Raw genomic sequence first — 57,671 nt, 5'->3', positions numbered from 1 at the left:
CACCACCGGGGCCCGAGGGGCTACGCATCTTCACGCGCGACGTGTATATCGCGCGGATCAACCCTGCGGCCTAGCCCAGATCCTGTGCGTTGTACGTGTCGCACTGCTTGGCGTCGCCGGTCTGGTAACCGGTGGTGAACCACTTCTGTCGTTCGGCAGACGATCCGTGCGTCCACGACTCCGGATTGACGCGGCCGGTGGCCTGCTTCTGGATGCGATCGTCACCGACCGATGAGGCGGCCGACAAGGCGTCGGCAATGTCCTTGTCGCTTAACGGCTGCAGAAACGGGACGCCCGTGCTCTTCTGCTTGACCGTCGAGGCGTAGTGCGCCCACACGCCGGCGTAGCAGTCGGCCTGCAGCTCAGTGCGGACGCTGTTGCCCTCGGCACCCTTCGGCCCCCGCTGCGCCTTGCCGATGTCACCGAGCAGATTCTGGACGTGGTGGCCGAACTCGTGCGCCACCACGTACTCCTGCGCCAAAGGCCCGCCGCTGGAACCGAATTGGTCGACCAAGGTCTGGAAGAAACTGGTGTCGAAATACGCCGTCTTGTCGCCGGGGCAGTAGAACGGGCCCACCGAGGTGTCGGCCGGACCGCACGCGGTACTCACTTGACCGCGGAACAGCCGGATCTTCGGCGGCGTGTAGCCCTTCAGCAGCTGCGACCACACGCCGTCCACCGAGTTGCCCGTGGCCACGATGCGGCACTCCAGGTACTTGTTGGCGTCCGCGCCCGTCTTGCACTTGCTCAGGTCGTAAGCGCTGGATCCCTGGCTGGACTGGGGCGCCTGGTTCTGCTGGCCGAGAATCGAACTCGGATCCACCCCGAGGAACATGGCGACCACCACGATCACCAAGCCACCCATGCCGCCGCCGATCGCGATGCCACGGCCGCCGAAACCGCCACCCCCGCTGGTCGACGTATTGCTCGTGTCGATCTGCATACCTTCGTTGAAGGTCATCACCGCTCCGTCCGGGCCTCGAATACGACTGGATGCCAGCTTTCCACACTGGATCGATTGGTCGCACTCCTCAGCGCGATTCGTTCCTCATCGCTTGATCGTCGTACGACTACGATTTCCAGTGTGGCCGTCCAGCCCGAAACCATTGACCGTTCGACCATCGTTCACACCGTGGCGGGCGCCCTCCGTGGCACCACCGAAGGCAACGTGCACGTCTGGCGTGGCGTCGGCTATGCCGAGCAGCCTGTCGGGCCGTTGCGGTTCCGCGCTCCGCAACCGCTGATCCCGTGGTCCGGCATTCGTGACGCCATCGACCACGGACCCATCCCGCCGCAGGGCAAGTCGTTCGTCGGCGGCGGGCGCGACGACCCCAAGATGCGGGACGAAGCCTGCCTGACCGTCACTGTGTGGTCACCCGATGTGACGGGCTCACTGCCGGTGATGGTGTGGATTCCCGGCGGCGCCTTCGTGTTCGGGGCCGGTCAGTTGCAGCTGTACAACGGATCCCGGTTGGCGGCCAACGGCGACGTGGTGGTCGTCAACGTGACCTACCGGCTCGGCGTGTTCGGCGGTTTCGAACTCGGTGACCTCGGCCCGGGATTCGACGACAACCTGTGCCTGCGGGACCAGATCGCGGCACTGCAATGGGTGCGCGACAACATCGCCGCGTTCGGCGGAGACCCCGACCAGGTCACCGTGTTCGGCGAATCGGCCGGTGCGACATCAGTGCTGGCGCTGCTGGCCAGTCCCGCGGCCGACGGACTGTTCGGCCGGGCCATCGCGCAGAGCCCGGCGCTGCCGCTGATCGCCGACCGCGAGACCCGGGCCCGCCAGGCCCATGAATTCGTGCGCCGCCTGGACGTCCCCGTCGACCAGATCGTCGGGCTACCGCAGCGCCAACTGCGCCGCGCCGCCGGGCAGCTACAGGGGGAGAGCGCGGCCAACAGTCCGAAGCTGGCCTACGGGCTGACCTACGGCGTCGACCTGCTGCCCGCACATCCGGTGTCGGCCGCGCTGGCCGGGGCCGTGGCGAAGGTGCCGCTGATCGTCGGTACCAACAGCCGCGAGGCGTCGATGTTCGCGTGGGGCAAGCCGCCGATGCTGCCCACCACCGTCCCGATGGTCGACGACTACTTCGCGCGCATCGCACCGGACGCGAAAGATGCTGTGCTGCAGGCCTATCCGAGCTATCCGCGGCGCCGGGCGCTGATCGGGATCGGCTCCGACGTCATGTTCGGCGCCCCGACGTGGGCGTTCTCGGATGCCTACAGTCAGCATGCGCCGACGCACGTCTACCGGTTCGACCACACCACGTGGACGCTGAAAGTGCTGGGTCTCGGCGCGACGCACGGCAGCGAGATCGTGCATATCCAGCACAGCTACGGCTCCTACATGGGCCGGATACTGCACCCGCTCGGCCGTCAGGTGCAGCCGTCGGTCGGCCGGCGGATGCAGCGGCTATGGCTGGACTTCGCGTCCCGCGAGCGGCTGGACTTCGCCACGAAGAGCGACAGCATGGCCGATTGGCCGGCCTACGACACCGATCGGCGCGCCACCAGGGTCATCGGCTCGATGCGCGACGAAACCATCGATGACCCGGACCAGGTGCGCCGGCAGGTCTGGGCAGGGCTCTACGCGCCGTAGCGCTCGTCCCCGTAACGCTCGTCGGTGTAGCGGCGCAGGTTGTGCAGGAACCGCTGGAACAGCCACGCCATCATCGGGCGGCCGGCCCGCATGCCCAGCTCACCGGCAAGGCCGCTGGGCTTCATGGCCATCACCCACGTCAGGTGGCAACCGCCCGGGGTTTCCTCGACGGTGTAGCCCTCGGCGAAGGCGGAGAGCATGTTGGAGGTGCTGGTGTTGAAGCGGAAAGCCATGTAGGAGAACGGCTCCCAGCCGATGAACTCCTCATCGCCGACGATATGGCCGCGCATCGTCACCGTACGGGTGGTGCCCACGCCGTACGGTTTCGGGCTGGTCCACTCCACGTTGGTGATCAGTGTTGCCCAGCGCGGCCAGGACGTCTCGTCGGAGAAGACCTCGAACAGCTGCTCCGGTTTGATCGCCAGCTCGACTTTGCTGACGAAGCGGAACGGTGCGCTGTCGATGAAGTCGACGCCGACGGGCTCGCACTGGTAGATCTTCATGAGTAGACACCCTAGAGCAGGGTGTCTACTGGTTCACGGCGTCCAGACCATCAGGTCTTCCATGCCGTTGTTCATCGTCACCGTCGTGGGCGCGGCGCCGGTGACGTCGAAGTGAATCTTCCCGGTCGACTGCCCGCCCTGCGGAATGGTTGCGCCGCTGATGTTGATCGGGCTGGCGACCATCCACAGCACGCGGTAGCTGGCCTGGTTCGGCGCGACCGCGTTGAACTGCGAAACACCGGGGGTGACGGGACCACTCAGCGCGCGGACAGTCGCCGTGGCCTCCCAGAGCTTTCCGGCGACCGGATAGCCCGGCATGACATCGGAGCTCGGCTTGAGGTCAGAGACCTGCCAGCTCAGCTGGACCTGTCCGACGCTGTCGGTCATCTTCAAGGTGCTGCCGAGCTTGCCGACGAGCGGATAGCCGGCCGACGACGCGATCGGCGCACTGGCGATGCCGACCACCGAGAGAACCGCAACAGCTGTTCCGGTGAGCTTCACTTCTGCCTCCTCGACGCTATTAATTTGGCTTGTGTCAATTACGGATTACCACGCGACGGCGCTGATGGGAATAGGATCTGAGGCACGCGAAATCATCTATCGAGACGCGTCTTTCGTAACCGTGCAGAGGCGGGGCGCGTACTGGCCGGTCTGCTGACGGCGTACCGCGGCAGACGCGATGTCGTCGTGCTCGGTCTGGCCCGCGGCGGGGTGCCCGTCGCGTCGGAGATCGCGGCCGCTCTGAATGCGCCGCTGGACGCCTGCGTCGTCCGGAAACTGGGCGTGCCCGGTCACGAGGAGTACGCCATGGGCGCGCTGGGCGGTGGCGGTCACATCGTTGTCAATCAGGATGTGGTTGGGCCACTGCAGATTTCGCAGCAGACGCTGTCCGAGGTCGCCGAAGCCGAGGGCCGCGAGTTGGTGCGGCGCGAAACCGACTACCGCCGGGGGCGGCCACCGCCCAACGTGACGGGGCGGACCGTGATCCTCGTCGATGACGGCATGGCCACCGGCGCCAGCATGCGGGTGGCCGCGGAGGTGGTGCGGGAGAGCGGACCGCGGACGTTGGTGGTGGCGGTACCGGTCGGCACCGAGTCGGCCTGCCGGCAGCTGACCGGGATCGTCGACGACGTGGTCTGCGCCGACCTCCCGACGCCGTTCGCCGCAGTGGGGGAGTCCTACCGTGATTTCGACCAGGTCAGCGACGACGAGGTGCGCCGGCTGCTGCGTTAACCCGGTCCGTCACTCGCCGCGGCCAACAGTGGCACCAGCACGTCGCTGATCGGGGTGGCGATGCCGTGCGCGGCGCCCTTGCGTTGGATGACGCCGTTTCGGATGTCCCATTCCAGCGGGCGGCCGGCTTCGCGGTCGATCAGCATGGACGTCGCCATATCGGTGGGCGCCTGCTTGAGCATGTCGGCGATCTCGTCGACGACGCTGTCGGGCAGTGCCGCGCCCTCGGCGCGCGCGACCGCCAGGCATTCGGCCAGATACCTGCGGGCCACTGCGGCGACGTCGTCGCGCCGGAACATCCCGGAGCGCCGGCCGGACAGCACCATGAAGCCCACCACGGCGTTGACCAACAGCTTGCGCCACGCAGCGCTGAGGAAGTCCGGATCCAGTTCGATGCTGATCCCACTGCCGTCCATGGCCGCCGCCAGCCTCGTCGCGGCGAGGTCGTCGGGCAGCACCAGCCGCGGGGCCTGCAGCACCTTCACCCAGCCTTCGGGTTGGGTCTCCGCCGCAATCCAGATCGCCGCAGCTACGACGGCAGATTCGGGGCAGTAGGGGCGAAGCCGGTCAGCTTGTTCGACGCCGTTCTGCAGCGCGCAGACGACGGTGTCCGGACCGCACAGCCGGGCCAGCCACGGAGCCGACGCTGCGTACTGGGTGTCCTTGACCGCCAGCAGCACCACGTCGACCGGTCCGGCGACGGTATCGGGATCGGTGTGCACCGGGCCGGGCACCACGATCGGCGCGCTGCCGTCCACCCGAACCTCGATGGCGCCGCGGGGCGTCCGCCCGCACAGCAGCACCTCGCGGCCCGCCGCGTACAGCAGCGCGGCGATCGTCGATCCGATGGCACCCGGTCCTACGAGGGCAAAGCTCACTGTCGCCAAATTACCGGTCGAGGCGCCCCTCTAGACTTAGCGCTCGAATTCAGACTTCTTGAGGAGATATTCGTGTTGCGCAGTCACGCCGCCGGTTCGTTGCGATCCACCGACGCCGGTCAGACGGTGACCCTGGCTGGATGGGTGGCGCGCCGGCGCGACCACGGCGGCGTCATCTTCATCGATCTGCGCGACGCCTCCGGGGTCTCCCAGGTGGTGTTCCGTGACGCCGCGGTCCTCGAGCAGGCACACCGGCTGCGCGCCGAGTTCTGTGTTCTGGTCACCGGCATCGTCGAGGTGCGGCCCGACGGCAACGCCAACAAGGACATCGCGACGGGCGACATCGAGGTCAACGCGACGACGCTCGAGGTGCTGTCCGAAAGTGCCCCGCTGCCGTTCCAGCTCGACGAGACCCCCGGCGAGGAAGCCCGGCTGAAGTACCGCTACCTGGACCTGCGCCGGGAAGGCCCGGGCAACGCAATTCGCTTGCGCTCCAAGGTCAACGCGGCGGCCCGCGGCGTGCTGGACAAGCACGACTTCGTCGAGATCGAGACCCCGACGATGACCCGCTCGACTCCCGAAGGCGCCCGCGACTTCCTGGTGCCAGCCCGCCTGCAGCCCGGCTCGTTCTACGCGCTGCCGCAGAGCCCGCAGCTGTTCAAGCAGCTGCTCATGGTGGCCGGCATGGAGCGCTACTACCAGATTGCCCGCTGCTACCGCGACGAGGATTTCCGCGCCGACCGCCAGCCGGAGTTCACCCAGCTCGACCTCGAGATGAGCTTCGTCAACGCCGACGACGTGATGGGCGTGGCCGAAGAGGTGCTGGCGGCGTTGTGGAAGTTGATCGACGTCGACCTGCCGCTGCCGTTGCCGCGCATCAGCTACGAAGAGGCCATGCGCCGCTTCGGCTCGGACAAGCCGGACCTGCGCTTCGCCGTCGAGCTCGTCGAGTGCACCGACTACTTCAAGGACACCCCGTTCCGGGTGTTCCAGGCGCCGTACGTGGGTGCGGTCGTCATGCCGGGCGGTGCATCGCAGCCGCGCCGCACGCTGGACGGCTGGCAGGAGTTCGCCAAGCAGCGCGGCCACAAGGGCCTGGCCTACGTGCTCGTGGGCGAGGACGGCGAGCTGGGCGGCCCGGTGGCCAAGAACCTGACCGACGCCGAGCGTGCCGGTCTGGCCGAGCAGGTCGGCGCGAAGGTCGGTGACTGCATCTTCTTCGCGGCCGGTCCGGCCAAGGGTGCCCGAGCCCTGCTGGGCGCGACGCGCATCGAGATCGCCAAGCGCCTCGACCTGATCGACCCCAACGCCTGGGCGTTCACCTGGGTGGTCGACTGGCCGCTGTTCGAATCCGCCGACGCGGCCACCGCATCGGGCGACGTCGCCGTCGGCTCCGGCGCCTGGACCGCCGTGCACCACGCGTTCACCGCGCCGCAGCCCGACTCGATCGGGACCTTCGACACCGACCCGGGCGCGGCAATGGCCGACGCCTACGACATCGTCTGCAACGGCAACGAGATCGGTGGCGGCTCGATCCGTATCCACCGCCGCGACGTCCAGGAGCGGGTGTTCGCGATGATGGGCATCGACCAAGCCGAGGCGCAGGACAAGTTCGGATTCCTGTTGGACGCCTTCACCTTTGGCGCGCCGCCGCACGGCGGCCTGGCCTTCGGCTGGGACCGCATCACCGCGCTGCTCGCCGGGGTGGACTCGATCCGCGACGTCATCGCGTTCCCAAAGTCCGGCGGCGGCGTCGACCCGCTGACCGACGCCCCGGCGCCGATCACCGCGCAGCAGCGCAAGGAGTCGGGCATCGACTTCAAGCCTGAGGCCAAGAAGACCGAGGCTCAGAAGGCCGAGGCTAAGTAGTCAGGAACCCCCGCAACGCCGCGGCCATCTGGGCGCGGATGGGGGCTCCGGACACGACGAGGTCGACCATCGTCGTCGACAGGTGCGTGTGGCCGCGGGCCTGGACGTGCTCGGTGGGCACGCCCGCGGCGGCCAGTGCGGCGGCGTAGGCGTTGCCTTCGTCGCGCAGCGGATCGAATTCGCAGGTCACCACCATCGCCGGCGGCAGGCCGGTGAGGTCGCCGCGCAGTGGGGCCCGTCGCGGATCGTCGGCGGGGGCGTCGTACAGGGCGGCGAACCACTGCATGAGTGGTGTGGTGAGTCCGTAACCGTCGGCGTTCTCCACGTATGACGGGTAGGGCTGCGCGTCGGTCGCCGGGGTGAGCAGCAGCTGCCCGCGGATGCGCGGGCCGCCATGGTCGCGGGCCCACTGGCAGACGACCGCGGCGATGTTGCCGCCGGCGCTCCATCCGGCCACTGCCAACTGGTCGGGCAGGCCGCCGAGGGCGGCGGCCTGGTCGGCGACCCACCGCAGCGCGGCGATGCCGTCGTCGACGGCCGCGGGGAACCGATGTTCCGGCGCGTGCCGGTAATTCATCGAGATGACCAGCGCGTCGGTGCGTACGCACAGGTCGCGGCACAGCGGGTCGTCGGACGTGGCGTCGCCCAGCACCCAGCCGCCGCCGTGGAAGTACACGACCACCGGGTGCGGGCCGGGGCTCGCCGGCCGGTACAGCCGGTAGTCGAGTTCGCCTGCCGCCCCGGGAAATCCGCCGTCGAGGACCTCACCCACCTCCGGTCCCGGCGGCCGGGTGCTGTTCGCCTCGACCATCGCGGCCCGGGCCAGCTCGACCGGAAGTGATTCCAGCGGCGGCGGATTCATCGCCGCGACCATCTCCAGCACCAGCTGGACATCGGGCTGCAACCGCCGGACCACGCCGTCGTGGCACTGCGAACCGGCCGGCCCGGTCAGATGGAAGCCCAGATAGTCCTGGCCGACGACGTCGGCGCAGGCGGCGGCGTAGAAGTCGACACCCGCCGCGTAGGGCATGAAAACCCGGGGCTTGCCCGGGATGTTCGCGCCGACGTACCACGAATTCGCTTGCGGGAACATGGTGATGGCGCCCGCGTCGGCGACGTGCTGCATCCAGCCGGCCTCGGCGGTCGGGGTCGGTTCGATGGTGTCGAAGCCGTGCGCACGCAGGTACGTCAATGTGTCGGCGACGAGCTCGACGTGCTGCTCGATGGACACCGCCATGTTGGACAGCACCGACGGACTACCGGGTCCGGTGATCAGGAACAGGTTCGGGAACCCCGTCGTGGTGAGGCCGAGGTAGGTCGACGGCCCTTGTGCCCATTTGGTTTTCAGCGCGAGTCCGTCGCGGCCGACGATGTCGATGGCCGCCACCGCGCCGGTGATGGCGTCGAACCCGGTGGCGAGCACCAGCGCGTCGAAGTCGAAGGATTCACCGACGGTCTCGACGCCGGTCTCGGTGACGCCGACAAGTGGCTGGGTCCGCAGGTCGACCAGGCGCACATGGGATTGGTTGAAGGTGGCGTAGTAGTCGGTGTCGAGGCAGAGGCGCTTTGCACCCACCGGATAGTCGTTGGGACACAACAGTTCTGCGGTCTGTGGATCGCGCACCGCGGCGCGGATCTTGCCCCGGACGAAGTCGGCGAACGACTCGTTGGCGGCCGGGTTGCTCATCAGGTCCGAGAACATGTTGAGCGTTTCCAGCAGCTCGCCGATCTGCCAGGCGCGTTCGTAGCGCTGCTCGCGGTAGGCCTCGGGCACCGCGAACGTCGGGATCAGCGTGCGCTCCTGCGGTACCCCGCCGAACGACGCGCGTGCGGCGGCGCGGTAGGCGGGTTCGTCGGCCAGTGCGGCCTGCTTCTCCTCCGACACCGGGCCGTTGTGCGCCGGGATGGAGAAACACGGCGTGCGCTGGAAGACCGTCAGCCGCGCGGCCTGCGCGGCGATCAGCGGAATCGACTGGATGCCCGACGATCCGGTGCCGATCACCCCGACCCGCCTGCCGGCGAAGTGGACGGGTTCGTGGGGCCAGCGATTGGTGTAATACGTTTCGCCCGTGAAGGTTTCGATGCCCGCGATGTCGGGTTCTTTGGGGATCGACAGGCATCCGGTGGCCATCACGAGGTGACGGCAGGTGACGTCGTCACCCTGGTCGGTTCGCACCCGCCAGGTGCCGTCGTCCCAATGGGCGCTGGTGACCCGCGTGCCCAGCGTGATGTCGCGACGCAGGTCGAACTTGTCGGCGACGTGATTGAGGTAGCGCAGGATTTCCGGCTGGGTGGCGTACTTCTCCGACCACTGCCAGTCCCGGTGCCAGTCCGGGTCGAAGCTGAACATGTAGTCGAGGCTGGGGATGTCGACCCGCGCGCCGGGGTACCGATTCCAGTACCAGGTGCCGCCGATGTCGTCGGCCGCCTCGAAGACGCGAACCGAGAAGCCGTGCTCGCGAAGTTTATGGATCAGGTACAAGCCGGCGAATCCGGCTCCGACCACGACGGCGTCGACCTCTGGCGTCATTGGCACCTCCGTCAAATATCAGACAAGTATCGCGGAGGAACGGGAACATTTGGGTCAGTTCACGAGGTTGGGTCAGTCATGACCGAATTCACGGACGCTGAATCCTTCCACGCCTTCAATGCCCGCATCGTCGACGAGTTCCGCGCCAAAGGCGGCAAGGTGGGTGGCCAGTTCGCGGACGGCAACCTGCTGCTGTTGCACACCACCGGTGCCAAGTCGGGCCAGCCGCGGATGTCGCCGCTGGCCTACCTGCCGGTCGACGGCAAGATCATCATCGTCGGCTCGAAGGCCGGCGCCGATACCCATCCCGACTGGGTGCACAACCTGCGCGCCAACCCCGGCGCCCGCATCGAGATCGGTGCCGGCGGGGCGAGCGAAGCGACGGGGAAAATCGACGCTTACGACGTCGTCGCCCGCGAACTGCCGGACGACGAGCGCGAGGCCACGTATCCGTTGATCACGGCCGTGGCCCCCGTCTTCGCCGACTACCAGGCGAAGACCTCGCGCGTCATCCCGCTGTTCGAGCTCGTTCGCGCCTGAGCGTGGCCGCAGCCCCGGCAGGACAGGGGGACGGACTGCCGGGGCTGCGTCATTCAGAGGGTCTTTACAGCCGCTCGATGATGGTGGCGTTCGCCATGCCGCCGCCTTCACACATCACCTGTAGGCCGTAGCGTCCGCCGCGCTGATCGAGGGCGTTGACCAGGGTGCTCATGATGCGGGCGCCGCTGGCGCCGAGCGGGTGGCCGATGGCGATGGCGCCGCCGTTGACGTTGGTCTTGGCCAAGTCGGCTCCGGTATCGGCAGCCCAGGCCAGCACCACCGGCGCGAACGCCTCGTTCACCTCGAACAGGTCGATGTCGGACAGCGACAGTCCGGAGCGGGCCAGCACCTTCTCGGTGGCCGGGATGACGCCGGTGAGCATGTACAGCGGATCGGAGCCGACCGCGGTCATGGTGTGGATGCGGGCCAGCGGCTGCAGGCCGTGGCTACGGGCGAAGGCGCCGCTGGTGATCATGACCGCCGCGCTGCCATCGGACAGCGGCGACGAGTTGCCCGGCGTGATCTCCCAACGGATTTGCGGGAAGCGCGCGGCGTAGGCGTCGCTGTAGAACGCCGGCTTCAGCCCGGACAGGGTTTCGACGGAGGTGCCCGGCCGGATGATCTCGTCGGCGGCCAGCCCCGCGACCGGCACGAGCTCGTTGTCGAACAACCCGTCCTTGGCGGCGCGCGCCGCCTTCTCGTGACTGGCGGCCGAGAACTCGTCCAACTGGGTGCGGGACAGATTCCAGCGTGCGGCGATCAGCTCGGCGCTGATGCCTTGGGGGACAAGGCCGTCGGGGTAGCGCTCGGCCAGGCCGACGCCGAACGGGTTGCTGCCCGGCAGGACGGCGGTGCCCATCGGGACGCGGGACATCGACTCGACGCCGGCGGCGATCACCGCATCGTACGAGCCGGCCAGCACACCCTGTGCGGCGAACGAGATGGCCTGCTGCGAACTGCCGCACTGGCGGTCGACGGTGGTGCCGGGGACGCACTCGGGGAAACCAGCTCCGAGCAAGGCGTTGCGGGCGATGTTGGCGGCCTGGTCACCGGCCTGTGTGACGGCACCCGCGATGACGTCGTCCACCAGGACCGGGTCGATGCCCGTACGTGCCACCACGGACCGCAGGCTGTGGGCCAGCAGGTCGGCGGGCAGGACGTCGTGCAGCGCGCCATTGGCCTTGCCCTTGCCGACCGGCGTGCGTACCGCGGCCACGATCACGGCGTCGCGGTCTGTGTAACCCGACATGAGAATCCTCCTGTAACTCCACGCTGAGTACTGCTTCCTATACTCAGATCTAACACCTGAGTATGGCAAGAGCAACCCAGCGGTAGAGTGATTCGCATGACAGCGCTACAGGGTGTCCTCGCCGAACGCGACAAGTGGTCGGCCGTCGGTCAGTGCGCCATCGAGAAGACGATGTCGTTGGTCGGCACCAAGTCCGCCATGCTGCTCATGCGCGAGGCCTATTACGGCACAACGCGTTTCGACGATTTCGCCCGACGGGTCGGCATCACCAAGGCAGCCACGTCGGCCCGGCTGGCCGAACTCGTCGAAGCCGGCCTGCTGACCAAACAGCCGTACCAGGAGCCCGGCCAGCGCAGCCGGGACGAATACGTGCTGACCCCGGCGGGCACCGACTTCATGCCGGTGGTGTGGGCGATGTTCGAGTGGGGCCGGCACCACCTGGGCGACACCGGCCTGCGGCTCACCCACCTGGGCTGCGGCGCCGACGCCACCGTGGAGATCCGGTGCGCGGCGGGACACGAGGTCCCGCCGGATGAACTCGGGATGAAGTTGGCCCGTCGCCGCGGTCGGTAATCTTCGGCGGTGCTGCATCTACGTGTGATCACCCCGCCCGAGCTGACCGAATCGGTGCTCGACCTCTATCGGCACCGTGGCGGCATCGCCAACGTGGTGGCTCACCCCGGCGCGGCGATCGATCCGCGAGGTGACGTCATCACCGCCGACATCGCCCGCGACGCCGCCGACGGGCTGATCGGCGGGCTGCGGGCGCTCGGCATCGACCAGGACGGCGCCATCACGATGGAGGTGCTCGACACCGTGCTGTCGACCGCCGCCTACCGTGCCGAGGGCGAGATCGACGGTGACGGCGAAGACGCCGTCGTCTGGGACGAACTGGTGTTGCGCACCCGCGAGCAGAGCAGCCTCGGCATCTCCTACATGGCGTTCCTCTGCATCGCCTGCCTGCTGGCCGCCGTCGGCGTGCTCACCGACTCGGCCATCACCGTGGTCGGCGCAATGGTCGTCGGCCCAGAATTCGGCCCGCTGGCGGCGCTGGCGGTCGCGGTGGTGCGGCGGAAGGGCTATCTGGCGAAGCGTGCGGCGCTGGCCTTGCTCGTCGGATTCCCGGCGGCGATGCTCGTCACAGCACTGGCCACGCTCGGATTCGAAGCACTGGGCTGGGTGGCGGTGCGCAGCATCCACGAACTGCAGAACGTCGACTTCATCTTCCAGGTCGGGCCGTTCTCGTTCGTCGTGGCGCTGTTGGCCGGAGCCGCCGGGATGCTGTCCTTGGTGACGTCGAAATCGGCTGCGCTGGTTGGGGTTTTCATCTCGGTGACGACAGTTCCGGCGGCCGGTATGTCGGTGGTGGCGGCCACCACGGGCGATTGGGATGTGGCGTTGGCGTCGGCCGGGCAGCTGGCGGTCAACATGATCGGGATCGTGGCGGCGGGGGTGCTGGTGCTCGCCGGATACAACCGGGGCCGCCGCAGCTAGCTTTCTCCGCCCTGCGACCTGCCGGTTCCGGTGCGCAGCGGGGTACCGGTTCGGTCGCATGAACTCGGAATCAAGCCGGTCCGTCCGGCTCGGCAGATTTCGGCCTGAGAATTTGCCAGAGGCGCTACAGTACCGGCGGCTGCCACACTAAGTGCCGCAGCGGCACCTTCGCCAGAAAGGCCTCCGCGCGCTATGAAAGATCCGGCTGACAGCACGCTGGCCTACATGGACCAGGCGTCCTACCTCGCGCGCCGGGCGCTCGGGCGTGGTCCCGTGATCCAGTACGTCTGGATCTACGAGCGGGGCGTGGACCTGGACGGACTGCGGCGCTTCCAGCGCAACTTGGCGGACGGGCTGCTGGGCAGACGCGTCGAACGATCATCGGTACCACTGGGCCGTCACCACTGGGTGTCCAGCCCGCCGACCGGCATCGACATCGCCACCACGGAACGCGCCCGCGACGCGATGTGGGAGTTCGCCGACGAGCGTGCCGACATCGAGGTGGACCCGGAGCACGGACCGCCCTGGCATCTCGGAGTCCAGCCGCTGGTTGGCGGCGGTTCCATCGTCTCGCTCGTGGTGTCGCACACCGTGGCCGACGCCGGCGCGCTGATCGAGTCGATCACCCACGCCGTCGCAGGCACCGGCCGCGACCTGCGCTATCCCGCGGCACGGTCCCGCACCCGCAAGCAGGCGCTCGGGCAGGATCTGCGCATCTTGGCGCGCGCCATCGCGGAGATACCGGCTGCTGTCGTCGGCGCGGCACAGCTCGCGCGTGCAGAGTCGGCGGACCTCGCCGCGTCGGCCAAGGCAGCGCCGGTGTCGCTCGGTGTCCGGTCGGAGCGGCCGGTGCATCTGCCGACGGTCGCGGCGCGCGTCGGCCAAGGGGAATGGGACGACCGGGCCCGCGCACTTGGTGGGAGCAGCAACGTCTTGCTTGCCGGGATCGCGAGCCGCATCGGCGCCCACATCGGCCGTGTCGACGCCGACGGCAAGGTGCTGTTGTCGATCCCGGTCAGTGAGCGGGTGGAAGGTGACACCCGCGGCAACGCGCTGAATGCCATCACCGTGACCGTCGATCCGGAGTACGTCGCGGCCGACCTCAACGGACTCCGGGGTGATGTCAAGGTCGCGTTCGCCGAGATGACCGCGAAGCGGGACCTGCTGATGGCGCCGCTGCCGCTGACGCCGTACACCCCAAAATTCCTGGTTCGCCGCCTGGAGAAGATGGTGATGCGGATCGGCAAACCGATCGGCTCATCCAACGTCGGTGTGCTCCCGGAAGCGGTCAACTGCCCGGACGGCACGCCCGCGGACTACTTCATGTCGCGCTCGCCCGAGCCCGGGGTCACCGGCTCCGACCTGGACCGCATGGACGGGCGTCTGATGTTGGCCGCCGGCACGATGGCAGGCGCGGTGTGGATATCGGTGGCGTCCTGGGAGGTCGGCTCGGAGAACACCCGCGACCAACTCATGCAAGCGGTCAAGGAAGCGTTCTGTGACTTCGACCTCGCGGTGGAGCTCACGTAGCTTCTCCATCCTGCGACCCGCCAGTTGTTGTGGTGGGATCGGCTATGGCAATAAAGGTGGCGCTGGAGCATCGCACCAGCTACACGTTCGACAGGCTGGTCAAGGTGTACCCGCACGTGGTGCGGTTGCGCCCGGCCCCGCACTCGCGCACCCCGATCGAGGCGTACTCGCTGCAGGTCGAACCCGCCGATCACTTCATCAACTGGCAGCAGGACGCCTTCGGTAACTTCGTGGGGCGCTTGGTCTTTCCGAACCGGGCCACCAGCCTGAGCATCACCGTCGGACTGATCGCCGACCTCAAGGTCATCAACCCCTTCGACTTCTTCATCGAGGAATGGGCCGAAACCGTCCCGTTCACGTATCCGGACAACCTGCTCGAGGATCTCAAGCCCTACCTGCGCCCGGTCGACGACGCCGACGAGTTGACCGCGGCCTGGGTCCGCGACTTCGAGGTGGTGCCGGGGACGGGCACCATCGACTTCCTGGTAGCGCTCAACCGGGCGGTCAATGCCGACGTCGGCTACAGCGTCCGGCTCGAACCTGGCGTCCAGGCACCGGATTTCACCCTGCGCACCGGCATCGGGTCCTGTCGGGATTCGGCCTGGCTCCTGGTGGCGATCCTGCGGCGGATGGGCTTCGCGGCCCGCTTCGTGTCCGGCTATCTGGTGCAGCTGAGCGCCGACATCGAGGCGCTGGACGGGCCGTCGGGACCGGTCGCCGACTTCACCGACCTGCACGCCTGGACCGAGGTGTACATCCCGGGCGCCGGCTGGGTCGGCCTGGATCCGACGTCGGGCCTGCTGGCCGGCGAGGGCCACATTCCGTTGTCGGCCACGCCGCATCCGGAATCGGCCGCGCCGATCACCGGGGCTGTCGAACCGTGCGAAACCACCCTGGACTTCGTCAATGTGGTGACCAGGGTGCACGAGGATCCGCGGGTCACCCTGCCGTACACCGCATCGGCCTGGGAGTCGATCCGGGCCCTCGGCGCGGTCATCGACAAACGGATGGCCGAGCGCGACGTGCGGTTGACCGTCGGGGGCGAACCCACCTTCGTCTCGATCGACAACCAGACCGATGCGGAATGGACCACGGCCGCCGACGGACCGCACAAGCGCACGCTCGCCTCCGCGCTCACCGCACAGCTCAAAGATGCGTGGGCCCCGGACGGGCTGGTGCACCGGAGCCAGGGCAAGTGGTATCCGGGAGAACCGTTGCCGCGCTGGCAGATCGGTCTCATGTGGCGCACCGACGGGACACCGCTGTGGACCGACCCGGCGCTGCTGGCCGACCCGTGGTCCGGGGAAACCCACACGGTGGCGCCAGATGCGGACCGCCGGTTGCTCGCCGAGATCGCCGCCGGGCTCGGGTTGCCGGACAGCCAGGTGCGTCCGGCGTACGAGGATGCGCTCGCCCGGCTGGCCGATGCGGTGCGCCGGCCGGACGGCGATCCGGTCACCGAGGATCTGACCGACGACGCTGCGGCACAGCGGAAAGCCTTGGTGGACAAGCTCGATGCCGCGGTGACCGAACCCGCCGCGCACGTGCTGCCGCTGCATCGCCGGGACGACGACACCGGGTGGGTCTCGGCCGACTGGCAACTGCGCCGCGGTCGGCTGGTGCTGACCGCGGGCGATTCGCCGGCCGGGCTGCGGTTGCCGCTGAGCTCGATCAGCTGGCATCCGCCGCAGCCGGTCCCGGACGCCGACCCGCTGGCGGGGGAGAGCAGCGCCACGGTCCCGAACCGGCCCGCCGCGGTGGTCAGCGCCGACGGCGCACCACCCACCGCGCTCGTGGCCGAGGTGCGCGACGGTCTGCTGTACGTATTCCTGCCGCCCACAACGACATTCGACGACTTCACCGACCTGATCGGCCGCATCGAGCAGGCCGCCGCCCAGCTCGGCGTCCCCGTCGTGATCGAGGGATACGGGCCACCGTCCGACCCGCGACTGGAGCAGATGACCGTCACCCCCGACCCGGGCGTCATCGAGGTCAACGTGGCACCCACGGCCACCTTCGCCGAACAGGCCGCACAACTGGAGACCCTGTACGAGGCCGCCCGGCAGGCCCGCCTCGGCACCGAGGGCTTCGACGTCGACGGCACCCACGGCGGTACCGGCGGTGGCAACCACATCACCCTCGGCGGCATCACGCCCGCCGACTCACCGCTCCTGCGTCGGCCCGACCTGCTGGTGTCGATGCTGACGTACTGGCAACGTCACCCGGCCCTGTCCTACCTGTTCTCCGGCCGGTTCATCGGAACGACGTCGCAAGCGCCGCGGGTCGACGAGGGTCGGGTCGAGGCGCTGTACGAGCTGGAGATCGCGTTCGCCGAGATCGCGCGGGTCGCCGATGACGGCGAAAACCGCGCCTGGGTCACCGACCGCGCCCTCCGGCACCTGCTCACCGACATCACCGGCAACACGCACCGCGCCGAGTTCTGCATCGACAAGCTCTACAGCCCGGACAGTGCGCGCGGTCGTCTGGGCCTGCTGGAGCTGCGTGGTTTCGAGATGCCGCCGCATTTCCAGATGGCCATGGTGCAGTCGCTGCTGGTGCGGTCGCTGGTCGCCTGGTTCTGGGACGAGCCGCTGCGGGCCCCGTTGATCCGGCACGGCGAGAACCTGCACGGCCGATACCTGTTGCCGCACTTCATTGTTCAAGACATCGCGGAAGTGGCTGCCGACCTGCGGGCGCACGGCATCGCGTTCGACACCAGCTGGCTGGACCCGTTCACCGAATTCCGTTTTCCGCGGATCGGCAGCGTGATCGCAGGCGGCGTCGAGCTGGAACTGCGCGGGGCCATCGAACCGTGGAACACGCTCGGTGAGGAATCCACCGGCACCGGGACTGCCCGCTACGTCGACTCCTCGGTGGAGCGGCTGCAGGTCCGGGTGATCGGCGCCGACCGGCACCGCCACCTGGTCACGGTGAACGGCCACCCCGTGCCGCTGTTGGCCACCGACAACCCGGACGTCCAGGTCGGCGGGGTCCGGTACCGGGCCTGGCAGCCACCGAGCGCGCTGCACCCCACCATCACCGTCGACGGCCCGCTGCGCTTCGAACTGGTCGACGGGTTCACCGGATTCTCGAAAGGCGGCTGCACCTACCACGTCTCGCACCCGGGCGGGCGTGCGTACGACACCCCGCCCGTCAATGCCGTCGAGGCCGAGTCCCGGCGCAGCCGGCGTTTCGAGGCCATCGGCTTCACCCCCGGCACGGTCGATCTGGCCGATCTTCGGGAGAAGCAGGCCCGCCAATCCACCGATGGCGGAGCGTCGGGCATCCTCGATCTGCGCCGGGTGCGTACCGTTCTGCGGTAATGGTTCTCCGTACACACAGTTCCCCAGCCCTGGCCGAGGATGCGGCGCCCGTCGGCGACCCACTGGCCGGGTATCGGGCCGACCGCGCCCAGGAGCCCTTGTTCGACGTCCGTGACCTGGCCGCCAGTGCGGGCTACGACGAGCTGGTCGACGAGTCGGGCGCGATCCGGCCGGCCTGGCAGGAGTTGACCGACTGCGTTCGGGACCGCGGTCGGACCGGCCTTGATCAGCTGCGTGGGGTCGTGCGCGAACTCGTCGACAACGACGGCATCAGCTACGTGCAGGTCGACCGGGATGGCGCGGCCGTCATCGATGTCGACGGCACGCCGGTGGTGGACACCTGGCAGCTCGACGCCCTGCCCTTGGTGTTGTCCGCGGCGGACTGGTCCACCCTCGAATCCGGACTGGTGCAACGTTCCCGGCTGCTCGACGCGGTACTGACCGACCTGTACGGGGCCCGCCGCTGCATCACCTCCGGCGTGCTGCCGCCGGAGTTGTTGTACGGCCATCCCGGTTACGTGCGTGCGGCCCGCGGTATCGCGGTGCCGGGTCGGCACCAGCTGTTCCTGCACGGCTGCGACGTCAGCCGCCATCGCGACGGTGGCTTCGCGGTGAACGCCGACTGGACCCAGGCGCCGTCCGGGGCCGGGTACGCCCTGGCCGACCGTCGGGTCGTCGCGCACGCGGTGCCCGAGCTGTACGAGAAGGTGGCCCCGCGACCGGCGTCGCCGTGGGCCCAGGCGCTGCGGCTGGCGCTGATCGATGCCGCGCCAGAGGCCGCGCGGGAACCGGTGGTGGTCGTGCTCAGCCCCGGCAGTCATTCCGAGACGGCCTTCGACCAGGCCTACCTGGCCAGCGTGCTGGGCTTCCCGTTGGTGGAGAGCGCCGACCTCGTGGTGCGCGACGGCAAGCTCTGGATGCGCTCGCTCGGCACCCTCAAGCGGGTCGACGTCGTACTGCGCCGCGTGGACGCCGAGTACGCCGATCCGTTGGATCTGCGCCCGGACTCCCGGCTCGGCGTGGTCGGACTCGTCGAGGTACTGCGCCGCGGGGAGGTGACCGTGGTGAACACGCTGGGCAGTGGCATCCTCGAAAGCCCGGGCATCACCCGATTCCTGCCGGAACTGGCCGAGCTGCTCACCGGGGAGACCCCGGAACTGCCGAGCGCCCGATGTTTCTGGGGCGGTATCGATTCCGAGCGCTCGCATCTGCTGAGCAAGATGTCCGCCCTGCTGATCCGGCCGGTGAACGGCGGCCCGGCGATCGTCGGGCCCGCGCTGTCCGCGGCCAAGCGGTCGGAGCTGGCGGCCCGGATCACCGCCGCGCCGTCGCAGTGGATGGGCCAGGAACTGCCCGAGTTCTCCACGGCGCCGATGGACCTGCTGCCCAGTGGCTTGTCCGCGGGCAGCGTCGGGATGCGGCTGTTCACCGTCGCCCAGCGCGGCGGCTACGCGCCCATGATCGGCGGGCTGGGTTACGTGCTGGCGCGAGGACACGCCGCGTACGGCATGGAAACCATTGCGGCCAAGGATGTCTGGGTGCGTTCGCCCGACCGGGCCGCGGTGGTGCAGGCGCAGCCGGTCGACCTACCGGGTATGACTCCGAGCCCGACGCGCGCGGTGAGCTCGCCTCGGGTGCTCTCCGACCTGTTCTGGCTGGGCCGGTACGCCGAACGTGCCGAGTTCACGGCGCGACTGCTCACCGTCACCCGCGAGCGCTACCACGAATTCCGTTACCGGCGGGACCTTGCCGGCAGTGATTGCGTGCCGATACTGCTGACCGCACTCGGCCAGATCACCGGCACCGACACCGGAGCCGACGGAGACTACGCCGAACAGCTGGCCATCACGCCGACGACCTTGTGGGCGCTCACCGCCGACCGGCACCGCCCGGGTTCGCTGGCGCAATCCGTCGAACGGCTGGGCCTGGCCGCGCGCGCGGTCCGCGACCAGATGTCGAACGACACCTGGATGGTGCTGGCCGCCGTCGAACGTGCGGTGCTGCAGCCATCCGACCGAGCGCGGCAGCGCCAGGGCACCACACTGTCGCCCCCGAATTCGAAGACCAAGGGCGAGGCGTACCTGTCCACCGCGCCCAGCCAGACTCTGGCCGGGATGCTGGCCCTGTCCGGCGTGGCGGCCGAATCCATGGTCCGCGACGTGGGCTGGACCATGATGGACATCGGCAAGCGCATCGAGCGCGGCCTCGGCTTGACGGCGCTGCTGCGGGCCACCCTCACCACCGGCCACAGCGCCGAGACCGAACGGACCGTCAGCGAGTCCGTGCTCGTGGTGTGCGAATCGGCAGTGATGTACCGCAGGCGCATGCTGGGACAGGTGAGCGTGGCCGCCATCGCCGATCTGGTGTTGTTCGACGAGGAGAACCCGCGGTCACTGGCCTTCCAGTTCGAGCGGCTGCGCGCCGACCTGCGGGCGCTGCCGTCCTCGACTGGGTCCACGCGTCCGGAACGCATGATCGACGAGATCGCCGCCCGCCTGCGACGTCAGGATCCGGCCGATCTGGAGCACGTCACCGAGCAGGGGCGGCGCGCCGAACTGGCCGAGCTCCTCGACGGTATGCACGCCGATCTGCGGGAGTTGTCCGAGCTGATCCGGGCCGCGCACCTGGCCCTCCCGAGCGGCATGCAGCCGCTGTGGGGTCCTGACGAACGGCGGCAGATGCCATGACCCGCGAGTACCAGATCACCCATCGCACGCGGTACCGCTACTCCGACGTCGTCACCAGCTCGTACGGCCGCGGGTTTCTGACCCCACGCGACAGCGATCAGCAGCGCTGCCAGTCGTATCGGTTGAACATCGATCCCGAGCCGGCCGACCGCTCCACCAGTCGGGACGCCTACGGCAACATCAGCTCGTATTTTCATGTGACGCAACCACATCACGAACTCGTCGTGACCGGGCGCAGCATCGTGGAGGTCGACCCGCCGCCGGTCGAGTGGTATGGGGCAGGGGCTGCCGTGGCACCGTGGGAGCACGCCCGCCCGGCCGGGCCCGACGGGGCGCTGGCGGCCGAGTTCGTGCTGGATCTGAAATCCGCCGAGATCACCGAGGCGGTAAAGGATTACGCCGCACCGAGTTTCGCTCCGGGGCGGCCGCTGATCGAGGTACTGCGCGACCTGAACTCGCGCATCTTCACCGACTTCACCTACCGGTCCGGGTCGACGACGGTGTCCACCCGGGTCGCCGAGGTGCTGGCTGCCCGCGAGGGGGTGTGCCAGGACTTCGCCCGCCTGGCCATCGCCTGCCTGCGTGCGAACGGACTTGCCGCCAGCTATGTTTCGGGCTACCTGGCCACCGATCCGCCGCCGGGCAAGGAACGGATGGTGGGCGTCGACGCCACCCATGCCTGGGCCTCGGTGTGGACACCGGGGAACCAGTGGCTGGGGCTGGATCCGACCAACGACCAGATGGTCGACGAGCGCTACATCGTGGTCGGGTTCGGCCGCGACTACGCCGACGTCCCGCCGCTGCGCGGCATCATCTACACCGACTCCGAGCGCAGCATCATCGACGTTTCGGTGGACGTCGCACCGCTGGCCGGAGGCTCACTGCATGCGTGACTTCAACTGCCCCAACTGCGGTCAGCGGCTGGCGTTCGACAATTCGGTGTGCCTGGGCTGCGGCAGCGCACTGGGCTTCTCGCTGGAGAACATGGCGCTGCTGGTGATCTCGCCCCCCGACGGCACCGGTAACAGCGACCATGCTGGCTCGGTGGCCTCGACGGACTACCAGCTGTGCGCGAATCTGCATCTGGCCGAATGCAATTGGCTGGTTCGGGTCAGTCCGGTGCCGCAACTGTGCGTGTCGTGCGCACTGACCCGCACCCGTCCCGGTGACGATGACACCAAGGCCATGTCGGCGTTCGCCGATGCCGAGCAGGCCAAGCGCCGACTCATCGTCGAGCTGACCGAACTGGGCCTGTCGATGGACGGGCTCGGCTTCGACCTGCTGTCCAGCGAGCACCAAACGGTGCTCACCGGGCATCAGAACGGGATCATCACCCTGGACCTGGCCGAGGGTGACGACGTGCACCGCGAACAGCTGCGCGTCGCCATGGCCGAGCCGTACCGAACTCTGCTGGGCCACTTCCGTCATGAGATCGGGCACTACTACTTCTACCGGCTCGTGCAGCCGTCAGCAGAGGCGAGCGCACGCTTCACCGCGCTGTTCGGGGACCCCGACAGCGACTACCAGGCGGCGCTCGACCGGCACTACCGCGACGGCGCACCCACCGGCTGGGAGCAGCAGTACGTGTCGTCCTACGCCACCATGCATCCGGCCGAGGACTGGGCCGAGACGTTCGCCCACTATCTGCACATCCGTGATGCCCTCGACACCGCGGCGGCCTTCGGTTTCGCGCCTGCCGGGGCCACCTTCGACCGGCGGGTGCTGGGGCCCAGCGGATTTGACACGCTGATCGAGCTCTGGCTACCGCTGGCCTGGGCGTTGAACATGGTCAACCGGTCGATGGGCAAGGATGATCTCTACCCGTTCGTGCTGCCGGCCGCGGTACTGGAGAAGATGCGGTTCATCCACGCGGTGGTGAACGAATCGGCCTGATCGCCGGCACTGTTCTGCGCGGCGCGTTGACGCGGCCCACAGCGATAGAGCACGATCGCGCCCATGATGTGCGTAAGGGTGGGGGCAGCGGTACTAATGGGTCTGGTGGCCCTCTCGCCGGCTGCATGTAGCTCGAAAACCACGGTCAAAGCGGATGACGCCGCCAAGCAGGTGGTCAAACTGGTCTCCGATCAGAACAAGTTCACGCCCACCGACGTGAAGTGCCCGTCCGATGTGGTGGCCACCAAGGGCGGCCAGTTCGACTGCCACTTCACCGGACCGCGCAAGGTGCAGTACGTCGCGCACATGAAGATCGTCAAGGTCGACGGCGAGCGCATCACCTGCGACATCAAGGTCGAGAAGGCCCCGTAACCCGTCATTCGTGACCGGGCCGTGACGAAAACGCGGGTGGCGCAACCGGATCTGGCCCGCGCGGGTTTCTAGGATCGGTCCTGTGAGCGACCGATACGGATCCGATGTGCTGGCCCGCAACCCGAATGCCAAGAAGCGTTCGACCGAGCAGCCCGCCGAGAAGGGGCTCGTGGTCGAGTGCGCCACGACCGGCTTCGTGGGCGCTGTGGTGCAGGTCGAGTACGGCCGGATGGTCCTCGAGGATTTCGACGGTTACCGCAAGCCGTTCCCGATCGGTCCGGGCTACCTGGTCGATGGCAACCCCGTCATCCTCACCGCGCCCAAGCGCACCGCATCCGCCGCTCCCACCCGCACCGCATCGGGTTCGGTTGCGGTGCAAGGACATCGCGCCCGCACCGCGCTGGCCAGCCGAATCTACGTGGAAGGCCGCCACGACGCCGAACTCGTCGAGCAGGTGTGGGGCCACGACCTGCGAGTCGAGGGCGTCGTGGTCGAGTACCTCGGCGGTGTCGATGACCTGGCCGCCATCGTGCGCGAATTCGAACCAGGGCCGGGCCGCCGCCTCGGCGTGCTCGTCGACCACCTGGTGTCCGGGTCGAAGGAGGCGCGCATCGCCGAGCAGGTGCGGCGCGGCCCCGGTGGCGAGCACACCTTGGTGGTCGGCCACCCGTTCATCGACATCTGGCAGGCCGTCAAACCCGCCCGCATCGGGCGCGAGGCGTGGCCGGTGATCCCGCGCGGCATCGAGTGGAAGCACGGGGTCTGCGATGCGCTCGGCTGGCCACACGCCGACCAGGCCGACATCGCCCAGGCGTGGCAGCGGATCCGCGGCCGGGTGCGGGACTGGAACGACCTGGAACCCCAGCTGATCGGACGGGTCGAGGAGTTGATCGACTTCGTCACCGCACCCGCCGATTGAGCCGGGCGCTCACTCCGACCGTGCGATCAGGATCGAGTTGGAGCTGACGGCCAGCATGGCGGCCCGGTCCAGCAGCGACTCCTTCGTCATCCCGGCAGGACGGTCGATGGCGATTCGCAGCGCGAGCTGGAGCATCATGCCCATCCCGAGATAGAGGATCTCGTCGACCGCGGTGTCGGGGAGATGCGGGTAATGGTGCAACAACGCCAGGCGCGCAATGTGATACAGGTGCTCCTCGATACCGGGCAGCACATTGCTCTGGCTGCCCAGCGGGAGGTCGTTGATCACGGCGCCCATCACGCCCCGGTGGTCCTCGAGCGCGTCGACCAGTGCCGAGAGCACATGGCGGGCGCCCGTCACCATGTCCAGCGACAGACCCTCGGCGAGCGCCGCGACCAAGCGGCGCATGATGTCGTCTTCGGTGCGCGCCCGCAGCGCGACGATGATCGCGTCCTTGTCGGCGAAATACCGGTAGACGGTGCCGATGCTCACGTGGGCGTTCTTCGCGATCTGGTTGGTGGACACAGCGTGATAACCATCTCGGTCCAAAAGCTGAGCTGTCGAATCAAGGATCTCGTTGATCGATTGCTGCGAGCGCTTCTGCACCGGCACACTGCGGCCTGAACTGGACATTTCGTGAACCTCTCAACCCATCCTGATGGATGAAAAAGTGAGTAGAAGGCGAGTTCCGCTCGATTCTAGGCTGAATGTGATGGCGAACACAGCCACAGAGAGGTGGCCAGTCATGATGCTGCTCGATGACCTGATCCGCATGGTGGTGCCACTCGACGACGGGTCGGTGCCCGACCTGTCGCCGGTGTGGGCCGAACTGCGCAGGCGCCCGACAGCGCTGCTCAACCCCATGGATCTGTTCTTCGAGATCCAGCGGCCGGAGTACTTCAAAAAGGCGCGGTTCGACGGCCCGGCCGGCGACCCGGGGTGGTTCGGTCCGGACAGTGCCGCCTGGTACGTGCACACTCACACCCCGTCGGTGGTCGTCGGCATGGTCAACACCGCGATGATCGACATCCTGCATCAGGACATCCAGTACTCGGTCTATGACCACTCCAAGCTGGTCGGACGCCGTCCCGACGGCAGCGTGCGGTCCGGAACCTTTTCCAGCAGCGGGCTCATCGTGCGTGCCGGACATACCTTTTCGTTCTTCACCGGGGTCATCTACGGCTCCACCGACACCGCCGAGTCGCTGTGCCAGACCGTGAAGGCCATGCACCACCGGGTCAAAGGGACGCGGCCGGACGGCAAGGCGTACGACGCCGATGAACCGGAGTTCTTCCGGTGGACGTACGCCAGCGTGGTCGACGGCCTGGCGGGAGCGCACCGCCGGTATCACCCGAAGCCGTTGCGCGGCAACGATCTGGACGATTTCTATCGCGACTACGCGCGGGTCGGGGAGGCCTTGGGTGGCACGAACCTGCCGCAGACCCGAGCCGAATGCCGCCGCGTGCTCACCGAATCCCCGTCTGCGGCCGAGGTGGGGCTCAACGCCGACAACATCAAATATCTTCAGCTGCTGAACCCGCCCGGCATCACGCCGCTGCGCCCGATCTACGACTTCGCGTACTGGGTGATCATGGACATGATGCCCGAACCGGTACAGCAAGCGGTCGGCTTCGAGCAACCGAATCTGCTGGTGCGCAATGGATATCGGCAACTCGCTCGAACGCTGCTCAATGCCCCGCGGATGCTCGGTGAGATCCGCGAGGTGGAAGCCGCGAACCGGCGGGTGCGATCCGTTCGCCCGGTCGAAAGGATCGCGTCATGACCATCCCGGCGCAGCAGGTCGTGCACCCGTACGACTACTACTACCGGCCGGGCATGCCGCTGCGGCCGGCGCCGCCGCGGCTGCGTCGCGACCCCGCCTGGGCGGACCGGCCCGTGTTCGACGAGTTCCGGCCGGAGACGCTGACCGACGCACAACGCGACCTGCTGGAGCTGTTCATCGACCATTACTGGCAGGGCGACCCACTGATGGATGCCGTGGTGGAACGGTTCCGGGTGATCAGTGTCGCGCGCGGCCGCCGACTGCTGGAGCAGGCGCTCGATCACGGGATCGACAGCCTCGACGACCCACCGAGCGAACTCGTGGATCTGTTTGCCAGCCTTGACAATCCACCGGACTGGCACGATCCGGTGGTGTGGGAGCGCGGTCGGCGGCTGTGGATCGACTGCTCACTGGCCGGCAAGGTCGGGATGGGCATCCAGGACGCGATCGGCACCTTCGTCGGCGCCGAGGTCTCGTCGGCGACCGGCGCCACCAAACGCTTCGTCACCGCTCCGCTGGTGCGCAACCTGGAGTCCGCGAAATGGTTTCACGATGCGACCAAACCGGGCTTCATCGAGCGGTACAGCCCCGAATTCAAGGAGACCGTGCGCGTCCGGCTCATGCATTCGCAAGTCCGGCTGGGGCTGCGCAGGTCATGGGGTGACGAGCATTTCGCCATCCACGGCAACCCGATCTCGACCAGCACCACCATGGGGGCGGCGGTGACGTTCGGCTTGCTGCCGATGCTGACCGACCACAATCACGGCCGACGACGCTCGGTCGCCGAGTTCGATGCCGTGATGCGGTACTGGGCCTACATCGCGTACGTCTTCGGTGTCACCCCGGAGATCATCCCCACCACCGCGCAAGACGGAATCATGTTGGCGGACTACATGATCTCCACCGCAGGCGGCCCGACCGACTGGACCGCGCAGATGACGCAGGCGGCAGCCGACGGCCTCGCGGGTATCCCGGGTCTGCCGGGCCTGCTGGCTCGCGCCGCCGTCGCGCCGGTGGTCGGGATGGTCGCGTACTACAGCGGCGACGCGTTGGCACGTGCCCTGGTGTCGGCGACGCCGTACCGCGATGTCGCCATCCAGCCGTGGAAAGCGCTGACCGGTGTCGCTGTGCACGCCGGCGTCAAGTCCCGCATGGTCCTGGACCGCATTCCCGGTGCCGGGCTGCGGCGTGTGCTGCGGGCCCGCCACAGCGATCCGTTCTGGGCGGTCAATGTGCAGATCGCCACGATGCTGGCCCGGCGGGGCGGGATCACCGGCACTCCCTACCGGCACCACGACCGCACGCCCGACGTCCCGCGTGGTTGTCCGATGCACTGAACTCGCGACGTGGCACGCTGGACCCGTGTCTGACGGGCTGTTCGATGTAGGAGGCGATGCCGAGCCGGCATCCGGTTCCGTCGTGGCCGCACCGCTGGCCGTGCGGATGCGCCCGGCCGGACTCGACGAGGTCGTCGGCCAGGACCACCTGCTCAAACCGGGGTCGCCGCTGCGCCGGCTGGTCGAAGGATCGGGCGCGGCCAGCGTAATCCTCTACGGGCCGCCCGGTACCGGCAAGACCACGCTGGCGTCACTGATCTCCGGGGCCACGGGGCGTCGGTTCGAGGCGCTGTCGGCGCTGTCGGCGGGCGTCAAAGACGTCCGCGCCGTCATCGACGAGGCCCGGCGCGCCGCGATCCACGGCCGCCAGACCGTCCTGTTCATCGACGAGGTGCACCGCTTCTCCAAGACCCAGCAGGACGCGCTGCTGGCCGCGGTCGAGAACCGCGTGGTGCTGCTGGTGGCGGCGACCACGGAGAACCCGTCGTTCTCGGTGGTGGCGCCGCTGCTGTCGCGGTCGCTGATCCTGCAATTGCAGCCGCTGACCGCCGACGCCGTGCGGGCCGTGGTGGAGCGGGCGATCACCGACCCGCGCGGGTTGGGCGGCGCGGATGTCGACGACGACGCGGTGGAGCTGCTGGTCAAGCTCAGCGCCGGGGATGCCCGGCGGGCCCTGACGGCGCTGGAGGTCGCGGCCGAAACCGCCGGCGAAGAGCGCGTCACTGTCGAGGTTGTCGAGCAGTCGCTGGATCAGGCCGCGGTGCGCTACGACCGCGACGGCGACCAGCACTACGACGTGGTCAGTGCGTTCATCAAGTCGGTGCGCGGCTCCGACGTCGACGCGGCACTGCATTACCTGGCGCGGATGCTGACCGCGGGGGAGGACCCGCGGTTCATCGCCCGTCGGCTGATGATCCTGGCCAGCGAGGACATCGGCATCGCCGATCCCACCGCGCTGCCGACGGCGGTGGCCGCCGCGCAGACCGTGCAGCTCATCGGGCTACCGGAGGCCCAGCTGACGCTGGCCCACGCGACGGTGCACCTGGCGACGGCGCCGAAATCCAACGCCGTGACCGTCGCCCTGGGGGCGGCGATGGCCGATATCAAGGCCGGCAAGGCCGGTCAGGTACCGACGCATCTGCGCGACGGGCACTACGCCGGTGCGGCCGCACTCGGCCACGCGCAGGGCTACAAATACGCACACGATCACCCGGGTGGTGTTGCGGCGCAACAGTATCCGCCCGATGAGCTGGTCGGCGTCGACTACTACCGGCCCACCCCGCACGGGGCGGAACGGGAGATCGGCGGCCGCCTGGAGAAGCTGCGCGCCATCATCCGGCGGCGTCGTTGATGGCTGCCCCGGGCCGGCGCTAGACGAGTTCGGGCACCCGCAGGTGCGCGATGGCCAGGTCGAACGCGCAGTCGGCGATCTCCGACGCGCCGGCGGCCTGCACCGATTCGATCTTGAGTGCCGTGGCCTGCTCCCAGTAGTCCGCCATCAATTCACGGGTGCGGAACGACGCCGACGACACCGCGCGGCCCGAGCCGCGGTCGACCAGCAGGCTGGCACTGCAGAACCCGGGCAGGTGCTCGATCTGCCGCAGCACGGTGTCGCGGAAGTAATCGATGCCGGCCTCCATCAGATCCGGCGGCACGGTGAGCCAGGTGGCCCGCACGCACGCGCCGTTGCCGCGCTCGCGGTGCAGGACGGCGATCTCCCATTCCTCGACCATCGGGGCGCCCGCGCCGAACCGTTCGGCGGCCAGGTTGCGGAGCCGTCGGCCCTCACTGGCGCTGTAGTGCAGGGCGTCCTCGGACTCCCATGCGCTGGTGGCGATGCACCGACCGGTTTCCCGGTCGACCATCAGAGACAGGCCGATGGAGCCGGGCAGTTCCTGCAGCACAGGCATGACCTCGTCGCGGATATGGGCGATGCCGGCATCGATCTGGTCAGGGCGCGCCATCATCGTGGTAGAACGTGCGAACACGGTCCACCCCCTTGTTGTTCAGGGCGGCGCTCCGGTGGCGCCACCGGGATAAAGACAACTGTCCTCCCCGGCGGTACGACGCACAATGGATGTACGGGCTGGGGTCAAAGTCGTGAACCTGCAGACCGGTACTGTTATGCGGGCAACTACCCGGTCGATGAAGGACAGCAGCACGTGCAGACACACGAGATCAGGAAACGATTCCTCGATCATTTCGTGAAAGCGGGCCACACCGAGGTGCCGAGCGCATCGGTGATCCTGGACGATCCGAACCTGTTGTTCGTCAACGCCGGCATGGTGCAGTTCGTGCCCTATTTCCTGGGCGACCGCACCCCGCCCTACGACAAGGCGACCAGCGTGCAGAAGTGCATCCGCACGCCGGACATCGACGAGGTGGGCATCACCACCCGGCACAACACCTTCTTCCAGATGGCTGGCAACTTCTCGTTCGGCGACTACTTCAAGCGCGGCGCCATCGCGCTGGCCTGGGATCTGCTGACCAACTCGGTGTCCGAGGGCGGCTACGGCTTCGACCCCGAAAAGCTCTGGGCCACCGTCTATCTCGATGACGACGAGGCCATCGCGCTGTGGGAGGAGATCGCCGGACTGCCGCCGGAGCGCATCCAGCGCCGCGGCAAGGCCGACAACTACTGGTCCATGGGTATCCCCGGCCCGTGCGGCCCGTGTTCGGAGATCTACTACGACCGTGGCCCCGAGTACGGCATCGAAGGTGGCCCCGAGGCCAACGAGGACCGCTACATCGAAATCTGGAACCTCGTGTTCATGCAGAACGAGCGCGGCGAGGGCACCAGCAAGACCGACTTCGAAATCCTCGGCCCGCTGCCGCGGCAGAACATCGACACCGGCATGGGTGTCGAGCGCATCGCCTGCCTGCTGCAGGGCGTCGACAACGTCTACGAGACCGACCTGGTCCGTCCGGTGATCGACATGGTCGCCTCGGTGGCGCCCCGGCACTATGGCGCGGGCAACCATGCCGACGACGTGCGCTACCGCGTCATCGCCGACCACAGCCGCACCGCCGCGATCATCATCGGCGACGGCGTCACCCCGGGTAACGAAGGCCGCGGCTACGTGCTGCGCCGCCTGCTGCGCCGCATCATCCGCGCCGCCAAGCTGCTCGGCGTCGAGCAGCCGATCATGTCCGACCTGATGGCCACCGTGCGCGACACGATGGGTCCCTCGTACCCGGAGCTGGTCACCGACTTCGAGCGCATCAACCGCATCGCGGTCGCCGAGGAGGTCGCCTTCAACCGCACCCTCGCGGCGGGTTCGCGGCTGTTCGAGGATGCCGCCGCCGCCACCAGGGCCGCCGGCAAGACCGTCGTCTCCGGCAGTGACGCCTTCACGCTGCACGACACCTACGGCTTCCCGGTCGAGCTGACGCTCGAGATGGCGGCCGAAGCCGGCCTGTCCGTCGACGAAGAGGGCTTCCGCGGCCTGATGGCCGAGCAGCGGGCGCGTGCCAAGGCCGACGCCGCCGCTCGCAAGCACGCGCACGCCGACCTGTCCGCCTTCCGCGACCTGGTCGACGCCGGCCCGACCGAGTTCACCGGCTTCGACGAATTGACTTCCGAGGCAAGGATTCTCGGCATCTTCGTGGACGGTAAGCGGGTGCCGGTGGTGACGCACGGCACCGAGGGTTCCGACAGCGTCGAACTCGTGCTGGATCGGACCCCGCTGTACGCCGAGTCGGGTGGCCAGATCGCCGACACCGGAACGATCACCGGCACTGGGTCTTCGGCCACGGCCAAGGCCGCGGTCACCGATGTGCAGAAGATCGCCAAGTCGCTGTGGGTGCACACCATCAACGTCGAGTCCGGTGAGTTCGTCGAGGGCGACACCGTGACCGCCGCGGTCGACCCGACCTGGCGCCGCGGCGCCACCCAGGGGCACTCGGGCACGCACATGGTGCACGCGGCACTGCGACAGGTGTTGGGCCCCAACGCCGTTCAGGCCGGCTCGCTGAACCGTCCGGGTTACCTGCGGTTCGACTTCAACTACCAGGGCGCGCTGAGCGACGAGCAGCGCAGCCAGGTCGAGGAGGTCACCAACGAGGCGGTGCAGGCCGACTTCGAGGTGCACACCTTCAACGAGAAGCTGGAGAAGGCCAGGGCGATGGGCGCCATGGCGATGTTCGGCGAGTCCTACCCGGACGAGGTCCGCGTGGTGGAGATCGGTGGACCGTTCTCCATGGAGCTGTGCGGTGGTACACACGTCCAGCGCTCGGCGCAGATCGGCCCGGTGACCATCCTCGGCGAGTCGTCGGTGGGTTCGGGTGTGCGTCGCGTCGAGGCCTACGTCGGGCTGGACTCGTTCCGGCACCTGGCCAAGGAACGTGCGCTGATGGCCGGGCTGGCCTCGTCGCTGAAGGTGCCCTCCGAAGAGGTGCCCGCCCGCGTGGCCACCCTGGTCGAGAAGCTCAAGGCCGCCGAGAAGGAACTCGACAAGGTCCGGCTGGCCGGCGCCAAGGCCGCCGCCGCCAACGCCGCGGCAGGCGCCGAGGTCATCGGCAAGGTGCGCCTCGTCGCGCAGCGGATGGCCGGTGGCTTCTCCGGCGGTGACCTGCGCACCCTGGTCGGCGACATCAAGGGCAAGCTGGGCTCGGACCCGGCGGTGATCGCACTCATCGCCGATTCGGGTGACTCGGTGCCGTACGTGGTGGCCGTCAACGCCGCCGCGCAGGACCTGGGATTGAAGGCCAACGAACTGGTGCAGCAGCTGGGCACCGCAGTCGATGGTCGTGGTGGTGGAAAGGCCGATCTGGCACAGGGTTCCGGTAAGGGGGCAGCGGGTATCGACGCGGGTCTGGCCGCGCTACGCGCTGAACTGGGCCGGAGCTAGCTTTGGCCGATTCCGACCGCATGCCCGACCGCCCCGGGGCCGACGACCCAGGTCGCGGTCGCCGGCTCGGCATCGACGTCGGTACGGTGCGGATCGGCGTCGCGGTGTGCGACCCGGATGGCATCTTGGCGACGCCCTTGGAGACGGTGCGTCGCGACAAGACCGACAAGCACCTGGCTCGGTTGGTGAAACTGGCCGGTGAGCAGGACGCGGTGGAGATCGTGGTCGGACTGCCTCGCACACTCAAGGACAGGGCCAGCAGCTCGGCGCTGGATGCGATCGAGGTGGCCGACGCGCTGGCGCTCCGGGTTGCTCCGACCCCGGTGCGGATGGCCGACGAACGCTTGACGACGGTCACCGCGCAGCGCTCGCTGCGGGAGGCCGGTGTGCGCGCGAAGGGGCAACGTCAGATGATCGATCAGGTCGCAGCCGTCGGCATCCTGCAGAACTGGCTGGACATGCGCCGCACTGTGCTGGCCGCCGCGGCACGCAGTGAGGCCGACGAATGAGCCCGGCCGAGGACATGATTCCCGACGCTCCCGATGACGACGACGAGTGGGGCAGCACCCGCATCAAGCCGGAATCGGTGGGCCGGCCCCGCCGCGGCATGAGCCGGGCCGAGCGGGCCCGCGCCGAGCGCAACCGCAAGCGCCGCCGTCGCCGCAGCATCGTGGCGTTGACGGTGTTCATCGTCGTCGTGGTCAGCGCCGTGTTCCTCGGATCCCGGCTGTGGCACGGCGTCTTCGGATCGGGCAACGACTACTCCGGTGACGGTGGCAGCGACCTCGTCATCGAGGTGCACAACGGCGACTCGACCACGGCGATCGCGCAGACCCTGCTCGATCACGGCGTCGTGGCGAACGTGAAGACGTTCGTCCAGGCTGCCGAGGGCAACAAGGCGATGACCGAGATACAGCCCGGCTTCTACAAGATGCGGACCGAGATTTCGGCGGCGAACGCGGTGTCCCGGCTCACCGAGAAGAACAATCGGGTGGGCCGGCTGGTGATCCCGGAGGGTCGCCAGCTCGACGACACCACCGACGTCAAGACCAACAAGATCAACCAGGGCATCTTCAGCCTGATCTCGGCAGCCTCGTGCGTCGACCTCGACGGCAAGCGCAAGTGCGTGCCCGCCGCGGAGCTGAAGAAGGCCGCCGGTGCCGCCGATGTCTCGGCATTGATGGTGCCGAGCTGGGCGGCGGCGCCGGTGAAGGCGTTGGGCGCCGACCACCGCAGGCTCGAGGGCCTCATCGCGCCGGGCACCTGGAACGTCGACCCGGCCGGCACGCCGGAGTCGATTCTGGCGAGCCTGATCAGCTCGAGCGGCCACCAGTACGAACAGGGCGGCCTGCTCGACGCCGGCGCGACCGCCAACATGACGCCGTACCAAATCCTGATCGTGGCGTCGCTGGTGCAGCGCGAGTCCAACCCGCAGGACTTCGCCAAGGTGGCCCGCGTCATTTACAACCGGCTGGCCACTCCTGACCATCGCAAGCTGCAGTTCGACTCGACGGTCAACTACCCGCTGGACCGGCAGGAGGTGGCCACCACCGATGCCGACCGCGAGCAGGCCACGCCGTGGAACACCTATGCGCGCGAAGGCCTTCCGGTCACGCCGATCTGTTCGCCCGGTCAGCCCGCCGTCGTCGCGGCGCAGGACCCGGCGCCGGGGGACTGGCTGTACTTCGTGACCATCGACCTGCAGGGCACGACGGTGTTCACCCGGGACTACCAGCAGCACCTCGCCAGCATCGAGCTCGCCAAGCGCAACGGCGTGCTCGACAGTGCCCGATGAGAGCCGCGGTACTGGGTTCGCCCATCGCGCATTCGCGGTCCCCGCAGCTGCATCTGGCGGCCTACCACGAGCTCGGTCTCACCGACTGGACCTACGACCGCATCGAGTGCACCGAGGCCCAATTGCCTGGCCTGGTAGGCGGTTTCGGCCCGGAATGGGTCGGTGTCTCGGTCACGATGCCCGGCAAGTTCGCGGCGCTGCGGTTCGCCACCGAACGCACCGCGCGGGCTGAGCTGGTCGGTTCGGCCAACACCCTGGTGCGCATCGACGGTGGCTGGCGGGCCGACAACACCGACGTCGACGGGGTCGTCGGCGCGCTGGGCGAGGTGTCGGGCGCCGCAGCGGTGCTGGGCTCCGGTGGCACGGCGCCCGCCGCGATGGTGGCCTTGGCTGCTCTGGGGATCGCCGATATCGCCGTGGTGGCCCGCAATGCCGACAAGGCCGCGTCTCTGGTGGAACTGGGGGACAAGCTCGGTGTGCAGGCTCGGTGGGTGGCGCTGGGTGAACGACTGAATTCCCTTGGCGTGGTGGTCAATACGCTGCCGGCGGACGTGGCGGGCGAGTTCTCGGGGACTGTCGCCGGCACTGCGGTACTGCTCGATGCCATCTACGACCCGTGGCCGACGCCGCTGGCCGCCGCCGTTGCCGCCGCCGGTGGCCGCGTCGTCAGTGGCCTGCAGATGCTGCTGAACCAGGCCTTCGCCCAGGTGGAGCAGTTCACCGGGATGCCCGCGCCGCGCGAGGCCATGGCCGCGGCGCTCGCTGCTTCCTGAGAACTAGAGCCGCAGGCACTAGTTTGTGTCGAGGGTGCGTACAGATCATCAGGTCCGCGGGTGAAGCGCTCTGATTGCACACTCGCGAGCTTTCGCCTGCTGAGCACTCGACAAGCAAATGCCCTGTGGCCGGTCGGTCCAAGCTTCTGTCCGTGACTCACGGATCAGCGAGCAGAGCCGAAAATGGAGTGGAAAGTACGTGAGTGCAGTCGTGGTGGTGATCCGCCGGTGGTTATTGCACTCAGGGACGTCGGAGGGCCTGAAGAAGTACGTGGCTTCAACCATGGTGGCTGCGAGTGTCTCGTGTTTGAAGGTACGTATTTCTCTCGCCGGGCACGCACCACCAGAAGATTTGTGTCGGGACGCCCCGCGCAACTCACTTAGCCTCGAAAGATGGGGGCGGGCTTGATCGTTGGGGCCTGGATGGTGGCGCTGTGTGTCTACGACTTCCGGGAGCGACGCCTACCGAACTGGCTGACGCTGCCCGGCGCCGCGGCGCTCTTGGGCGGTGGTCTGATCACCGGCAAGGGGTCAGCGGCGGCGCTCGGCGCAGTGGCCCTCTTCGGCCTGTATCTTCTGGTCCATCTGCTCAACCCCAAGGCCATGGGCGGCGGTGACGTCAAACTCGCGCTCGGACTGGGCGCGCTGACCGGGATGTTCGGCGCCGACGTGTGGGTGCTGGCGGCTCTCGGGGCGCCGCTGCTGACCGCGGGCTATGCCATGGTCGCTCTGATGCGGCGGGCGGGACGGACCGTGCCGCACGGCCCGTCGATGTGCCTCGCGAGCGCCACGGCCGTCGCACTGGCGATCGGTTGAGTTAGCCTGTCCCGCATCATGAGTACCCGCGTTGCCACCACTGCTGATCTGTCTGCCATCGCCGACATCTACGCGCATTACGTAGTCAACAGCGTGGCGTCGTTCGAACTCGAAGCGCCGGCAGCTGCTGAGTGGCAGACGCGGTTCGCGAAGGTCGCCGCCGCGGGCTTGCCCTTCCTCGTGGTCGAACGTGACGGCCGGGTCGCCGGGTACGCCTACTGCCTGCCCTGGAAAGCCCGGCCCGCATATCAGGGCACGGTGGAGGACTCGATCTATCTGGCGCCGTGGGCCACCGGACAGGGTGCGGGCTCGGAACTGCTGCGCGCGCTGCTGGAGGCGTCGCGCGCCGCGGGCGTGCGCGAGGTGATCGCCGTCATCGCCGACAGTGGCGATCCGTCGTCCATCGCGCTGCACAAGAAGCTGGGATTCGACGACGCCGGCCGGCTGCGCAAGGTCGGCCACAAGCACGGCCGCGACATCGACACCGTGCTGCTGCAATGCAGCCTGCGCTGACGGATTTCAGCCGGTAAACCCCCTCATGGGACAATGGGACACGTGTTGCGATGGACCACAGCAGGTGAATCCCACGGCCGCGCCCTGGTGGCCATGCTCGAAGGCATGGTGGCCGGTCTTTCGGTGACCTCGGACGACATCGCCACGCAGTTGCAGCGGCGTCGTCTCGGCTACGGTCGCGGTGCCCGGATGAAGTTCGAAAAGGACGAAGTCACGCTGCTCGGCGGCGTTCGGCACGGCCAGACGCTGGGCGGCCCGATCGCCATCCAGATCGGCAACACCGAATGGCCCAAGTGGGAGACCGTCATGGCCTCCGACCCGGTCGACCCGGCGGAGCTGGCCAACACCGCGCGTAACGAACCGCTGACCCGGCCCCGGCCCGGTCACGCCGATTACGCCGGCATGCTCAAGTACGGCTTCGACGACGCCCGCCCGGTGCTCGAGCGCGCCAGCGCCCGCGAGACCGCGGCCCGCGTCGCCGCCGGCACCGTTGCCCGCGCGTTCCTGAAGCAGGCCCTCGGCGTCGAGGTCGTCTCGCACGTCATCTCCATCGGTGCGTCCAAGCCCTACGAGGGTCCGGTGCCGGGGCCGCAGGATCTCGACGCCATCGATGACAGCCCGGTGCGCGCCTTCGACAAGGACGCCGAGGCCGCGATGATCACCGAGATCGAGGCCGCCAAGAAGGACGGCGACACCCTCGGTGGTGTGGTCGAGGTTGTCGTCAGTGGCCTGCCGATCGGCCTGGGCTCGTTCATCAGTGGCGACAACCGGCTGGACAGCCAGCTGGCCGCGGCCGTGATGGGCATCCAGGCCATCAAGGGCGTCGAGATCGGTGACGGCTTCGAGACCGCACGACGCCGCGGCACCGTCGCCCACGACGAGATCTACCCGGGCCCCGACGGCATCACGCGCTCCACCAACCGCGCCGGCGGCCTGGAAGGCGGCATGACCAACGGCCAGCCGCTGCGGGTCCGCGCCGCGATGAAGCCGATCTCGACCGTGCCGCGCGCGCTGGCCACCGTCGACATGGCCACGGGCGAAGAGGCCGTCGCCATCCACCAGCGTTCCGATGTGTGCGCCGTGCCCGCGGCCGGTGTGGTCGTCGAGGCCATGGTGGCGCTGGTCGTGGCCCGGGCCGCGCTGGAGAAATTCGGCGGCGACTCGCTGACCGAGACCCGCGCCAACGTCGAGAACTACCTCCGTGCGGTGCATGAGCGCGAACCGCAGATGTCCGGATAGATCTATGACTCCCAAGGCTGTACTGGTCGGCATGCCCGGTTCGGGCAAGTCGACGATCGGTCGGCGGTTGGCGAAGGCGCTGCAGGTGCCGATGCTCGACACCGACGCCAAGATCGTCGAGACCACCGGTCGCAGCATCGCGGACATCTTCGCCGAAGGTGAACCGGTGTTCCGCAAGATCGAAGCCGACGTCATCCGCGATGCGCTCGCCGAACACGACGGCGTCGTCTCGCTGGGCGGTGGCGCGGTGACCACCCCGGAGGTGCGCGAAGCGCTCGTCGGACACACCGTCGTCTACCTGGAAATCAGTGCGGCAGAAGGTGTTCGGCGTACCGCGGGCGGCGGCCGTCCGCTGCTCGCCGGTGACGACCCGGGCGCCAAGTACCGCGAGCTGATGGCGCAGCGCGTGCCGCTGTTCCGGCAGGTCGCCACGCTCCGCGTGAACACCAACCGACGCAATCCCGGTGCCGTGGTACGCCACATCGTGCACCGGCTCGAGCAGCCGCGCTGCGACGAGCACTCCCGGCGCCGCCGTCGTTCGGCGTGGCGCCGGCTGCCCACGGTCCTGAACCCCGGACCGACCACCGAGGCCCCGCCGAGCCCTGCGGCACTGGCCAAACGTTTGAAAGGCTCGCAATGTGACTGACGCTGTCGTCGACCCTGTAGTTGTGAATGTGAACGTCGACCGGCCGTATCCGGTGATCATCGGAACCGGTCTGCTCGGTGACCTCGGCCGGGTCCTGCAGGGACGGCACCGCGTCGCGATCCTGCACCAGCCGGTGCTGACCCAGACCGCCGAAGCGATTCGTAGTTACCTGGCGGACAACGGAATCGACGCGCACCGCATCGAGATCCCGGACGCCGAGGCGGGTAAGGAATTGCCCGTCGTCGGCTTCATCTGGGAAGTGTTGGGGCGCATCGGAATCGACCGCAAGGACGCCGTCGTCAGTCTGGGCGGCGGTGCGGCCACCGACGTCGCCGGGTTCGCCGCGGCGACCTGGCTGCGGGGTGTGGACATCGTGCACGTGCCGACGACGCTGCTCGGCATGGTCGACGCCGCGGTCGGCGGCAAGACCGGCATCAACACCGACGCCGGCAAGAACCTCGTCGGCGCCTTCCACCAGCCGCTGGCGGTCCTGGTCGACCTCGCGACGCTGGAATCGTTGCCGCGCAACGAGATCATCGCCGGCATGGCCGAGGTCGTGAAGGCCGGCTTCATCGCCGACCCGGTGATCCTGGACATGATCGAGGCCGATCCGGAGGCCGCTCTGGATCCGACCGGCACGGTGCTGCCCGAGCTCATCCGCCGTGCCATCGCCGTCAAGGCCGAGGTGGTCGCCGCCGACGAGAAGGAATCGGCACTGCGCGAAATCCTCAACTACGGCCACACCCTGGCGCACGCCATCGAGCGGCGCGAGCGCTACCAGTGGCGCCACGGCGCCGCGGTGTCGGTGGGCCTGGTGTTCGCCGCCGAGCTGGGCCGGCTGGCCGGTCGCCTCGACGACGACACCGCTGATCGCCACCGTCGGGTGCTCACCGCGCTGGGTCTGCCGGTCAGTTATGACGCCGACGCTTTCCCGCAGCTGCTGGAATCGATGGCGGGGGACAAGAAGACCCGTTCGGGCATCCTGCGTTTCGTGGTGCTCGACGGGCTGGCCAAGCCGGGCCGGCTCGAGGGCCCGGACCCGTCGCTGTTGGCGGCGGCCTATTCAGTGGTGGCGAAGGACTGACCTCGAGACCAAAAAAATCGCGGCCCGTCTGATGACGGGCCGCGATTTTTGCGTGGGTGCTTAGGACTGCTCGTCGTTCTTCTCGGCGGCGACAGCGGCGAAGACGTCGGTGTCGGCGCGCTCACCCTCACCGGCGTGGTCGTGCTTCGGCGGCGGCGGGGCGTGGCGGTCGACCAAGTAGCGGCCGAGCGACACGCCGCAGACGCCACCCACGAAGACGATCAGTGCGGTGAACGCGGCGAACGTGGTGACCTCGGCGGCCAGCGCGTCGACGTAGATGTTGTCGTAGACCTGTCCGATGAGCCAGGCGACGAAGCCGCTCACGACGCCGGCGAACAGGCCGCCGACCAGCCATGCCATGGCCAGGTCCTCGCGGCGGTCGGGGTCGGGCTGCGCCTTCGCGTCGTTCTGTCCATCGAACACGCCCCAGGCGAATGCGGCGATGACGTACAGCACGACCAGCGTGATGCTGATCATCAGAGACTGTTTTTCCCAGGCCCCGATCATCGCGCCTTGCAGCAATCGGACGATCACCATCAACGCCGCAAAGACGATTCCGCGCAGCAACCACTTACTCATGAGCAGACAGCGTAGCGAGTAGCGTCACATATCGTGACAATTTCCCACCGGCGCCACATTCTGCGTCGCCAGCTGGCGGCCGCCGAGCTGGATGCGATCCTGGTAACCGACCTGGTCAACGTGCGTTATCTGTCCGGATTCACCGGATCCAACGCTGCCCTGCTGATTCCCATTGACCAGGACAACGACGGGGACACCTTTGTCCTCGCCACCGACGGGCGGTACCGGACGCAGGCTGCACAGCAGGCCCCAGACGCACAGATCGTCATCGAGCGGGCGTGCGCACCGCAATTGGTGCGCGCTGCAGAAGCCGCCGGAGTGAAGCGGCTCGGCTTCGAAAGCCACGTCATGACGGTCGACGCCCATGCGGCACTGCAACGGGTCAGCGGGGACATCGAGCTGGTCCGGGCGCCCGGCATGGTCGAGTCACTGCGGGAGGTCAAGGATGCCGGCGAGATCGCGATCCTGCGGCTGGCCTGCGAGGCCGCCGACGCCGCGCTCAAGGACCTGATCGAATCCGGCGGACTGCGGGCCGGCCGTACTGAGAAGGAGGTCGGCCGCGAACTGGAAGCGCGGATGCTTGACCACGGTGCCGACGGGCCGTCGTTCGAGACCATCGTCGCGACGGGCGCCAATTCGGCGATCCCGCACCACCGCCCCACCGACGCGGTGCTGGCGGCCGGTGACTTCGTGAAGATCGACTTCGGCGCGCTGGTCGAGGGCTACCACTCGGACATGACCCGCACCTTCGTCCTGGCGCCCGTGGCGCAGTGGCAGCGCGACATCTACGACCTGGTCGCGACGTCGCAGCGCGCGGGCCGGGAGGCGCTGGTGCCGGGCACCACGTTGTCGGCCGTGGATCGGGCGTCACGGCAGGTCATCACCGATGCCGGCTACGGCGAGCAGTTCTCCCACGGGCTCGGGCACGGGGTCGGCCTGCAGATTCACGAAGCGCCGGGAATCAACTCCGCCGCCGCCGGTACACTGCTTGCTGGCTCTGTGGTAACCGTGGAGCCCGGTGTCTACCTGCCCGGCCGGGGCGGCGTCCGAATCGAGGACACGCTGGTCGTGGGCAGCGATACGACACACACACCTGAGTTGCTTACCCGGTTCCCCAAGGAACTGGCCATCCTCTGATGACAGAGAGCTAGGAGCAGTACCGACCGTGGCATCTACCGCCGACTTCAAGAATGGTCTCGTCCTCAACATCGAGGGCCAGCTGTGGCAGATCACCGAGTTCCAGCACGTCAAGCCCGGCAAGGGCCCGGCCTTCGTGCGCACCAAGCTCAAGAACGTGCTGACGGGCAAGGTCGTCGACAAGACCTTCAACGCCGGCGTGAAGGTGGAGACCGCGACCGTCGACCGTCGTGACGCCACCTACCTGTACCGCGACGGCAGCGACTTCGTGTTCATGGATGCCGAGGACTTCGAGCAGCACCCGCTGTCGGAGACCCTGGTGGGCAACGCCGCCGGCTTCCTGCTGGAGAACCTGCAGGTGCAGATCGCGTTCCACAACGGCGCACCGCTGTACCTGGAACTGCCGGTCAGCATCGACATCGTCGTCGCGCACACCGAGCCGGGCCTGCAGGGCGACCGCTCGAACGCCGGCACCAAGCCGGCCACCCTGGAGACCGGTGCCGAGATCCAGGTCCCGCTGTTCATCAACATCGGCGACAAGCTGAAGGTGGACACCCGCGACAGCAGCTACATCAGTCGGGTCAATGCCTGACCGTCGTTCCGACAAGGGTCGGCACCAGGCGCGCAAGCGCGCCGTCGATCTGCTGTTCGAGGCCGAGGCCCGCGGGATCACCGCGGCCGAGGGTGCGAAGCTGCGCAACACCATTGCCGAGAGCGACCCCGAGGTCTCGGCGCTGAACCCGTACACGGTGACCGTTGCCGACGGTGTCACCGAGCATGCCGCACACATCGACGACCTGATCTCCGCTCACCTGCAGGGCTGGACGCTCGAGCGGCTGCCCGCGGTGGACCGGGCGATCCTGCGCGTCGCGGTGTGGGAACTGCTGCACGCGACGGACGTGCCCGAGCCGGTGGCCGTCGACGAGGCGGTCGAGCTGGCGAAGACGCTGTCCACCGATGAGTCACCCGGTTTCGTCAACGGTGTCCTCGGCCAGGTGATGCTGGTGACGCCGCAGATTCGGGCGGCGGCCGCGGCAGTGCGGGGCGAGTAGCAGTGGACGAACCGCAGGACTGGGCGCCGTACTCGAGTGTCGAGGACGCGGCGAAGGTCTACCTGCGGGATCCGGAGCTGGCGCTCGAACAGCTCCGCTCTGTGGTCGATTTCCGGTCGATCAAGTCCTTCATCATGTCGCGCGGCGCGTCCGAGGAGTCCTGGGGCGACGCCGTGTGGCAGGAGGTCGTCCTCACCGACGGTGAGCGGTTGATCATGTGGCGGGCCGACGACGACGCCAGCGGCGAGGACGAACAGCTGCGCCGGACGTTGGACACCTCGGTGCGGACCATCCTGCTGTCCACCATCACCGACCACATCCTGACCACCCAGTTCGAAGTGTTGGCCGACGGCACCCGGCGACTGGCCGAGGTCCGGCTGCGGATGTACACGCAGCTGGTCACCCGCAGCCGGCAGAAGTCCGCGATCGACACCGATTTCTTCTGCGAATCGTTCCGGTACACGAAGTCCGTCGACGACGGCGGCCTGGCGCAGATGCAGCGGCTGCTGCAGTTCGGCCGGGAGCTTTCACACGCGCTCTAACCTGGCCGGAAACGGTCGCGTGCCCGTCTCTCCCGGACACTGGGACCATTCGTGACCCACGTCTCAGTAACGCCGTTACAGTCGAATGATGGGAACTCAGCCGCGAGTGATCGCCGAAGTCGGCGAAGACGGACTGCACCTGCACGCCTGCTGCTTGTGTGAAGCCATGTGCGGCTTGGAGATTCAGGTGACCGATGGCAAGGTCGCCGGCATCCGGCCCAACAAGGCCGACGAGTGGAGCGCGGGCCACATCTGCCCCAAGGGCGCCTCCCTGGGTGCGCTGCACCAGGACCCGGACCGGATTCGCCGGCCGATGATCAAGGTCGACGGCCAGTGGCACGAAGTCGACTGGGACACCGCGTTCCGCCGCTGTACCGAACTGCTGGCGCCGGTCATCGAGAAGCACGGCATCGGCGCGGTCGCCGCGTACACGGGAAACCCACTGGCGCACTCGTTTTCGCTGTCGCGGTACGCCGCGATCCTGCTCGGCCTGTCCGGCATGCCGATCACCTATTCGCCCGGCACCATCGACCAGTGGCCGAAGAACCTGTCGTCGCACCTGATGTACGGCAGCTGGTGGGCCTTCCCGACCCCGGACCTGCAGCGCACCGACCTACTCGTCGTGATGGGCGCCAACCCCGCGGCCTCGCAGGGATCGCTGCTGGCCGCCCCCGACATCATGGGCATCATCGGCGGAATCCGGAAGCGCGGCAAGGTGATCGTCATCGACCCCGTGCGCACGCAGACCGCCGCCAAGGCCGACGAGTGGCTGCCGATCACCCCGGGCACCGACGCGGCGCTGCTGCTGGGCGTCATCCACGCGGTGTTCGACGAAGGGCTGGTCAACCTCGGTCAACTGGAGCAGCACCTCGACGGGGTGCCCGAACTGCAGCAGGCCGTGGCCGACTGGTCGCCCGAAAGAGTCTCTGCCGCAACAGGTATCGAGGCGCAGCGAATTCGGGAACTGGCCCGCGAGCTGGCCGGCACGCCCCGCGCCGTCGTCTACGGCCGCATCGGCACCTGCAACCAGGAATTCGGCAGCCTCGCCAGCTGGCTGATCGACGTCGTCAACATCGTCACCGGACACTTCGACGTTCCCGGCGGCGCGATGTTCGCCACCCCGACCGCCTGGACCGTCACCAGCCAGACCATCCCGGGCCTGGAGGACGGGGCCGCCAACTTCGGCCGCTACCAGACCCGGGTCCGCGGCGCCAAGGAAGTGCTGGGCCAGGTACCGGTCTCGTGCATGCTCGAAGAGATCACCACACCGGGCGAGGGCCAGCTCAAGGCCCTGATCACGGTCGCGGGCAACCCCGTGCTGTCGACGCCGGGCGGCGACAAACTCGACGAGGCGCTGCCGCAGCTGGACGCGATGATCTCGGTGGACCTGTGGCTCAACGAGACCACCCGGCATGCCGACGTGATCCTGCCCGGCCCGTCGGCACTCGAGCAGGCGCACTCCGCGGACCTCCTGCTGGGCGCGGCCATCAACAGCTTCGCCCGGTACTCGCCGCCGGTGTTCCATCGCGAGGACCCCGATGCGCCGGAGGAGTGGGAGATTCTGATCCGGCTCACCGGGCTGTGCACCGGCACCCCGGCCGAGGATGTCGACATCGCCGCGCTGGACGACGGCTGGTTCGACTACCTGTGCTTCACCCAGGGGCTCGACGGCGCCGAGATCCGCAAGAACTACGACCGCGGCGGACCGGAGCGCATGCTCGACCTGACCCTGCGGACCGCCGCGTTCGGCGACCGGTACGGCGAGAACCCCGATGGGCTGACGCTCGAGAAGCTCAAGGCCCACCCCGACGGCATCAACTACGGCCCGATGGTGCCGCGGGTGCCCGAGGTGCTGGGCACCGCGGACCAGAAGATTCGCCTGGCGCCGCAATATCTGCTCGACGACCTGCCGCGGCTGGCCGCGCGGCTCGACCGTGCCGACGACGAGCTGGTCCTGGTGAGCCGGCGGCATCTGCGGTCCAACAACTCCTGGCTGCACAACGTCGGTGCGCTGATGAAGGGCCGCGACCGCTGCACGCTGCTGATGCACAGCCGCGACGCCGCCGAACGGGGCATCGTCGACGGTGACGCCGCCGAAGTGGCCTCTGGCGCCGGGAAGATCGTCGTACCCGTCGAGGTGACCGACGCGATCAAGCCGGGCGTGGTGTCCATGCCGCACGGCTGGGGGCACGGACAGCCGGGCACCCGGCTCGGTATCGCCAACGCGTCGCCCGGGGTGAACACCAACATCCTGTCGCTGCCGGACTTCATCGACGAGCCGTCGGGTAACGGTGCGCTCAACGGGATTCCGGTGACGGTGCGTGCTGTGGGTAGCTAGCGGCCGGCTATGTGTTGACTGCGCGTCTACGCAGACCGCTACTCGAACTTTCCCTGCGTAAGCGCAATCTCAACTGCTGCAAGTGTTTTGTGCCCCAGGTGCTGTCGGTCGAGTGCGCGGAGCGATACTTGGCTTCAATCGCGAGGAATCGTCATACGTCGTGATTGAAGCGAGGTATTTCTTCGGGGCGTCAGCGGTCCCAGAGTTCAATCACCACGGCAGATTGTCATCACGATTGAACTCATGCACTTTCGCGGAGCCGAAGGTTGTGGCCACAGGTAAACGCGGTTCAATTCATCGAGATTCGAACTACCTGGCGTTTCCGAGGTGGCGCAATTGTGGTTGAAATGGGCATTTACCCAGGTCAAGCCTGTGGCAAGGCGGCGCAATGCGGGTACTGTCGAGCCACCTGATTTGCGGGGGCAGACCTGACACCGGCAGGTCCCTACGGTCAACCGCATGTCCACGTCGTCCCCGTCGCTTCGCTCGCCCCAGCCGACCGACCCGACCCCGCTGCGCCGGCGCGCCGACCGCGCCCGGCAGGTGGCCGACGTGCTGCGACATCAGGTGCGCGACGGGGTCTACTCGGACGGTCTGCCCGGCGAGGCCGAGCTGGTCGCCGAGTTCTCGGTATCCCGCAACACCGTGCGCGAAGCCCTGGCGATCCTCAAGGCCGAAGGGCTGATCGACCGGGGGCCGCGGGTCGGCACCCACGTGGCCCAGCGCAAGTACGATCACGGGCTGCACGCGCTGGTCGGCCTGAAGGAGACCTTCAAGGACTTCGGCGAGGTCCGCAACGAGGTCCGCGCCGCGACGCAGCTGCCGGCGCCCGCGGCGGTGGCGCGCCGGTTACAGCTGGGTCCCGGTGAGCCCGTCGTCTTCATCGAGCGACTGCGCTACCTGGGCGACCTTCCGCTGAGCCTGGATCTGACATACCTGGCGCCCGATATCGGCGCTGCGGTGCTCGAGCACTCGCTGGAGACCAACGACGTGTTCGCGTTGATCGAGCAGGTCACCGCACAGCGGCTGGGCACGGCGGACATTGCGCTGGAAGCGGTTTCGGCCGATCCGCACACCGCGGCCACCCTCGACATCCCGGCCGGGGGAGCGATTCTGATGCTCGAACGGCTCACCACCCTCGACGGCGGGCGCCCCGTCGACCTCGAATACATCCGACTGCGTGGTGACCGAATCACCATGCGCGGCAACCTGTTACGGAGTGAATCATGACACTGGTCAACAACCAACGAGCCGATGTCCCGGTGACGATCGACGAGTCGCTCTGCATCGAGGGCTGCACCCTGTGCGTCGACATCTGCCCGCTGGACTCGCTGGCCATCAACCCCGACAACGGTAAGGCCTACATGCACGTTGACGAGTGTTGGTACTGCGGGCCGTGCGCCGCACGCTGCCCAACCGGCGCTGTCTCCGTCAACATGCCCTACCTCATCCGCTAAGGACTCGAGCCCAATGACAAGCAAGCATCTCGCCCGGTTTTCCGCCCTGGCCGCCAGCGTCGTGCTGGCCGCCACCGGCTGCTCGGTCGATTCGGCCGGCAAGGACGACAACGTCGTCAATGTGGTCGTCGGCTACCAGTCCAAGACCATCAACACCGTCACCGCAGGGACATTGCTTCGTGCGCAAGGCTATTTGGAACATCGGCTCAGTGACATTTCTGCCAAGACCGGCAAGAAGTACCACGTCGAATGGCAGGACTACGACACCGGCGCACCGATCACCGCCCAGATGGTCGCCGAGAAGATCGACATCGGTTCCATGGGCGACTACCCGATGCTGATCAACGGATCCAAGACCCAGAGCAACGAACGCGCCAAGACCGAGCTGGTGTCGGTGACCGGATCCAGCCCCACCGGATCGCTGAACATGGTTGTGGTGTCACCGGATTCGCCGGTGCAGTCGCTGAATGAGCTGGCCGGCCAGAAGGTCTCGGCCAGCGTCGGCTCGGCCGGTCACGGCACGCTGGTGCGGGCCCTGTCGAAGATCGGCATCGACCCGAAGACCGGCGTCGAGGTACTCAACCAGCAGCCGCAGATCGGCGCCTCGGCACTGGAATCCGGCCAGGTCAAGGCCCTTTCGCAGTTCGTCGCCTGGCCGGGCCTGCTGGTCTTCCAGAACAAGGCGCGGCTGCTGTACGACGGGGCCGAGCTGAACTACCCGACCTGGCACGGCGTCGTGGTGCGACGGGCCTACGCCGGCGCGCATCCCGAGGTGCTCGACGCCTTCCTGCAGGCGCAGCTCGACGCCACCGACTTCCTCAACACCAAACCGCTCGAGGCCTCGCGCATCGTCGCGCAGGGCAGCGGCTTGCCACAGGAAGTCGTGTACCTGTACAACGGCCCCGGCGGCACCCGGTTCGACACCACGCTCAAGCCGTCGCTCGTGGATGCGCTGAAAGGCGATGTGCCGTACCTGAAGTCGATCGGTGACTTCGCCGACCTGGACGTGGCCAAGTTCGTCGAGGACGGACCGCTGCGCAAGGTGCTGGCCGAGCGGGGTCGCGACTACAACACCGAGGTGGCCCGCACCGCGAATCCGTCTGTGGTGCACGGTACCGACCCGGTGTGCAACATCCCGGCCGACAACCCGGCGCTGGCCGGTGAGCTGTGGCTGGACGGTTCGGACACCACGCAGCCGGCGGCCAACCCGACCTGCCTGCTGAAGGCGATCCGCGCGGCCGAGGCCACGGGCACCAAGGTGCGTGCCGCCTACGTGCCGGACGCCGAATTCGGAACCCGTTGGCTGGCAGACAAATCCGTGTGGGTCCAGCAGGGTACCGACTTCGTCCCGTTCGACACCGCGGCGGGTGCTCACCGCTACCAGGCAGCCCATCCCGGTTCGTCGGTGGTGACCTACCAGCAGGCTCTGATCGGTGTGGCATGACGGCGATCGCCGCGGTTGCTGCGGCACCTGCCCGCACCGCCGAGGCTGAGGTGGCGCGGCGGCGGGTTCCGGCCACCTGGCGCAGTTACGCCATCAAGGCGCTGTCGGTCGCTGCGGCCGTGGGCATCTGGCAGCTGCTCACCGCGGGCCACGTCCGGTTCTGGCTGCGGTTCGACAACCTGCCGACCGTCACCCAGATCGCCGCCAAGTTCGTCGCCTCCGTGGGCACCGGCCAGTACTGGCTGGACCTGACGCAGTCGGTGATCCGGATCGTCAGCGGCTTCGGACTGGCCGCGGTGATCGGCGCCGGAGTCGGGATCGCGCTGGGCCGGTCTCGGCTGTTCGCCGACATCGTCGGACCGTTGACCGAGCTGGCCCGACCGATCCCGGCCATCGCGCTGGTTCCGGTGGCCATCCTGCTGTTCCCGACCGACGAGGCCGGCATCGTGTTCATCACGTTCCTGGCGGCGTTCTTCCCGATCATGGTGAGCACCCGGCACGCGGTGCGCGCATTGCCGACGCTGTGGGAGGACTCGGTGCGCACCCTCGGCGGTTCGCGCTGGGATGTGTTGCGGCAGGTGGTGTTTCCGGGTGTGCTGCCCGGGCTGTTCGGCGGATTGTCGGTCGGTATGGGTGTGGCCTGGATCTGTGTGGTGTCCGCGGAGATGATCTCCGGCCGGCTCGGTGTCGGCTACCGCACCTGGCAGGCCTACACCGTGCTGGATTACCCGAGCGTCTTCGTCGGCATCATCACCATCGGAGCCCTGGGCTTCGGCACGTCGGCCGCGGTGGAACTGATCGGCCGGCGGCTGACGCGCTGGCTGCCGCGTGGTGAGGAGAACGGGCGATGAGCGCTGTAGTGACCGAGCCCAGGATTGCGGGCCTGCGCCTCGAACTCGACCGAATCCGACTGTCCTACACCGGCGAGCCGGTCGTGGACGGGCTGAGCCTGACGGTGCAGCCGGGGGAGATCCTGGTGCTGACCGGGCCGTCGGGCAGCGGCAAGTCGACGGTGTTGCGGGCGCTGGCCGGGCTGCTGAAGCCCGATGCGGGGCGGGTCCTCGCGGACGGCGCGCTCGTGACCACCACGTCGCGGGACCGCGGCATGGTGTTCCAGGACAGTGCGTTGTTGCCCTGGCGCACAGTGCGATCCAACATCGAGCTGGCGCTGCAGCTGCGCGGCGTGCCGCGTGCCGGGCGCCGCGAACGCGCCGAACGCTGGATCGACGAGGTCGGGCTCACCGGGTTCGCCGACTTCCTGCCGAAGAGCCTGTCCGGCGGCATGCGCCAGCGGGTCCAGCTGGCCCGTGGACTGGCCGGGGCGCCGCGAGCCGTCCTGATGGACGAGCCGTTCGGTGCGCTCGACGCCAAGACCCGGAATGCCATGCAGCACCTGCTGATCGACACCTGGCAGGCCCATCCGACCACCGTCGTGTTCGTCACCCATGACGTCGACGAAGCCCTCGCGCTGGGCGACCGCGTGGCGGTCCTCGGCCGCGCCGGGCAGCCGCTGCGCGCGCTGCTCGACGTTCCCAGTCCCCGTGACGCCGATGTTGCCCGCACCGAGCTGCGGGCCGAAATCCTTGGAGCACTACACCAATGAGCACCCTCGAGGTCCCCGACCTCGCCACTCCTGTCCGCCTGGACTGTGACGTCCTGGTGATCGGCGGCGGCACCGCCGGCACCATGGCCGCGCTGACCGCCGCCGAGAACGGCGCCCAGGTGCTGCTGCTGGAGAAGGCCCACGTACGGCACTCCGGTGCACTGGCCATGGGCATGGACGGCGTCAACAACGCCGTCGTCCCGGGCAAGGCCACCCCGGAGGATTACGTCGCCGAGATCACCCGGGCCAACGACGGAATCGTCAACCAGCGCACCATCTATCAGACCGCGACCCGCGGCTTCGCCATGGTGCAGCGGCTGGAACGCTACGGCGTCAAGTTCGAGAAGGACGAGCACGGCGAGTACGCGGTGCGCCGGGTGCACCGCTCGGGTTCGTACGTGCTGCCGATGCCCGAGGGCAAGGACGTCAAGAAGGCGCTGTACCGCGTGCTGCGGCAGCGGTCGATGCGCGAGAAGATCCAGATCGAGAACCGGCTGATGCCGGTGCGCGTACTGGTGCAGGACGGCAGGGCGGTCGGGGCTGCTGCTCTCAACACGCGCACAGGCGAATTCGTGACCGTCGGGGCCAAGGCCGTCATCCTCGCGACCGGAGCCAGCGGCCGGCTGGGCCTGCCGGCCTCGGGATACCTGTACGGCACCTACGAAAACCCCTGCAACGCCGGTGACGGCTACTCGATGGCCTACCACGCCGGGGCGGAACTGTCGGGCATCGAATGCTTCCAGGTCAACCCGCTGATCAAGGACTACAACGGACCGGCCTGCGCCTACGTTGCCAATCCCTTTGGCGGATACCAGGTGAACGCGTTGGGCGAGCGGTTCGTCGACTCCGACTACTGGTCGGGCCAGATGATGTCCGAGGTCAAGAGCGAGATCGAATCCGCCCGCGGCCCGATCTATCTCAAGGTCACCCACCTGCCGGACGAAACCATCACCGCGATGGAGAACATCCTGCACACCACCGAACGCCCGACGCGCGGCACGTTCCACGCCAACCGCGGCCACGACTACCGCACCCACGACATCGAGATGCACATCTCCGAGATCGGTTTGTGCAGTGGGCATTCGGCGTCCGGGGTGTGGGTCGACGAGCACGCCCGTACCACCGTGCCGGGGCTGTACGCGGCCGGTGACATGGCGTGCGTCCCGCACAACTACATGATCGGTGCATTCGTCTACGGTGACCTGGCCGGCGAGCACGCCGCGTCCACGCTCGCGGACGTCGACGCACCCGTGGAGCTTCCGCAGGATCAGCTGGCCGAGGCGCATGAGCTGATCTACCGCCCGCTGCGGCATCCGGACGGCCCGCCGCAGCCGCAGGTCGAGTACAAGCTGCGCCGCTTCGTCAACGACTATGTCGCCCCGCCCAAGACGGCGACCAAGCTGTCCATCGCCGTGCGCACCTTCGAGCGGATGGCCGAGGAGATCGAGCAGATGGGCGCCCGCACCCCGCATGAGCTGATGCGGACCGTTGAGGTGTCGTTCATCCGGGACTGCGCCGAGATGGCGGCCCGGTCGTCGTTGACGCGCACCGAATCGCGGTGGGGTCTGTACCACGATCGCGCAGACATCCCCGAGCGCGACGACGAAGAGTGGCGCTATCACCTGAACCTGCGCAAGGACGCGAACGGGGAGATGGAGTTCCTGAAGCGGCCGGTGGCACCGTATTTCGTGCCGGTGCCCGACCTGGACCACCTGCCGTCGGACCACGCGGTGCAGCACGTGCACCAGCCGGACCTGGTCGGCGGCAAGGCGCCGGCGACCGCGGGATCGCGCCTGCGGCCGACCGAACTGGCGACGCCGCCGTCGCCGCGTATCGCACAGGTGATCGCGCTGGAGGAACCGGCGCTCGACGATCTGGCGGGGTTCCTGCAGGACACCGATGCGGGTGTTCGCCGCGCCGCTGTCGCGGTGCTGGTGGAGAACCTGCCGGACGGCTACCAGCCGCCGCTCGTCGCTGCCCTCGGAGACGACGACGCCGCGGTGCGGGCCACCGCGGCCGATGCCTTGCGAGAACTGGTCGAGATGGTGCCCGACCCGGCGGCAATTGCCCCGTACCTGGCCTCCGCTGACCCGGTGGTGCGGGCGGTGACGCTGTACGTGCTGAGTTCGCGCCGCGCTGGTGCGGCCCCCGATTACCGTGCCGCCGTGACGGATTCGGACCATCGCGTGCGCATCGAAGCGGTGCGGGCGCTGGTCTCGGTCGATGACGTCGACGGAGTCGCCGCGGCAGCGGCCGACGACAACCGTGAGGTGCGGATCGCCGCGGGCAACGGGCTGGCGACGCTGCGGTCCGGCGCCGACACCGTGCGGGAGTTGCTGGCCGACCGGGACCCGCTGGTGCGTGCGGCGGCGCTCGCCGCCTTGGCCGCCGTCGGCTGCGCCGAGCAGGATGTGCCGGAAGTGCAACGCGCCCTGCGGGAATCAGCGTGGCAGATTCGTCAGGGCGCGGTGCGGGCACTGTCCGGCGCGGCGCCGGCGGTCGCGGTCGAACCGCTGTCGCAGGCGCTGCACGACCCACACTTGGACGTGCGCAAGGCCGCGGTGCTCAGCCTGACCCGGTGGGCCGATTCCGAGGAGGCTGCCCGGACCGCGCTCGGTATCGCGCTGGAAGACGGCGATGCCGACGTGCGGGCCTACGCCCGGCACGCGCTGGCGAGCTCCTGAATCCGGGCGAACGGCCGCTCGGACTCCAGCAGGAAGGCCAGCTCGAGCAGGGTGCGCTCATCCCCGTAGGCGCCGGACAGCTGGACGCCGACGGGTAGGCCGTCGGGGGACCGGTGCAGGGGCAGCGAGATCGCCGGGGTGCCCGCGATGTTGTTGAGTGGGGTGTACGCGACATACCGGCGCAGGCGGTCGATGAGCTCGGGGAAGTCCACCGTCGGCGCGAGGTAGCCGATTCGGGGCGTGGTGTGCGAAAGCACCGGCGAGAGCACGACTTCGTGCCGCGCGAACATCCGCGCGTACTGGTCGGCGATGCCGCGCAGCCGCAGCAGCGCGCCCGGGGTGCGGTGCAGATTCCGGCGGTGGTGCGCGCGCAGCCCCAGGCTCAGGCCGTCGGCCTTGGCGGCGTCGAAGGACCGGTCCAGGATCAACCGGCCGGTGCCGACCGCGAGATCGGCCAACAGTGCCCAGTATTGGACGAAGTCGTCGGCGAACTGGGCGGTCACGGGCAGCGAGATCGGCTCGACGACGTGGCCGGCGGCCTCCAGCAGCGCCGCGGTGTCTTCGACGGCTGCGCGGGTGGCGTCGTCGACCGATTCGCCGGTGACGCTGTCGAACAGCACGCCGACGCGAAGGGTGCGCTGTGCCGGTCCGCTCACCCGGCCGATCGGCGCCAGTTTCGGGTTGCGCCAATGGTTCTCGCAGGCGGCGAGGTACGCCGCGGTGTCGCGGACGCTGCGGGTCAGGACACCCTCGGAGATCATGTTGATCGGCAGGTGGCCGGCCTGCTCACCGTCGCGGTGTCGGCCCCGGCTCGGCTTGAGCCCGACCAGGCCCGCGCAGGCGGCGGGAATGCGGATGGAACCGCCGCCGTCATTGGCGTGCGCGATGGGCACGACGCCCGCGGCGACCAGGGCAGCCGAGCCGCCCGACGAGGCACCGACGGAGTATTCGGTGTGCCACGGGTTCCGGACGGGCTTCTCGGTCATGTATTCCGTGGTGGCGTTGAAACCGAATTCGGGCATTCGGGTCTTGCCCATCAGCGTCATGCCGGTGCTGAGCAACTGTGTCGTGTAGGCGCCGTCCTTCTTCGCGGGCCGGGCCGTGAACGCCTCCGAGCCGTGCGTGGTCGGCAGGCCGGCGACGTCGGTGTTGTCTTTGATGAACGTTGGGACACCGAAGAATTCGGCGTTCGGGTCGGTGCTGTGCCGCGGCGGCGTCTCGCACGCCACGGCCTGCAGTTCGGGGTTGACGAGCCGGGCGCGGGCCGTGGCGGCGGCGGCCAGTTCATCCGGGCTGACCTGCATGCCGCGAACCAGTTGGGCGAGGGCGACGGCGTCGTGGTCACCGAGCGCGTCATCACCGAAGGCATGGATCGTTGTCATGGGTGGTCTCACTCTCCGAGTACTTGTTGTAGGTAGTCGTTGGCGAAAGTCCGGCTGGGATCGAGCTTTTCGCGGACCGCGAGGAAGTCGTCGAACCGGGGATAGCTGTCTCGCAGGTCTGCGGCGGTGCGGCCATGCATCTTGCCCCAGTGCGGTCGCCCGTCGTAGCGGCGCATGATCTGCTCGACCGCGGCGAAGTACTCGGTCGGGTCGTCACGTACATAGCGGTGCACCGCGAGGTACGCGCTGCGGCGCCCATACGCGGTGGACAACCAGTTCTCGTCGGCGGCGGCTGCCCGGACCTCGATGGGAAAGCCGATACGCCAGCCCCGTTCGGCGATCAGGCTGCGCACCTCGTCGAATGCGGCGCCCACCGACTCGTAGGGGACGGCGTATTCCATCTCGCGGAACCGCACCCGCCGCGGTGAGGTGAAGACGCGGTCGGAGCGCTGCGTGTGCTCACGGTCGGACAGGAACCGGGTGACGGTGCGGTTCAGCGCGGGCACGGCGGCCGGCAGTGCGCTGCCCACCGCGCAGATCGCACCCAGCACACCGTTCTCGACCAATTCCTCCTCGATCCATTGCGAGACCCGGTTGGTGGGCTCGAGCTGGGTGTAGGCGGGCAGCCGGATGTTGGCCTTGGTGAACGCGACGTCGGTGTGCGGGAACCAGAAGAATTCGAAATGGTCTGTCTGCGTGGAGCGTTCATCGAACGCGGCGACGACGTCGTCGACCGGTTCGACGCGTTCGATGGCGTGGATCGCGAAACCGGGGACGCACTGCAGCGTCACCTCGACGATGATCCCCAGCGCGCCCAGGCCGACCCGGGCGGCCGGGAGCAATTCGCTGCCCTGCTCCTGATCGATCCGGACCAGCTCGCCGGTGCCCGAGACCAGGGTCAGCCCCACCACCTGGGTTGCCAGGCCACCGAAGGTCAGACCGGTGCCGTGGGTGCCGGTCGAGATGGCTCCCGAGATGGTCTGGCGGTCGATGTCGCCCATGTTCTCGAGTGCGAGTCCATGCGTCGCCAGCAGTTGCGTCAGCTGCCACAGCGGTGTCCCGCCGCCGACGGTGACCTGCTCGCGGTCCCGGTCGACCCCGATGACACCGGCCAGGGCGCCCAGGTCCATTTGAATATCGGGCGCGACGGCGATGCCGGTGAAGCTGTGCCCGGAGCCGACCACCTTGACCCGGCGGCCGGCCGCGCCGGCGCGGGTGACGGCGTCGCACACCTCCGTGGCGGTGGTGGGCCGCAGCACCTCCGTCGGCTGCGCGGTCGCGCACCGACCCCAGTTCGTCCACTGCTGCCCGCTCATAGGAACGTCTGCCCTTCGCCTCGGTAGGTGAGCGCCGCGCCGACGGTTTCTCCGTTGTCGACCAACAAGAATCGGTCGACGTGCTCGCTGAGCTCACCGGCCTTGCAGTGCCGGAACCACACGCGGTCGCCGACTTTCAGTGCGGCGGCGGCCTTTCCGGTGACCGGCGTCTGCACCTCCCCGGCCATCTCGGCCGGCAGCAGACTCAGCCCCGGCGGCCAGACCGGCAGCGGCACGCGATCCCGGGCCGGCGGTCCGGACGCGATCCAGCCGCCGCCGAGCACCGTCGCAATCTGCGGTGTCGGCTTGCGCACCACGGACAGCGCGAACGCGGCAGCCGGCGCGGGTGTGAACCCGCGATATGTGTCGAACAGGTGTGGGCCGAAAAGACCACTGCCGGCCGCGATTTCGGTGACCGCGGGATCCGAGGCGGTGAACTCGATCGATCCGGTACCGCCGCCGTTGACGAACTCCAGATCCGTCACCTGCCGGACCGCGGCCACTGCGAGACCGCGACGTTCGAGCAGTTCGTCCTTGGAACGTCGCTGCATCCAGCGGACCAACTGCGACCGTGCGGCCTGGCCCCGGACATCGTCACCGACCCCGGCGATCTGAGCTTCGTAGGACATGAGGCCGACCAGCGAGAAGCCTGGGCGGGCGGCGATGGCCGCGGCCAGGGTGCGGGCCTGAGCGGCGGTGTGGACGGGGGAGCGGCGCACCCCGAGATGCCCGAGCGCGGGTGCCTGCCATGAGGCGTCCAGATCCAGGCAGACCCGCAGCGCGGGCCGCGCCGCCGGTGCGGCGACGTCGTCGATCAGATCGAGTTGGGCCGGGTCGTCGACCATGAGTGTCACCCGTGCCGCCAACTCCGGCGACGACGCCAAGCGGGCGATCGCGGCGCGGTCAGCAGTCGGGTAGCCGACGACGACGTCGTCGTGCGGCGGGTGCTTCTCGTCGCCCTGGGCCAGCCACAGTGCTTCGGGCAAGGTGAAGGCCAGCACGCCCGCATAGCCGTCGAGGGCTGTGACGGCGTCCAGGATCGCCCGCGACCGAACTGATTTGGACGCCACCCGGATCGGTGTCCCCGCCGCGCGGCGGCGCAGGTCGTGCACGTTGTGGTGCAGCGCGCCGAGATCGATGGCCGCGAGTGGCGGGTCCAGATGTGCAGTTGCCGCCGTCAATGCCGGCCAATACGTGTCGGAACGCGCCCACGACCCCTCGACAGAGGGCGGCTTCGACAGATCGACCGGCAGTGACGTGACCATGGATCGGGAGCTAACCGCATGTCGGTGGGTGCGCACGAGGGCATTGGTGACCACAATGGGGGGAAAACCGGACACGTGTGGGAGGTGAGATGGGCCAGGAAAGCGCGGCGTTGATCCCGACGTCGGTGCTCGTCAACGTCGTCGACGTAGCCGATCGGGCGGGCCTGCCCGCCGACCGGTGGCTCGCGACGGCCGGCCTGTCCGCAGAGACGCTCAATTCCCCCGACGCCCGGGTCTCCTTCCGACAAGCGGCGCACGTCCTGCGTCATGCGGTGCGTGCCATGCCGGACCGGGGTCTCGGGATCGAGGTGGGGTCGCGGGACATGTTCTTGTCGTTCGGGGTGCTGGGCCTGGCCATTCGTTCCGCGGAGAACCTCCGCGCCGCAATGGAAGTCGGCGTCGAACTGCAACTGGCCGCCGGCGGCCTGATGGACGTTGCCGCCGAACGGGTCGGTGAGACCTTCGCGCTGCGGGCCTATGAGCGCCATCCGGAACCGGAGCTGCTGCCATTTCTGTGCGAGGAGCTGTTCTGCAGCGTCGTGGTGACCGTCAGGACCGTGCTGGAGCTGCCACGGCTGGCGCCCGCGTACGTCCAGGTCAGTTACCCGCCGCCCGCGTACGCGCAGCGGTACCGCGAATTCTTCGGCTGCCCCGTCCTGTTCAACGCCGATGCCAACCGGGTGGCGCTCCCGGACGCACTCTGGACCCGACGTCTACCCCGCGCTGATCCGGCGACGCACGCGGTCGCGGTGGCCGCCTGCCGCGACATGGTGGCCGGGGGCGAGCAGCCCAATGACGTGGTGCAGACGGTCGAGACCATGTTGCGCGACAGCTTGCGCGATCCGCTGACCATGGCTCAGGTCGCCAAGCGGCTGGGCGTCACGGAGCGCACCCTGCGCCGGCGCCTGAGTGCCGGCGGGCAGCAATTCATCGCGTTGCGCGACAAGGTGCGCAGTGAACGGGCGCGCTACCTGGTCCGGGAGACGGCGATGCCCATTCACGCCATCGCCACCGAAGTCGGGTTCACCGACCCGCGGGAATTCCGCCGGGCGTACATCAAATGGACCGGACATCCGCCGACGCGTGACCGGACGACCACCTAGGCCGGTTGATAATCCGGCAGGTCGATCGACTCGGCAGTGGAGAACCACTTGCGGCCGGCGTACAGGCGCAGCGGCCAGCGCTGCACCCATTTCATGGCGGACGCGGCCCCGGCGATCTTGCGTTCGGACATCGGCGCGTACCCGTCGAGTCCGCCGGGCAGGGCCTGGCACCGGTCGACGTACGGTCGCATGACCGTCTCGTATCGCCGCAGCGCGGCCTCGATGCCGGCCGCGTCGAGCGTCGCGGCCGGTCCGAGCTCTCCGGCCAGCACGTAGGCGCCGACGAGGGCCAGGCTGGTACCCATGCCGGACAGTGGCGACGCGCAGTAACCGGCGTCGCCGCACAGCGTGACCGGGCCCGCCGACCAGGTGTCCATGTGCACCTGGACGAAATCGTCGAAATAGAAATCTTCGGATTGCTCTGCGGCCCTGAGTAATTCGTCGCAGTACCAGCCGGCGTCGCGGAACCGTTCGGCCAGCAGTGCCCGCTGCGCGTCCGGGTCTCGGCGGTCGTATTCGAGTGGTTCGGACCGGAACGCCAAACCGGCCTTGGCTGTCGCCGCGTCGTGCGCCGGCCGCAGTGACGCGTTGAGCCCGCCGGCGGCCTGGAACATCAGGAACCAGCCATCCAGGCCGATCATGTCCGGCGCGGTGAACCAGGCGTTGTAGCCGCCCAACCGCCGGATGAACTGCTCTTCCGGTCCGAATGCCAACTGCCGCACCGCGGAATGCGGGCCGTCGGCCCCGACGACCAGGTCCGCCTGGATCACGTCGCCATCGGTCAGCGTGGCCCGGACACCGTCGTCGTCCTGTTCGATCGCGGAAATCCGCGTGCCGAATCGGTATTCGGCCGATTCGCAGGTGGCCTGGTAGAGCACATCAGCGAGGTCGCCACGCAGGATCTCGAGTGCGGAGACGATGCCATTGCCGTCGAAGGCCTCGACCGGCATCTCCGCGCGCCGAGTGCCGTCGGAACGCACCCAGGCGATGCCGCGCTGAAACAGGCAGCGCTCGGTCATTGCCGTCAACAGTCCCATCCGGGCGACCACGTCACGCCCGGCGCCGCGCAGGTCGACCGTCTGCCCGCCCGGGCGGATGGCCGGCGCCGCCTCGACGATCACCACCCGGTAGCCGTTGCCGGCCAGCCAGTGGGCCAGTGCAGGTCCGGCGATCCCGGCGCCGCTGATCAGTACGGTCGGCTGGGTCACAGCGAAAGCCTATGGCATGTGGCCCATCCCGGCATTCACAGCCCGCTCTAATCGATGCCTCTTAGGCTGGCCCCATGGCGGACATCGACCGGCGCACAGT

The 57,671-nt window shown here is 68.4% G+C and carries 50 protein-coding genes and 1 pseudogene (1 of these 51 running past the window's edge); 38 read left to right on the top strand and 13 right to left on the bottom strand.

The annotated features are described in order from the left end of the window. Positions 1 to 74: part of an HNH endonuclease coding region (locus TL10_RS23260; protein ID WP_043987532.1), annotated on the top strand (this coding region is incomplete at its 5' end). Its footprint begins 361 nt before the window's first position; the window shows 74 of its 435 annotated nt. On the opposite strand, the gene ypfJ is transcribed toward TL10_RS23260, so the two are convergent. Then, positions 71 to 961, bottom strand: a complete 891-nt coding sequence (gene ypfJ / locus TL10_RS23255; protein ID WP_043392819.1) for a KPN_02809 family neutral zinc metallopeptidase — start codon at positions 959 to 961, stop codon at positions 71 to 73. The genes TL10_RS23260 and ypfJ overlap by 4 nt on opposite strands. 123 nt (positions 962 to 1,084) lie before the next feature. Here ypfJ and TL10_RS23250 point away from each other — a divergent pair, with 123 nt between their 5' ends. Then, positions 1,085 to 2,605, top strand: coding sequence for a carboxylesterase/lipase family protein (locus TL10_RS23250; protein ID WP_192830290.1), 1,521 nt, complete (start codon positions 1,085 to 1,087; stop codon positions 2,603 to 2,605). On the opposite strand, the gene TL10_RS23245 is transcribed toward TL10_RS23250, so the two are convergent. Together TL10_RS23245 and TL10_RS23240 are read right to left on the bottom strand one after the other, a co-directional pair. Further along, positions 2,593 to 3,108 (bottom strand): SRPBCC family protein, encoded by a 516-nt coding sequence (locus TL10_RS23245; protein WP_043987531.1) that lies wholly within the window; start codon positions 3,106 to 3,108, stop codon positions 2,593 to 2,595. The genes TL10_RS23250 and TL10_RS23245 overlap by 13 nt on opposite strands. Positions 3,109 to 3,141: 33 nt before the next feature. Then, positions 3,142 to 3,609: an MPT63 family protein gene (locus TL10_RS23240; protein WP_043987530.1), complete on the bottom strand. Its 468-nt coding sequence runs from the start codon at positions 3,607 to 3,609 to the stop codon at positions 3,142 to 3,144. Between the two features lie 102 nt (positions 3,610 to 3,711). Here TL10_RS23240 and TL10_RS23235 point away from each other — a divergent pair. Then, positions 3,712 to 4,335 (top strand): annotated as a pseudogene (locus TL10_RS23235) (phosphoribosyltransferase); the annotation flags it as partial. A gap of 2 nt (positions 4,336 to 4,337) precedes the next feature. Here the strand turns inward: TL10_RS23235 and TL10_RS23230 are convergent. After that, positions 4,338 to 5,219 (bottom strand): oxidoreductase, encoded by an 882-nt coding sequence (locus TL10_RS23230; RefSeq protein ID WP_052506511.1) that lies wholly within the window; start codon positions 5,217 to 5,219, stop codon positions 4,338 to 4,340. Between the two features lie 72 nt (positions 5,220 to 5,291). Here TL10_RS23230 and aspS point away from each other — a divergent pair, with 72 nt between their 5' ends. Next, positions 5,292 to 7,088, top strand: coding sequence for an aspartate--tRNA ligase (gene aspS, locus TL10_RS23225; RefSeq protein ID WP_043987527.1), 1,797 nt, complete (start codon positions 5,292 to 5,294; stop codon positions 7,086 to 7,088). Here aspS and TL10_RS23220 read toward each other — a convergent pair. Continuing rightward, positions 7,081 to 9,618, bottom strand: a complete 2,538-nt coding sequence (locus tag TL10_RS23220) for a flavin-containing monooxygenase (protein ID WP_043987526.1) — start codon at positions 9,616 to 9,618, stop codon at positions 7,081 to 7,083. The genes aspS and TL10_RS23220 overlap by 8 nt on opposite strands. 78 nt (positions 9,619 to 9,696) lie before the next feature. On the opposite strand from TL10_RS23220, the gene TL10_RS23215 reads away from it, so the two are divergent. Next, positions 9,697 to 10,158 (top strand): nitroreductase family deazaflavin-dependent oxidoreductase, encoded by a 462-nt coding sequence (locus TL10_RS23215; protein WP_043987525.1) that lies wholly within the window; start codon positions 9,697 to 9,699, stop codon positions 10,156 to 10,158. Positions 10,159 to 10,222: 64 nt separating this feature from the next. Here the strand turns inward: TL10_RS23215 and TL10_RS23210 are convergent, their stop codons facing one another. Then, on the bottom strand, positions 10,223 to 11,407 hold the full coding sequence (locus tag TL10_RS23210) for a thiolase family protein (RefSeq protein ID WP_043987524.1): 1,185 nt from the start codon (positions 11,405 to 11,407) through the stop codon (positions 10,223 to 10,225). Between the two features lie 96 nt (positions 11,408 to 11,503). On the opposite strand from TL10_RS23210, the gene TL10_RS23205 reads away from it, so the two are divergent. The 9 genes from TL10_RS23205 (at position 11,504) to TL10_RS23165 (ending at position 23,625) form a co-directional block, all read left to right on the top strand. Continuing rightward, positions 11,504 to 11,980 (top strand): winged helix-turn-helix transcriptional regulator, encoded by a 477-nt coding sequence (locus TL10_RS23205; RefSeq protein ID WP_043392794.1) that lies wholly within the window; start codon positions 11,504 to 11,506, stop codon positions 11,978 to 11,980. 9 nt (positions 11,981 to 11,989) lie between these two features. Further along, entirely contained in the window at positions 11,990 to 12,901 is a 912-nt protein-coding gene (locus TL10_RS23200) for a DUF389 domain-containing protein (RefSeq protein ID WP_043392791.1), read from the top strand. A gap of 192 nt (positions 12,902 to 13,093) precedes the next feature. Continuing rightward, a complete protein-coding gene (locus TL10_RS23195; protein WP_043987523.1) occupies positions 13,094 to 14,431 on the top strand; it encodes a hypothetical protein in 1,338 nt (445 codons plus the stop codon). Positions 14,432 to 14,475: 44 nt separating this feature from the next. Continuing rightward, complete coding sequence (locus TL10_RS23190; RefSeq protein ID WP_043987522.1) at positions 14,476 to 17,754, top strand: transglutaminase family protein; 3,279 nt, start codon at positions 14,476 to 14,478, stop codon at positions 17,752 to 17,754. Next, positions 17,754 to 20,441 carry a circularly permuted type 2 ATP-grasp protein gene (locus tag TL10_RS23185; protein WP_043987521.1) on the top strand — a complete coding sequence of 896 codons (2,688 nt, stop codon included), beginning with the start codon at positions 17,754 to 17,756 and terminating at the stop codon, positions 20,439 to 20,441. The genes TL10_RS23190 and TL10_RS23185 overlap by 1 nt, the downstream gene beginning before the upstream one ends. Then, the gene (locus TL10_RS23180; protein WP_043987520.1) at positions 20,438 to 21,334 is read left to right on the top strand and encodes a transglutaminase family protein; all 897 of its coding nucleotides are present in this window, start codon (positions 20,438 to 20,440) and stop codon (positions 21,332 to 21,334) included. The genes TL10_RS23185 and TL10_RS23180 overlap by 4 nt, the downstream gene beginning before the upstream one ends. After that, complete coding sequence (locus TL10_RS23175; protein ID WP_043987519.1) at positions 21,327 to 22,334, top strand: zinc-binding metallopeptidase family protein; 1,008 nt, start codon at positions 21,327 to 21,329, stop codon at positions 22,332 to 22,334. The genes TL10_RS23180 and TL10_RS23175 overlap by 8 nt, the downstream gene beginning before the upstream one ends. A gap of 105 nt (positions 22,335 to 22,439) precedes the next feature. Further along, the gene (locus TL10_RS23170) at positions 22,440 to 22,706 is read left to right on the top strand and encodes a DUF4333 domain-containing protein (RefSeq protein WP_390892762.1); all 267 of its coding nucleotides are present in this window, start codon (positions 22,440 to 22,442) and stop codon (positions 22,704 to 22,706) included. A gap of 82 nt (positions 22,707 to 22,788) precedes the next feature. After that, positions 22,789 to 23,625: a DUF3097 domain-containing protein gene (locus TL10_RS23165; protein ID WP_043392775.1), complete on the top strand. Its 837-nt coding sequence runs from the start codon at positions 22,789 to 22,791 to the stop codon at positions 23,623 to 23,625. Positions 23,626 to 23,634: 9 nt separating this feature from the next. On the opposite strand, the gene TL10_RS23160 is transcribed toward TL10_RS23165, so the two are convergent. Next, positions 23,635 to 24,258: a TetR/AcrR family transcriptional regulator gene (locus tag TL10_RS23160; protein ID WP_081936592.1), complete on the bottom strand. Its 624-nt coding sequence runs from the start codon at positions 24,256 to 24,258 to the stop codon at positions 23,635 to 23,637. 112 nt (positions 24,259 to 24,370) lie between these two features. Here TL10_RS23160 and TL10_RS23155 point away from each other — a divergent pair, with 112 nt between their 5' ends. Genes TL10_RS23155 through TL10_RS23145 form a run of 3 tightly spaced genes read left to right on the top strand, consistent with a single transcriptional unit; the run spans position 24,371 to position 28,096 of the window. Then, a complete protein-coding gene (locus TL10_RS23155; RefSeq protein WP_043987517.1) occupies positions 24,371 to 25,408 on the top strand; it encodes an oxygenase MpaB family protein in 1,038 nt (345 codons plus the stop codon). Further along, complete coding sequence (locus TL10_RS23150; protein ID WP_043392769.1) at positions 25,405 to 26,745, top strand: oxygenase MpaB family protein; 1,341 nt, start codon at positions 25,405 to 25,407, stop codon at positions 26,743 to 26,745. The genes TL10_RS23155 and TL10_RS23150 overlap by 4 nt, the downstream gene beginning before the upstream one ends. 25 nt (positions 26,746 to 26,770) lie before the next feature. Beyond that, a complete protein-coding gene (locus TL10_RS23145) occupies positions 26,771 to 28,096 on the top strand; it encodes a replication-associated recombination protein A (protein WP_043392766.1) in 1,326 nt (441 codons plus the stop codon). Positions 28,097 to 28,115: 19 nt separating this feature from the next. On the opposite strand, the gene TL10_RS23140 is transcribed toward TL10_RS23145, so the two are convergent. Next, a complete protein-coding gene (locus TL10_RS23140) occupies positions 28,116 to 28,733 on the bottom strand; it encodes an antibiotic biosynthesis monooxygenase (protein ID WP_043392763.1) in 618 nt (205 codons plus the stop codon). A gap of 174 nt (positions 28,734 to 28,907) precedes the next feature. Here TL10_RS23140 and alaS point away from each other — a divergent pair, with 174 nt between their 5' ends. The 9 genes from alaS to aroB all read left to right on the top strand — a co-directional run bounded on the left by alaS (position 28,908) and on the right by aroB (position 38,461). Then, positions 28,908 to 31,595 (top strand): alanine--tRNA ligase, encoded by a 2,688-nt coding sequence (alaS, locus tag TL10_RS23135; protein WP_043392760.1) that lies wholly within the window; start codon positions 28,908 to 28,910, stop codon positions 31,593 to 31,595. A gap of 2 nt (positions 31,596 to 31,597) precedes the next feature. Further along, on the top strand, positions 31,598 to 32,104 hold the full coding sequence (gene ruvX / locus TL10_RS23130; protein ID WP_043392757.1) for a Holliday junction resolvase RuvX: 507 nt from the start codon (positions 31,598 to 31,600) through the stop codon (positions 32,102 to 32,104). Next, positions 32,101 to 33,390, top strand: coding sequence for an endolytic transglycosylase MltG (locus tag TL10_RS23125; protein ID WP_110789200.1), 1,290 nt, complete (start codon positions 32,101 to 32,103; stop codon positions 33,388 to 33,390). The genes ruvX and TL10_RS23125 overlap by 4 nt, the downstream gene beginning before the upstream one ends. After that, complete coding sequence (locus TL10_RS23120; protein WP_043392754.1) at positions 33,387 to 34,163, top strand: shikimate dehydrogenase; 777 nt, start codon at positions 33,387 to 33,389, stop codon at positions 34,161 to 34,163. Before TL10_RS23125 ends, TL10_RS23120 begins: the two co-directional genes overlap by 4 nt. A gap of 393 nt (positions 34,164 to 34,556) precedes the next feature. After that, a complete protein-coding gene (locus TL10_RS23115) occupies positions 34,557 to 34,979 on the top strand; it encodes a prepilin peptidase (RefSeq protein ID WP_043392751.1) in 423 nt (140 codons plus the stop codon). An 18-nt stretch (positions 34,980 to 34,997) separates the two neighbouring features. Continuing rightward, positions 34,998 to 35,492 carry a GNAT family N-acetyltransferase gene (locus TL10_RS23110; protein WP_043392747.1) on the top strand — a complete coding sequence of 165 codons (495 nt, stop codon included), beginning with the start codon at positions 34,998 to 35,000 and terminating at the stop codon, positions 35,490 to 35,492. A 42-nt stretch (positions 35,493 to 35,534) separates the two neighbouring features. Next, entirely contained in the window at positions 35,535 to 36,731 is a 1,197-nt protein-coding gene (gene aroC, locus TL10_RS23105; protein WP_043393086.1) for a chorismate synthase, read from the top strand. Positions 36,732 to 36,735: 4 nt separating this feature from the next. Then, positions 36,736 to 37,377: a shikimate kinase gene (locus TL10_RS23100; RefSeq protein WP_043392744.1), complete on the top strand. Its 642-nt coding sequence runs from the start codon at positions 36,736 to 36,738 to the stop codon at positions 37,375 to 37,377. Continuing rightward, positions 37,370 to 38,461 (top strand): 3-dehydroquinate synthase, encoded by a 1,092-nt coding sequence (aroB, locus tag TL10_RS23095; RefSeq protein WP_043392741.1) that lies wholly within the window; start codon positions 37,370 to 37,372, stop codon positions 38,459 to 38,461. The genes TL10_RS23100 and aroB overlap by 8 nt, the downstream gene beginning before the upstream one ends. A gap of 60 nt (positions 38,462 to 38,521) precedes the next feature. Here the strand turns inward: aroB and TL10_RS23090 are convergent, their stop codons facing one another. Continuing rightward, positions 38,522 to 39,040 carry a B-4DMT family transporter gene (locus TL10_RS23090; RefSeq protein ID WP_043392737.1) on the bottom strand — a complete coding sequence of 173 codons (519 nt, stop codon included), beginning with the start codon at positions 39,038 to 39,040 and terminating at the stop codon, positions 38,522 to 38,524. A gap of 33 nt (positions 39,041 to 39,073) precedes the next feature. On the opposite strand from TL10_RS23090, the gene TL10_RS23085 reads away from it, so the two are divergent. The 11 genes from TL10_RS23085 to TL10_RS23035 all read left to right on the top strand — a co-directional run bounded on the left by TL10_RS23085 (position 39,074) and on the right by TL10_RS23035 (position 51,297). Next, on the top strand, positions 39,074 to 40,177 hold the full coding sequence (locus tag TL10_RS23085; RefSeq protein WP_043392734.1) for a M24 family metallopeptidase: 1,104 nt from the start codon (positions 39,074 to 39,076) through the stop codon (positions 40,175 to 40,177). A gap of 28 nt (positions 40,178 to 40,205) precedes the next feature. Next, positions 40,206 to 40,769 carry an elongation factor P gene (gene efp, locus TL10_RS23080; RefSeq protein WP_043392731.1) on the top strand — a complete coding sequence of 188 codons (564 nt, stop codon included), beginning with the start codon at positions 40,206 to 40,208 and terminating at the stop codon, positions 40,767 to 40,769. Beyond that, positions 40,762 to 41,229: a transcription antitermination factor NusB gene (nusB, locus tag TL10_RS23075; RefSeq protein ID WP_043392729.1), complete on the top strand. Its 468-nt coding sequence runs from the start codon at positions 40,762 to 40,764 to the stop codon at positions 41,227 to 41,229. Before efp ends, nusB begins: the two co-directional genes overlap by 8 nt. A gap of 2 nt (positions 41,230 to 41,231) precedes the next feature. Beyond that, a complete protein-coding gene (locus tag TL10_RS23070; protein WP_043392726.1) occupies positions 41,232 to 41,771 on the top strand; it encodes a hypothetical protein in 540 nt (179 codons plus the stop codon). Between the two features lie 88 nt (positions 41,772 to 41,859). Next, positions 41,860 to 44,109: a molybdopterin-dependent oxidoreductase gene (locus tag TL10_RS23065; RefSeq protein ID WP_043987516.1), complete on the top strand. Its 2,250-nt coding sequence runs from the start codon at positions 41,860 to 41,862 to the stop codon at positions 44,107 to 44,109. A gap of 459 nt (positions 44,110 to 44,568) precedes the next feature. Next, positions 44,569 to 45,339 carry a GntR family transcriptional regulator gene (locus TL10_RS23060; RefSeq protein WP_043987515.1) on the top strand — a complete coding sequence of 257 codons (771 nt, stop codon included), beginning with the start codon at positions 44,569 to 44,571 and terminating at the stop codon, positions 45,337 to 45,339. Continuing rightward, positions 45,336 to 45,566 (top strand): 4Fe-4S dicluster domain-containing protein, encoded by a 231-nt coding sequence (locus TL10_RS23055; protein ID WP_043392724.1) that lies wholly within the window; start codon positions 45,336 to 45,338, stop codon positions 45,564 to 45,566. Before TL10_RS23060 ends, TL10_RS23055 begins: the two co-directional genes overlap by 4 nt. 13 nt (positions 45,567 to 45,579) lie before the next feature. Continuing rightward, positions 45,580 to 47,010, top strand: a complete 1,431-nt coding sequence (locus TL10_RS23050; RefSeq protein WP_043987514.1) for an ABC transporter substrate-binding protein — start codon at positions 45,580 to 45,582, stop codon at positions 47,008 to 47,010. Then, the gene (locus TL10_RS23045; protein WP_043987513.1) at positions 47,007 to 47,861 is read left to right on the top strand and encodes an ABC transporter permease; all 855 of its coding nucleotides are present in this window, start codon (positions 47,007 to 47,009) and stop codon (positions 47,859 to 47,861) included. Before TL10_RS23050 ends, TL10_RS23045 begins: the two co-directional genes overlap by 4 nt. Then, a complete protein-coding gene (locus TL10_RS23040) occupies positions 47,858 to 48,613 on the top strand; it encodes an ABC transporter ATP-binding protein (protein ID WP_043987512.1) in 756 nt (251 codons plus the stop codon). The genes TL10_RS23045 and TL10_RS23040 overlap by 4 nt, the downstream gene beginning before the upstream one ends. Then, complete coding sequence (locus tag TL10_RS23035; RefSeq protein WP_043987511.1) at positions 48,610 to 51,297, top strand: fumarate reductase/succinate dehydrogenase flavoprotein subunit; 2,688 nt, start codon at positions 48,610 to 48,612, stop codon at positions 51,295 to 51,297. Before TL10_RS23040 ends, TL10_RS23035 begins: the two co-directional genes overlap by 4 nt. Here TL10_RS23035 and TL10_RS23030 read toward each other — a convergent pair. The 3 genes from TL10_RS23030 to TL10_RS23020 are packed head-to-tail and all read right to left on the bottom strand — an operon-like array spanning position 51,267 to position 55,260. Then, positions 51,267 to 52,679, bottom strand: coding sequence for an amidase (locus TL10_RS23030; RefSeq protein WP_043987510.1), 1,413 nt, complete (start codon positions 52,677 to 52,679; stop codon positions 51,267 to 51,269). The two genes, TL10_RS23035 and TL10_RS23030, sit on opposite strands and share 31 nt — an antisense overlap. Positions 52,680 to 52,687: 8 nt before the next feature. Further along, positions 52,688 to 53,995 carry an FAD-linked oxidoreductase, L-gulonolactone oxidase family gene (locus tag TL10_RS23025; protein WP_043987509.1) on the bottom strand — a complete coding sequence of 436 codons (1,308 nt, stop codon included), beginning with the start codon at positions 53,993 to 53,995 and terminating at the stop codon, positions 52,688 to 52,690. Further along, positions 53,992 to 55,260 (bottom strand): alanine racemase, encoded by a 1,269-nt coding sequence (locus TL10_RS23020; protein WP_043987508.1) that lies wholly within the window; start codon positions 55,258 to 55,260, stop codon positions 53,992 to 53,994. The genes TL10_RS23025 and TL10_RS23020 overlap by 4 nt, the downstream gene beginning before the upstream one ends. Before the next feature lie 89 nt (positions 55,261 to 55,349). Here TL10_RS23020 and TL10_RS23015 point away from each other — a divergent pair, with 89 nt between their 5' ends. Then, positions 55,350 to 56,363, top strand: a complete 1,014-nt coding sequence (locus TL10_RS23015) for an AraC family transcriptional regulator (protein WP_043987533.1) — start codon at positions 55,350 to 55,352, stop codon at positions 56,361 to 56,363. Here the strand turns inward: TL10_RS23015 and TL10_RS23010 are convergent. After that, positions 56,360 to 57,571: an FAD-dependent monooxygenase gene (locus tag TL10_RS23010; RefSeq protein ID WP_043987507.1), complete on the bottom strand. Its 1,212-nt coding sequence runs from the start codon at positions 57,569 to 57,571 to the stop codon at positions 56,360 to 56,362. The genes TL10_RS23015 and TL10_RS23010 overlap by 4 nt on opposite strands. Positions 57,572 to 57,671: the final 100 nt, after the last annotated feature.

Origin of the sequence: Mycolicibacterium llatzerense, assembly GCF_000878195.1 — a bacterium.
Lineage (GTDB): Bacteria > Actinomycetota > Actinomycetes > Mycobacteriales > Mycobacteriaceae > Mycobacterium > Mycobacterium llatzerense.
This window is presented reverse-complemented; position numbering and strand designations above follow the sequence as displayed.

Coding starts and splice junctions, on each gene's coding strand:
- ypfJ (WP_043392819.1), bottom strand. CDS start 961: ATGACCTTCAACGAAGGTATGCAGATCGACACGAGCAATACGTCGACC.
- TL10_RS23245 (WP_043987531.1), bottom strand. CDS start 3,108: ATGAAGATCTACCAGTGCGAGCCCGTCGGCGTCGACTTCATCGACAGC.
- TL10_RS23220 (WP_043987526.1), bottom strand. CDS start 9,618: ATGACGCCAGAGGTCGACGCCGTCGTGGTCGGAGCCGGATTCGCCGGC.
- TL10_RS23215 (WP_043987525.1), top strand. CDS start 9,697: ATGACCGAATTCACGGACGCTGAATCCTTCCACGCCTTCAATGCCCGC.
- TL10_RS23210 (WP_043987524.1), bottom strand. CDS start 11,407: ATGTCGGGTTACACAGACCGCGACGCCGTGATCGTGGCCGCGGTACGC.
- TL10_RS23205 (WP_043392794.1), top strand. CDS start 11,504: ATGACAGCGCTACAGGGTGTCCTCGCCGAACGCGACAAGTGGTCGGCC.
- TL10_RS23195 (WP_043987523.1), top strand. CDS start 13,094: ATGAAAGATCCGGCTGACAGCACGCTGGCCTACATGGACCAGGCGTCC.
- TL10_RS23190 (WP_043987522.1), top strand. CDS start 14,476: ATGGCAATAAAGGTGGCGCTGGAGCATCGCACCAGCTACACGTTCGAC.
- TL10_RS23185 (WP_043987521.1), top strand. CDS start 17,754: ATGGTTCTCCGTACACACAGTTCCCCAGCCCTGGCCGAGGATGCGGCG.
- TL10_RS23180 (WP_043987520.1), top strand. CDS start 20,438: ATGACCCGCGAGTACCAGATCACCCATCGCACGCGGTACCGCTACTCC.
- TL10_RS23175 (WP_043987519.1), top strand. CDS start 21,327: ATGCGTGACTTCAACTGCCCCAACTGCGGTCAGCGGCTGGCGTTCGAC.
- TL10_RS23160 (WP_081936592.1), bottom strand. CDS start 24,258: ATGTCCAGTTCAGGCCGCAGTGTGCCGGTGCAGAAGCGCTCGCAGCAA.
- TL10_RS23155 (WP_043987517.1), top strand. CDS start 24,371: ATGATGCTGCTCGATGACCTGATCCGCATGGTGGTGCCACTCGACGAC.
- TL10_RS23150 (WP_043392769.1), top strand. CDS start 25,405: ATGACCATCCCGGCGCAGCAGGTCGTGCACCCGTACGACTACTACTAC.
- TL10_RS23125 (WP_110789200.1), top strand. CDS start 32,101: ATGAGCCCGGCCGAGGACATGATTCCCGACGCTCCCGATGACGACGAC.
- TL10_RS23120 (WP_043392754.1), top strand. CDS start 33,387: ATGAGAGCCGCGGTACTGGGTTCGCCCATCGCGCATTCGCGGTCCCCG.
- TL10_RS23115 (WP_043392751.1), top strand. CDS start 34,557: ATGGGGGCGGGCTTGATCGTTGGGGCCTGGATGGTGGCGCTGTGTGTC.
- TL10_RS23110 (WP_043392747.1), top strand. CDS start 34,998: ATGAGTACCCGCGTTGCCACCACTGCTGATCTGTCTGCCATCGCCGAC.
- TL10_RS23100 (WP_043392744.1), top strand. CDS start 36,736: ATGACTCCCAAGGCTGTACTGGTCGGCATGCCCGGTTCGGGCAAGTCG.
- TL10_RS23090 (WP_043392737.1), bottom strand. CDS start 39,040: ATGAGTAAGTGGTTGCTGCGCGGAATCGTCTTTGCGGCGTTGATGGTG.
- nusB (WP_043392729.1), top strand. CDS start 40,762: ATGCCTGACCGTCGTTCCGACAAGGGTCGGCACCAGGCGCGCAAGCGC.
- TL10_RS23065 (WP_043987516.1), top strand. CDS start 41,860: ATGGGAACTCAGCCGCGAGTGATCGCCGAAGTCGGCGAAGACGGACTG.
- TL10_RS23060 (WP_043987515.1), top strand. CDS start 44,569: ATGTCCACGTCGTCCCCGTCGCTTCGCTCGCCCCAGCCGACCGACCCG.
- TL10_RS23055 (WP_043392724.1), top strand. CDS start 45,336: ATGACACTGGTCAACAACCAACGAGCCGATGTCCCGGTGACGATCGAC.
- TL10_RS23050 (WP_043987514.1), top strand. CDS start 45,580: ATGACAAGCAAGCATCTCGCCCGGTTTTCCGCCCTGGCCGCCAGCGTC.
- TL10_RS23045 (WP_043987513.1), top strand. CDS start 47,007: ATGACGGCGATCGCCGCGGTTGCTGCGGCACCTGCCCGCACCGCCGAG.
- TL10_RS23040 (WP_043987512.1), top strand. CDS start 47,858: ATGAGCGCTGTAGTGACCGAGCCCAGGATTGCGGGCCTGCGCCTCGAA.
- TL10_RS23035 (WP_043987511.1), top strand. CDS start 48,610: ATGAGCACCCTCGAGGTCCCCGACCTCGCCACTCCTGTCCGCCTGGAC.
- TL10_RS23030 (WP_043987510.1), bottom strand. CDS start 52,679: ATGACAACGATCCATGCCTTCGGTGATGACGCGCTCGGTGACCACGAC.
- TL10_RS23025 (WP_043987509.1), bottom strand. CDS start 53,995: ATGAGCGGGCAGCAGTGGACGAACTGGGGTCGGTGCGCGACCGCGCAG.
- TL10_RS23020 (WP_043987508.1), bottom strand. CDS start 55,260: ATGGTCACGTCACTGCCGGTCGATCTGTCGAAGCCGCCCTCTGTCGAG.
- TL10_RS23015 (WP_043987533.1), top strand. CDS start 55,350: ATGGGCCAGGAAAGCGCGGCGTTGATCCCGACGTCGGTGCTCGTCAAC.